Genomic DNA, 57671 nt, shown 5'->3' on the forward strand with positions numbered 1-57671 from the left:
GGCCGACAGCGTCTTCCTCGACGAGTTCGCGCTCCACCTCAGCGCCCGCCACCAGGTGGTGCGCACGCTGGGCACGGGCATCGGCTTCCACACCGCGTTCGTCACCGAGCCCGGCACCGTGGACACCAGCGCCGTCACCGCGCCGCTGCTGCGGCACTACGCGCGGCGGGCGAGCGAGTACGAGCGGTGCCTGATCGACCTGCTCAAGGGGTTCGAGTCCGCCGACCCGGCCGCCGTCGCCCGGGCGGCGACCACCAGCGCCACCCTCTCCCAACAGGTCCTGCCCAAGCGCACGTTCGCGCGCGTGCTGGCCCACCGTGAGCACTTCGGAGCCGACGGGATCTTCGTCGCCCACACCGGCTCCCTGATCGGCTACCTCTTCGCCCACCGTCCCTCCGCCGAAGCGAAGTCCGAACTGTCCGCCTTCTTCCACTCGCTCGGCCACCAGTGCTCATTCGCCCAAGGAGGCTACGGGTGATCCACCCCCACATCGCCGACGCCCTGAAGGTCCCCGACCTCGTCCGACTCACCGATGACACGGTCCTGATCCGCTTCGAGTCGATGAAGATCTACTCGGCGCTCGCGGCCGTCCGCCACCTCCTGGACCGGGGCACGGTGCGCCCGGGACAGACGCTCGTCGACAGCTCAAGCGGCATCTACGCGCACGCCCTCGCGCTGGCCTGCCACCGCTACCACCTGCGCTGCCACATCGTGGCCTCCACCACCGTGGACGCCACGACCCGCGCCCAACTGGAGATCCTGGGCGCCACCGTGGAACAGGTCAGGCCATCGGCCGACCTCAAGCTCGACCAGGAACTGCGGGTGCGGCGGGTGCGCGAGATCATCGCCGAGCGCCCCGACGTGCACTGGATGCGCCAGTACCACGACGCCATCCACTACCTCGGCTACCGCGAGGTCGCCGACACCCTCGCGGCGGCCTTCCCCGGCCAGGCACTGACCGTGGTCGGCGGCGTCGGCTCGGGCGCCTCGACCGGCGGACTCGTGGCGCACCTGCGGCGCACGGACCCCTCGGTGCGCCTGGTGGGGGTGCAGCCGTTCGGCAGCGTCACCTTCGGCAGCCAGGACCACCACGACCCGGAGGCCATCATCGCGGGCATCGGCTCCTCGATCGTCTTCGACAACGTCCGGCACGACCTCTACGACGCCATCCACTGGATGGACTTCCGACACGCCCTGTCCGGTGCCGTCGCCCTGCTGCGCGCACACGCCGTCTTCGCCGGCCTGTCCACCGGCGCCGCCTACCTGGCCGCCACGGACGACGTCCGCCGCCATCCGGACCGACTGCACCTGGTCATCGCCGCCGACACCGGCCACCGCTACGTGGAGCGCGTCTTCGCCCGGCACGCCGAGGCCCTCGACGTCGCCTCGCTGGGCCCCGTGGAGATCACCGACCCCGCGCAGATGTCCATGCCCTGGTCCGCGATGGCCTGGAACCGCGGCGCGTGCCCGGCCCACTGGAAGGAGCAGGCGGCATGAGCGTGGTCTGCCTGGAATCGCTCACCTTCGGCCTGGGCCACCTGGTGCGCGCCGCCGACGCGCTGGGCGAGCGGCTGCGGCTGCTGACCCGCGACCCGTCGTACTACGCGTACGAGTTGGAACGGCTGCCCGCCGGCGCGCTCGACGTCGTGGAGGTCGACACCTTCGACACCGAGCGGGTGGCCGACCAGTTGGCCGCGACCCCCGGGCTGCGCGGCCTGATCAGCTCCACCGACACCTGGACGCTGGTCGGCGCGGAGCTGACCGCCCGGTTCGGCCTGCCGGGGCTCGACGCCTCGGCGCTGCGGCTGACCCGCGACAAGGCCGCCGTACGCAACCGGCTGCACGCCGCGGGCCTCACCCGAGGCCGGGCCGTGGAGGCCACCAAGGCCGCGCACGACCGGGCGCTACGGGCCGCGCTGCTGGCGGAGGTCGGGCTACCGGCCGTACTCAAGGACACGGCGGGCACCGGCAGCCAGAACGTCTACCTGGTCCGGGACGAGCGGGAGTGGCAGGCCGCGCTGGACACGGCCGCCGGCCGGCGGCTGACGGGCCGCCTGTTCGCCGAGCCGTACTTCAGCGGCCCGGTCTACAGCGCCGAGACCCTCACCTGGGCCGGCCGCACCCGGCTGCTCGGCGTCTCCAGCCGGCTGATGTCGGCGGAACCGTCCTTCCGCGAGGAGGTCACCGCGTTCCCCGTCGCCTTCCCCGGCGAGCAGCGGGACGCCATCGAACGGTGGTTGGACCGGGTACTGGCCGCCATCGGGTACACCGACCGCTTCGCCCACCTGGAGTTCGTGCTCACCGCCGACGGCCCGGAGGTGGTGGAGGTCAACCCGCGCATCGGGGGCGCCCTGGTCGGCGAGGGCCTGTGCCGGGCGCTTGGCACCAACGTGTACGAGGCGATGATGGAGGCGGCCGTCGGCCGCCGCCCCCGCCTGCTCGACGCCGAACTGCCCGGCGGACCCGCCGTCGCCTTCGTCCTCGGCTACCCGGCCGAGCCCGGTGTGTTCACCGGGGTCACGGGCGTGGAGCGACTGGCGGACATGCCCGGCGCGCCGGCCTGGTACCCGACCAAGCGCCCCGGCGACCGGATCGAGCACCTGACGGACAGCCGGGGCTACGCGGGCATCGTCTACGCCGAGGCCGAGACCGCCGAACTCGCCACCCACCGGGCCGTGGCCGCCGCCAACGCGCTGCGCGTGCGCACCACGCCCCTCCCCGACCAGGCGGAGAGCCCGCCCGGCGATGGCTGAGCCCCCGCGCGAGGGCCCGCGCGCCACCCTGGCCGCGCTCAGCGGCCCGCTGCGCTTCCTGCTGCTCAGCTCGTTCCTGATCCCGCTCGGCAGCTTCATGGTGCTGCCGTTCATGTCGGTGTTCCTGCACGAGCGGCTCGGCATGGGGCTCGGCGCCGTCGGTCTGGTGCTGGCCGTGGCGTCCCTCGTGCAGTTCTCCGGCGGGATCGTGGGCGGGGCGCTCGCGGAGCGGATCGGGCTGCGGTGCACCATGCTGTGCGCGCTGGTGGTGCGCACGGCCGGGTTCGTGGGCCTGCTGCTCGCGCTGCGGTGGCCGCCGCTGGCCGTCGCGGCGCTGGTCCTCACCTGCTGCGGCGCGGCGCTCTACCTGCCGGCGAACAAGGCGTACCTGGTACACGGCGTGGACGAGGAGCGGCGCCCGGCGTACCTGTCGGCGGGCAACGCGGCGCTCAACGCGGGCATGGCCGTGGGCCCGCTGATCGCCGGCCCTTTCGTGCTCTCCTCGCCCGGGTGGCTCTTCCTGGCCGTCACGGCGCTGTTCGTCGCGGTCACGGCGGGCCACGCCCGGCTGCCCGCACCGGACGGCGAGCGGCGGCCCGCCGCCGAGTCCGCGCCACGGGGCCTGCTGTCCGGCCTGCCGATCCTGCCGTTCGCCGCCTGCGCCGTCTCCTTCTACCTCTACTTCCACTTCCAGCACTACCTGGCCGTCTACGCGGTCGAGCGGGCTTCGAGCGAGTTCTACAGCCTGGTGCTGCTGCTCTGTTTCGCGCTGGTCATCGTCGTCCAGCCGCTCGCCTCCGGGCTGATCCGGCGCATGCCGTACGCCCTGGCGCTCGCCGTCGGCTTCGCCGGCCTGGCCGCGGGCCTCGCCGTGCTGGCCATCGGCACCCGGCCGGCGCTGCTGGCCGGCGGGGCGTTGATCACCCTCGGCGACATCGTGCTCTTCCTCAAGAACGACCTGGAGGCCCTGCGCCGCAGCGACCGCTCCGACGCGGTCGTCTTCGGCCAGCAACGACTGGCCGCGGGCCTGGGCGCCTGCGCGAGCGGCGTCCTGGGCGGGCAGTTGTACGGCCTCGGCGAACGCGCCGGCGACACCGGCTGGTTCTGGCTCCTGGCCGCGGCCCAGTGCCTGCTGCTCCCCCCACTGCTGCTCGCGCTGCGCGGCCACACGGCACGGCCCCCCACCCAACCCGGCGACACCGAAGGAGCACCGAAGTCCCATGACGCACACGGGCGGATTCCAGGACGATGACTTCTGGACCGAGTTCTACGACTTCCTCTTCTCCGACCAGCGGTTCACCCAGGCCGAAGACCTCCTGGACACCTCACCGCTGCTGAACCTGCCCGCCGGGGCACGGGTGCTCGACCTGTGCTGCGGGCCCGGCGTGTTCACCGTGCCGCTGGCCCGCCGGGGCTACGCCGTGACCGGCGTTGACCGCAGCCCGGCCATGCTGGAGCGGGCCCGCGCGCTGTCGGCCGAGCGGTCGGCGCCGGCCACGTACGTGGAGGCCGACGTGCGCGCGTACGCCCAACCCGGCGCCTTCGACGTGGTGCTGAACATGTTCACCTCGTTCGGCTACTTCGATGACCCGGCCGACAACGCGCGGGCCCTGCGCACCATGCACGACAGCCTGGCCCCCGGCGGCACCCTGCTCCTGGACCTGGCGGGCAAGGAGTTGCTGGCCGGCCGGGTCACGCCACCCAAGGTGGTGCGGCGCGGCGACGACCTGCTCGTACAGACCGACACCGTCCTCGACGACTGGGCCCGGCTGCGCAGCGACTGGGTACTGGTACGCGGCGACCGGGTCACCCGGGCCTCACTGGTGTGGTTCGTCTACAGCGCCGTGGAGCTGCGGCAGATGGCACGGGAGGCGGGCTTCGGCCGTATCGAGATCTTCGGCGACTTCGACGGCCGCCCCTACGACCAGGACGCCCAACGGCTCATCCTGCGGGCGACCCGGGAGGGGTAGCGGCGGGCCCCGGGCCCGCACCGCCCGGGGGCGCCGGGTGCTCCGGGCTCGTCCGGGCGGTGCGGGATCGCCGGGGCGGTGCGGGCTCGACAGGGCGGGGCGGGCTCGCCGGGGCGGGGCGAACTCGTCCGGGCGGTGCGGGCTACGGCGTCCCCTCCTGCTCGTGCGGCACCGCCGCGGGCGGATCGGCCGGCCGGGCGCGCCCGCCGTCATGTCCGGAGACGACCACCGCGATCACCCCGACGACGGTGGCACCGACCAGCACGACGGCGACCCGCCCCGCGGCCCGCCCCACCCAACTCTGCCGGGGCCCCACCGCCCGCCGATCCGGTCCCCCCAGCCGCTCGGCCCGCCGCGCGGGCCGCACCAGCCGCAGCAGGAACAGGGCGGCGACGGGGAGTTGGAGCAGCCACAGCACGGTGCGCGGCCACTCGTCGTACCAGACGTTGGTGCCATACAGCAGCGTGTGCCACACGCTCAACACGTACACCACGATCACGAACCGGTGCAGCCGCCGCCAGGCGTTCGGCCCGATGCGGTGCCGTACGTAGAACAGCAGGCCCAGCGGCACGGCCAGGTAGAGGGCGCCCTGCCCGATCGGAATGGCCGTACGACCGGTCCCGGAGTCGTACCAGCCGGGCACGAAGCTGTCGGCGAACCCGGCCCACAGCCGGTCGACCCACGCCAACTTCGTCTCGTAGCGCACAAGTTCGGCCGCGAACATGATGGCGTGCGCCGCCATGAGGGCCATCGTGGTCAGGCTCGTGGTGCGGTGCCACCGCTCCAACACCTGCCGGGAGACCGGCAACCGCGCGACCCCGGGCCCCGACAACAGCAACCCGAGCATGACGGTGCCCCACGCCCACAACAGCCCCGACCAGCCGAACGCCTGGCTGAGCAGGTACATCCAGTAGGTGCGGGAGTCGTCCATGAACGGCATGACCGCGACGGTCGCCGAGGCCCCTGAGTCCATCCGAACGTAGAGGAAGACGAACACCCCCGCCGTCACCACCAACGCGGCGACGGCATCGGGCACGGCGGCCCTCAGGTCCCCCCGCAACGCCACACGATCGGCGCCCCGCCGACCACGCCCGCGCGACGCGGTGACCTCCGCCCCCTCCTGCGTCGTGTCTGGCAACATGCCTGAGCCTCCCGATCACGGGCCACCGCGAAGGTGGCGGGGGTGGCGCGCGTGTCGTACGGGCCAAGTGTGACGGAGATGGCTGGGTAGCGGAGTGCGCGATTCAGCCAGATAGGGGCCAGGGGACGGTCGGGGCCTCGGCCCCGACTGCCTGACTGGCTGGTCGGCTGACCGGCGGACCGGACCGGCGGCACTGTCGGTGGTCGCCCGTACAGTTACGGCATGACGTCCGATGACCCGACCGAGATGGTCAGGGAACGCATGTGGGTCGAGCGCCCGGCCGGAACACGGCTCTCACAGTCCCGAACTTCCGGCGGTTACAGCCCCCTTGTGCGCGGCGACGCCACGCACCACCTCGAAACCCACGTCACGCTCTACCCCGACACCGCCGATGACGAGGACGACGGCGAAGGTGAAGGCGAGCGGGAGTCGTCGGGAACGGCGCTCAAGGTGCTCATAGGCGTGGCGGTGGGCATCGCGGGAACCCTCGCCGTCGTCAAGGCCGCGCCCATCGTCAAACGCCGGCTGAACGACCTCAGGTCCAAGTGGCGCCGGAATTCCGCAAAGGACACACCCGAGGGCCAGACCGCCCCCACGGACATGTCCACCTGGGACGGCACCGCCGCGGGCTTCTCCCACGAGGTCGACATCGCGCTCGGGACCCACAGCACGAGCATGACCAGCGCGGAAGCCCAGAAACGCCTGCTGGCGCTCATGGCGGCCGCGGCTTTCATCGCCGATCAGGTACGGACGCTCAGCCATGCCCGCATCGAGGACGACGATGCCGCGCCGGAGTTGCGGGGCGCGCTGGAGAAGCTGACGGCTACGCAGGTCACGGACAGCATCAACCGGTCGCTTGAGGCGGATTCCTCCCTGCTGGACGAAGAGACTTCCGCCGAGTTCATGGAGATATTCGGCGGGGGCCGGTTCGTTGAGGGGCGCTATGTGCCGTTGCGGAACGAGAGGGTGCGGGAGGCACTGCGGCTGGGTGGGTGAGGTGTGGGCTTCTTCTGGCGCGGCAGGCTCCAGCCCGTAACCCGACAGCACGTGGGCGCGGACCGACCGCGGCGGGAGGTGACACCCGGCTCCGCAGCAGTTTTCCGTCTTGGCCCGCCCGTGCCCGGCGGAGGTCATAGGGTCGTTCCCGCACGTCGTCACACACGGTTCGCCAGGGGGACATCATGCAGGCGAAGGAGACGCTGTTCGCCGACCTCGTGCAGGGCAAGGCCCAGCAGTTCCAAGTGCCGCTCTATCAGCGGACGTACTCCTGGACCGAGCGGCAACTCGGACAGTTGTGGGCTGACATCCTGGAGCAGGCCGAGTTGCTGGAGACCGGAGACAGAGCGAGCACCCACTTCCTGGGCTCCGTCGTCCTCGCGCCTTCCCCGCGGAACGAGGTGATGTTCCCCCAGTGGCTCGTCGTCGACGGTCAGCAGCGGCTGACGACGCTGTCACTCGCTCTGGCCGCGATCCGCGATCACATCGCGGACGCCCAGCCGGACGAGGCCGAGCGCATCGACGAGGAATACCTGATCAACAAGCGCAAGAACGGCACCGCCTATTTCAGGCTGCTGCCGACACAGGCCGACCGGCCACAGTTCGCCGCGCACATCCGTGGTCCGCTCGACAACCAGGTCGGCGGCGGAAACGTCGGCAGGGCCTACGACTTCTTCCGTCGCAAACTCCTCGAGGCGGAGGACCCGGCAGCCCCGCAGGACGTGTTCCGCATCGAACAGGCCATCACGTACAGGCTCACGCTGGTCGCGGTGACCGCCGAGCGCGGCGACAACGTCCACCGTATCTTCGAGTCCCTCAACAACACCGGTCTCAAGCTCAGCCAAGCCGACCTGCTGCGCAACTACCTGTTCATGCGGATGCCCACGCGTGGCGAGCACGTCTACGAGACCTACTGGCTGCCGTTGCAGAACAGCCTGAGCAACGACGAGCTCGAACAGCTCATGTGGCTCCACCTGGTGTTGGGCGGTGACGACCGCGTGCGTCGCCAGGACCTGTACGCGTCTCAGCAACAGCATTTCGAGCGCCGCGAGAGCACCGAAGCAGAGATCGAGGCGTACATCAGGGACCTGTACCGTCACGGCGCGCTGTTCCGTCGCCTGCTCCACCCCGAGGAGGAACCGGACCCCGCCGTCCGCGCCCATGTGCGCCGTCTGGGCACCTGGCAAGCCCAGGTCTCCTACCCCGCCCTGATGCTGCTGCTGGAGCGACGTGAGCGCGGAGAGGTCGGTTCATCGGACACCGCCCGAGCGATGTCGTACATCGAGAGCTTCCTGGTGCGACGGATGATCTGCCGGGTGCCGACGAACAACCTGAACCGCATTTTCCAGGCCGTTCCCGGTCAGCTGCCGCTGGACGTACCCGTGGCCGACGGACTGCGTCAGCTGCTCTCCGCGGACAATCGCTTCTGGCCGGACGACGACGAATTGCGCGAGAAGATCCGGAAAGCGCCCTTCTACCAGTACGGGCGATGGCACCAGCGCAAGCTGGTGCTTCAGCGGCTGGAGGAAAGCTACGGGCATCCCGAACCGGTGGACTTCGCCTCCGCGCGGCTCACGATCGAACACGTACTGCCCCAGTCCGCGGGGGACGAGTGGATGCGGATGCTGAGCGAGGACGCGTCCGATACGGAGACCCCCGAGGACCTACACGCGCGACTCCGGCACACGCTCGGCAACCTGACCCTCACGGCGGTCAACTCGGAGCTGTCCAACCACCCGTTCGAGCGCAAGCAGGACCTGCTCAAGGGCAGCCACCTGGAGATGAACCGCCGCATCGCGGCCACCGACCGGTGGGGCGCCGAGGAGATCCTGGCCCGCGCCGACGATCTCGCCGAGCGCGCGATCGCTCTGTGGCCGGCCCCTCTGCGCGGCATCGGAAGGGCAGAGCGCAGTCGCGACTGGCAGCTGGCCCATCAGGTACTCGCGGCGTTACCTCACGGCACCTGGACGTCCTACGGCGACCTCGCCGCGTTTCTCGGTGCGGGCGCACAGGCCGTGGGGAACCACCTGGCCGCCACCCCGGGCGTGGCTAACGCCCATCGCGTGCTCACCTCCGAGGGCAAGGTCCCCGACGGGGACCGCTGGCCATCCCCGGGCGAGGCGGGCGACATCCGCGCCCGGCTGACCGCGGATGGTATCCGCTTCACGGTCAACGGCGCCGCCGATCCAACCCAACGCAAGAGTGCCGACGATCTCGCCCTCCTGATCACCGGCAGCGACGACGCCCAGGCGGACGACGAGGACACGGCACAGCGCACCGTGCGGGGCCAGCGCGAGGAGACGCGCGCCGACCGGTTCTTCCGTCAGCTCGCGACAGACGACTCCCCCGAGACGGTCGACGCGGTCCGTGCCCTTCTCACTGGTTGGGAGAAGCTCGGCGGATGGGTCGGCCACGGGGCAGGGCAGGCCATCACAAGCGCGTTCCTCATGCTCGGAGAGGCCGGGGCACCGGGCCGCGGTATCTGGCCGCTGACGCTCTACCCTGGCGGCGGACGCGGTGGCACGGCGGAGGTGGTGTTCCAGCACCTCGCCGCGCGCGAGCCCTTCACCAACCGCGGGCTGCGCGCCGAACTGCTGCGGCGGCTCAACGAGCTGAAGGGTGTCGACATCCCGGAGGGGAAGCTGGAACTGCGTCCCAGCTTCCGCCTCTCTGCTCTGGAGGAGAGCCGCAACCGCGAACTGCTGGCCGAGACCCTCGCGTGGTTTCGTGACTGCTGGGAGGCCAGGGACACGGCCTGAGCGGCGAGGCGCGGGCTCCGACGAACAGCTGGCTCTCACATCCACTCGGTACTCTGTCGCGACGACGAGTCCGTCGCGCCTCAACGCCGGCGGCCTCTCGTGATCCACCGGCCGGCGGCCTCTCGTAATCCACCGCCCTGTCTGACGTTCCGCACCAGGGTTCGCGGGCGCGGTACCGACAGCCGATGCGCGATGCCTGCTGCCGACTGGACGGGACCCGCCGATGTCTTCGGCCAGTACACGCAGGTGATGTGACCGGCGCATCCGAGCCGGCGTCATCGGAGCGTCAGGGGCTTGCAGCGCCATCACGGCACTCATACGTCAGGACCGCGCGCTCTCCCATAACGGCAGGCCGGGCCCCCTACTTCACCGTCTTCTCCTCATGCTGCGTCATCGGAAAGACGTTGGCCTGGACAGGCTCCAGAAAGACCAGGTCATACGCATATGTGTGGCTCGTCTCCCGCCACGAAGGCGCCACGAGCATCACGACTACCGAAGACGATGCCTCCAACCAACGCCACCAGCTTCAGAGGGGAAGGTCGTCGGGAAGTACCCGAAACGCCTTGTGGCGACCCAGCGGACGCACCGCACGGAAGTCCCGGCGATCGAGGGTGAGGACGGCGTCGGTGTCGAAGTCGGCAGCGAGAGCCACGTTCACGGCGTCCGCCAGGTCCAGGTCGAGATCCCGAGAGCGGGCACGCACGGACTGGGCGACTCCCAGGTGGCCCTCCGTGATCTCGGGGACGGCGATGCGACCGCGACGCATCCAGGCCCGGACGTCATCGACCGCACTGAGCGCGGCTTCACGACCGAGCTCCCTGGTGGCCACGTGATCGATCTCGGCGAGCAGCAGGGGGGACATCACCAGCAGACCCGCGGCCATAATCGCCTCATTGGCCGCCTGATGCTCAGGGTGAGCGGAGTCGAGCGCCGCCAGGAGCCCGGACGTGTCCGCGACGACAATGATCACGCGGCGCTTCCGGTCCCGCTCTCGCGGAGTACGGCGTCGGCCACGACATCACGCACCTCCCGCTTACTGGGGGTACGGCCAGCCCCCTCGAAGGTACGGGAAAAGAGGGGTTCGTCCCAGACCCGATTGGCCATGGCCGCGAGGTGGATGCCCTGGCGGATGATCTCGGCCTCGCTGATGCCCCGTCGCTTGGCGGCTTCCTTGATGATGGCGAGGTCCTCGGGGTCGGCGTAGACGTTGGTTCGCTTCATGGACATGTACCAAGAATAGCGCATGTACCAAATTGATGTACGTGCGGCCCAGGTCGGACACAGGCTCACGAACGCCTTCTCCGCTATGGAAACAAAGGCGACGCCCCGTACGCGCTTCGCCACCGAATGTAAGCAGGAGTGCACCAGTGCACTCCAGCGCGCCTGCCACCACAGGCGGCTGATATGTCGCAGCCGAGAGGCGGCCACCACGCGGACCGGGCCCCGGAGTGCGGTGATCTCACTTCACCGACGCATCACAGAATGCGCGAAAGCCCGGGAGTGCACACCGAGGTGGCCTCGTCACGCCGGCTAGTCGACTTAACGCGCACCCCTGCGGATCCACAAATAGCGGACCCAGAAACTCCGATCGTGTCCAGGGACAGAAGCAATTCGCTGCCGCTCCCCGCACAAAACGCCAACCTGCCATTCGACGCCGCGAAGAGGCTTGCTCCTGGCAGACCGACCACAGGCGCATCGGCCTCATCGGAAGCCGCCTCGGGGACTGGGCTCTGCCCCCTGCGGGGGACCTGTCACCAATCCGCTTGTTCGACAGAGGGGTTGCCTACGGTGGCCGCAGTTCTCGAGACCTCGGATGGCCGGGCGCACCCGTGCAGGGAGTCAGTTATCACGGCGGAACGGCCGCGAACCTGTAGGGGCGCCTGGCCTGCGCTCTCCCATGGCGACGCCCGTCGGGCGGCGATGTCGTGGCCTCGATCCGGCAGCAGGTTGACACCTGCTCTGGCTCTGTGACGGCGCTCTCTCAAGTTCGGAAGGGCCCCCTTGGCCGCGCACGCTTCCACCTGCGGCCACCACACCCACCGCGTTGTCGTCGTCGCTCTGACGTCCATGGTCGCTGGACTCACCTTCGGGATCGGCTCCGCCGCTCTCGGGCAGGCTCCGTTTACCGCTGCCGCCTCCGGTGCGGCTGCACTGGCATTCACCTCTGGTGCTGGCATGAGCGTGGTGACGCACGTAAGCCGGCACCGGTGGCAACGTCCTCGCACGGGCGGTCCCTCGCGGCTGCCCCGGCAACGCTCGGCCGGCACGTCCGGCGCCGCCGGCGCCAGCAGCGCCGGAGCGAACTTGCCGCACGCACGTCACTAGAGCTGTGGCCCACAAAACCGTAACGCTGCCGTGCGATGTCACACTCGTCATGAAGCGGGGGTGCACGGTGCCACGCGACAACCCCTGGGGCCGATCGGCCTGGCCGAAAGTCCTTTGCCGGAACGAATTCGCCCCTCTCTGGTTGTCAGTCCCGCCCACTAGAATCAGGCCCGAGGGTCGAGCGTGGCTTCCTGAACGCCTCTACGAGAAGGCAGCTGGCAAAAGCACCCGCAAGGCGACAGAGACGGGGACGGGAGCCTCATGCTGGATGGCCGGTGGACGACGGTCACCGAGTCCGGGTACGAGCACGAGCGTCGCGGCCTCGAGGCGATTCGCAGGCGGATGCCGGACGAGGAGCCGTGGCGGGCTTGGTCGAACTTCACGTTCACCGCGAACAGCGGACACGTCCGCGAAGTCGACCTTCTGGTGGTCGCGCCGGCCGGTGTCTTCCTGGTCGAGTTGAAGGACTGGCACGGCTCCGTCCACGGCGGTGGAAACGAGTGGGTGCAGACCACGCCCAATGGCACCACCCGCCGTCATGGCAATCCACTGCATCTGGCGAACCAGAAGGCCAAGGAGCTGGCGGGCCTGATCAACGGGGTCGCCGGCCGTCCAGGGGGCCGGTCGCGGATCTGGGTCGGTGAAGCCGTCTGCTTCACCGACGACCAGTTGCGGGTGCAGCTGCCGACGGCCGACATGAACGGCGTCTTCACCGTCAGGAAGCTGGTGGAGATGTTGTCCACGCCGCCCGGCGACGTCCGTCGGCGGATCACGGCCGAGACGTCCCGCCGAGTCGACGCGGCGCTGAAGCAACTTCGCATCGCGCCGATCCGCCGCCAGCACGAGGTGGGTTCGTACCTGCTGGATGCGAAGGCGTTCGACTCCGGGCCCACCTGGGCCGACTATCTTGGCCGCCACTCCCAGCTGCAGGACCTGGCGCGGGTGCGGGTCTTCCTGAGCGAGCGCGGGGCCTCGGACGAGGAGCGACGCTCGGTGGAACGGGCCGCCGCCCGTGAGGCCGCGATTCTCAGCCGGTTCAAGCACCCGGGCGCTGTACAGCTGAAGACGTATCTGCCTTCGGGGCATCCGGCCGGTCCGGCGATTCTCTTCGACTACCACCCTGAGACCATGCGCCTGGACGACTACCTGGTGCAGCACGGAGAGCGCCTGGACCTGCGGGCTCGGCTCGCTCTGGTGCGGCAGCTGGCGGAAACCGTGCGTTCCGCTCACTCGCGACGGATCCATCACCGCACGCTGTCCGCACACTCGGTGCACGTGGTTCCGCGTGACCGCGGTCCGCGCGGGCGAGAGCTCGGCGAAGAACAGCGTTGGCTGCGGCCGTGGCCTCAGATCGCGGACTGGCAGATCGCCACCGGACAGAGCGCGAGCCGCGGTCGGCCGCTGAGCCTGGCGCCGACCAACGTTTCGGGGGTCCATGTTTCGGACGCGGCAGATCCATATCTGGCGCCGGAGCTGAGGATCCCGAAGGCCGATCCGGTGCGGCTCGATGTGTACGGCCTCGGCGCTCTCACTTATCTGCTGGTGACAGGGCAGGCGCCTGGGGCGAGCCAGAGTGAGGTCATGGCGCGCATGGAGGGCGGCGAGACGCTGCGCCCGAGCGCGCTGGTCGACGGCCTGCATCCGGATGTCGACGACCTGGTGGAGGCGTCCACCGCGTACGAGCCGGGTCGGCGGCTGTCCACCGTCGACGACTTCCTGGAGATGCTGGAGTACGTCGAGCAGGCGTTCGTCGAGGAAGCTCCGGACAGCTCTGACGCTGCGGCTGGCGCAGGTGGGACCGGAGATGGCGGGGCAGTTGCGAGCGGCGGCGAGGAGCAGGCCGAGCCTGAGAAGGATCCGCTGGAGGCAGTGGCCGGGAACGTGCTGGCCAGGCGGTGGGAGGTCGTGCGCCGGCTCGGCACCGGCTCGACGTCGCGGGCCTTCTTGGTACGGGACCTCGAAGGCGAGCCGCGGCGAAGCGGTGCCCTGCCGGTAGCCGTGTTGAAGGTCGCGCTGAGTGAAGCCAAGCACACGGTCCTGGATCGTGAGGCGGAAGTCCTGGCCCGTATCCATCGGGATTCCAGCATCATCGCGCTGTACGAGCGGGAGCCGCTCACCCTGGCCGGGCGCCGGGTCCTGGCCCTGGACTACGTCGGCGACAGCCGTGAACTGAAGGGCCAGGACGCGAGCGCCGACAAGGGGCCGCGCCGCCGTGAGGACACCGTGGCACGCCAGCTACGGGACAACGGCCGACTGGGCATGGACCAACTGGAGGCGTACGGGAAGTACCTGTTCGGAGCGGTGGAACACCTGGAGGCCGAGGGAATCTGGCACCGGGACCTGAAGCCGGACAACATCGCGATCCGGATCCGTCCCAACGGCACCCGCCAGCTGGTGCTGATCGACTTTTCACTGGCCGGGTATCCGGCGAAGGAGATCGAGGCCGGCACCGAGGGCTACCTCGACCCCTTCGTCGGGATCATCACGCGCGGCTCGTACGACGCACATGCCGAGCGGTACGCGCTGGCCGTGACGCTGCACGAGATGGCGTCGAACGAACTGCCCCGCTGGGGCGACGGCTCGGTCACGGCGCGGCAGACGGACTCGAAGGAGTGGCCGTATCCGCAGCTCGCGGCTGACGCCTTCGAACCGGCCATCCGCGACGGCCTGGTGGCGTTCTTCCGCAAGGCCCTGGCCCGGGACGTGAAGGATCGCTTCTCGGACCTGAAGCCGATGGAGCGTGCCTGGCAGCGCATCTTCCTCGATGCGCAGCGCACGACGGCGCCTAGCTCCGGCCACAGCGAGAAGCCGGGCCGCGGCTCAAAGAGCGGTGCCGACGCGGCGATCGCCGAACCCGCGGCCGAGCCTCGGATCGGGCGGGAGGACGACGATGTCTCCGCCGAGCAGATCCGCGATCAGCAGGCAGAACGCGCCGACCGAAAGACTCCGCTGTCGGTGGCCGGTCTGACGGTCTCCGCGCAGTCGCAGCTCTTCGCGATGGGTCTGAACACCGTCGGTGACGTACTCGACTACTCGACCAAGAAGTTCCTCACCGCACCGGGCATGGGTTCACGCACCCGCGAGGAGATCCAGCGCCGCCAGAAGGAGTGGAACCTCCGGCTCGGCAAGGCCGCGCCCTCGCCGATGAGCGCGGCGGCCCTCAAAGCCGCGAACCAGGAGCGCACCGCCCTGGAACGGGCAGCCGCAGACGCGGTCGCCGCAGTCGGTGCCACCGACCCGAATGTGCTGCGTGGCCTGAGCCTTGACGCGCTCGCCGCTCGCCTGGTGCCGAGACCGTCCGGCGGCAACGCCCGTTCTAACGCCAAGGAGCGCGAAGCCGTACGCCTCCTGCTGCGCCTCCCCGATGAGGAAGGCCGCCTGCCCGACGGCCTCGCTTGGGTGCGCCAGCGGGACGTGGCCGAAGCCGTGGGACTGACCGCCGGCCGTATCCCGCAGATCGTGAAGAAGGCGCGCGAGCGCTGGTACGAGGATGCCGCCCTCGGGCTGCTGCGTGAGGAACTGGTCGAGCTCCTCGCCGAGCGCGGACGGGTCGCACCGGTCCTCGAACTCGCCGACGCGCTGATCGCCCGGCGCGGCACTCAGCATGTGGAACGGCGTGACCGGCGTGCGCTCGCGCTGTCCCTCCTGCGGGCCCTGGTGGAGCGCGAGAGCCGGGCACTCGTGGAGCGCCAGAGTGGGGACGACGAATCCCCGCAACTCTTCCGCTACTTCCACGCCCGCATGCCCAAGGGCTCCGACCCGGTGATCGGCCTGATCGCCCTGGACGTCCGGGAGGGCATCGATGGACCGGACACCCCGTCACTGCCCGCCCTGCAGGAGTATGCGCTGAACCTCGGCGCACGGGCCGACCGGCTCGCGGCGCTCGAGTCCCTTCCGACGGCGAGCACGGTTCTCACCGAACTGGACGCCGTGCGCCGACCGCCGGGCAACCTGGGCTGGGATGAGCGGCGCACCGCCGAGATCGCGGTCGCCGCCTCCACCCGAGCCGCGCTCACCCCGCGTCTGGAGATCTACCCCCGCGACCTGGGCCTGGTGCGCGCGCTGCGGATCACCCAGGCCGGTGTGGTCGCCGTGCAGCCAGGCGTCGAGGAGGAGCGTCTGCCGGGCCTGACGGTGGACGCCTTGCACAAGCGGGTCACGACGCGCTTCCCCGACCTGGGCACGGATCCGCTGGTGCCGCGCGAGCTGCCCACGGGCAGCGCCCTCGTCCGCGCACTCAAGGAGGCCGGCTTCGAGCTGAAGCTGGCCACCCGCTACGACAAGGTCCTGCGTCTCGTCCCTGACCGCCGGTCCGGGGACGCCACCGCCGGGCTGACCTCGGCAAGTTGGGGCGCCTCAGCGGCACGACGCTCCGCGCCCACCCAGTACGACGCGGACGCGGCAGTCGCCGCCGCGGTCAAGGCGGACCAACGGCTCACGCACTCGGCACGGCAGGACGGCTTCCGCGTGCTGACCGTCCCGCAGCGGCGAGCCGAGGAGGCGGTGCGAGCGCTGACCGGCGAACCGTTCGGTGCGCGGCCGGTGTCGCTGACCGGAATGTTCGTGGAGGAGCTCCGCGCCGTGGTCAGCGAGGCGGCCCGCCCCACCTGGGAGACCGTCCTCAAGGCGGACGCCGCCGAACCGGGCAGCCGGCCGCATCAGCAGCTGCGCATCCGTACCGACAAAGCGTGGGGGCGGATCGAGCCGCAGCTGCGGGAGCGGTTGGCGGAGGCGAGCGGTCCGCTGCTGCTCACCGACACGGCGGTCCTGGGCCGATACGACGCGCTGGACCTGCTCGGGCGGCTCGCGGAGGAGGCGCGGCAGGGCGGCAACCCGCTGTGGCTCCTCGTCACGCAGTCCGATCCTGCACGCGCGCCGCGGTTGGCCGGGCAGAGTGTTCCGTACCAGGCCGGGTTCGACGAGTGGATCGTCGTGCCGGATGCCTGGGTCTCCCGCAAACACCTCGCACCAGACGCCTGACCCTCGTTCCCCTGATCTTCTTCCGCTCTCTCCCCCTCTCCACAGGAGCCGTACGTGATCGACCGCAAGAGCCTCCTCGCCGACCTGCAGAAGCAGGTCAAGGCGGCAGAGACCGACCTCGAACAGCAGGTCAAGGCTGTCCCCGAGGTCGGGGAGCGGCTGCGCGGCGAGTACGACCAGGCCCGGAAGCTGGGCCGCACGGCGGCGACGTGGAACGCGTGGCTCGGTGAACGGATCACGCAGGTCGCCGTGGCGTGGATGCTGGGTACGGTCTTCGTCCGCTTCAGCGAGGACAACAAGCTGATCGCTGAGCCGTACATCACGGCGCCGGACGTGGCGGGGAGGGAGATCGCGCAGGCGCGGTACGAGGAATATCTGGAGAAGGACGCCGATCCTACGTATCGAGGGTGGCTGGAGGCTGCGTTCGCCGAGTTGGGGGCTGGGCAGGCTGGGCGGTTGCTCTTCGATCGCGATCACAACCCGCTGTATCAGATTCCGCTTTCGCATGAGGGGGCGGGCGCGCTTCTGGCGTTCTGGCGGGAGCAGCGGGCTGGCGGGGAGGGTGAGTCCAGTGGGGGTGGCGGCCCGGTGCTCGTGCACGACTTCACCGATCCGCTGAGCGAGGACGGCACTGAGGGATGGGACACCCGATTCCTCGGCGACCTGTACCAGGACCTGAGCGAGGCGGCCCGTAAGACGTACGCGCTGCTCCAGACGCCGGAGTTCGTGGAGGAGTTCATCCTCGACCGGACGATGACGCCAGCGATTCGGGAGTTCGGCTTCGAAGAGCTGAAGATGATCGACCCGACATGTGGATCGGGACACTTCGTGCTGGGCGCGTTCCGCCGCCTGGTGCGGATGTGGACCGAGCAGCGGCCCGAGGTGGAGCCGTACGAGCGCGTGCGGGCGGCGTTGAGTTCAGTCCATGGGGTGGACCTCAACCCATTCGCGATCGCGGTGGCCCGCTTCCGGCTATTGGTTGCGGCGATGGCCGCGAGCGGCATGCGGACGTTTGAGGAGGCGCGACGGTATGAGTGGCCGATCCAGCTCGCGGTCGGCGACTCGCTCATCAAGGATCGACAGCTGGAGCTGCAGCTTGGGCTCTCGCTTGAGAACGAGGGCGGTGGTACGGCTGGTGACCCACTAGCCGAGTTCTCGTACGCAACGGAGGACGTACACGAGTACCCGGGCCTTCTGGCGGAAGGTCGGTACCACGTGGTCGTGGGAAACCCTCCGTACATCACAGTCAAGGACAAGATCCTCAACCAGCTGTACCGAGCGATTTATGATGCGTGTGCGGGAACGTACGCATTGTCCGTCCCCTTTGCCCAGCGCTTCTTCGAACTCGCCAAGCGTGGCAAGGCCGATGGTGGCGGCTACGGCATGGTCGGGCAGATCACCGCGAACTCCTTCATGAAGCGGGAGTTCGGTACGAAGCTCATTGAGGAGTACTTCGCGCACAAGGTCGAACTCACTGAGGTCATCGACACATCCGGGGCCTACATTCCCGGGCACGGTACGCCAACAGTAATCCTCGTGGGACGACCGAGGGACGGATCGAAACGCCAGGCGACGATCCGGACGGTGCGGAGTGCGCAAGGGGAGCCGTCAGCTCCGGAAAACCCAGAGCAGGGTCTTGTCTGGCAGGCGATCGTGAAGCAGATCGACCTGCCAGACAGCGTAGGACAATGGGTTTCGGTGAGCGACCTGGAGCGTGATCGGCATTTCGGGAAGCAACCATGGGTCCTGGCTGATGGCGGACTTGAGATGCTAGAAAATCTGGCTGCATCCAGCGGAGGAACCCTTAAGCAAACTGTCACCCGAATGGGTTACACCGGACAGACGAACGCAGACGGTGTCATGCTGATGACCCGCGCTGCCTGGTTCAGGCGCGGAGGAACAGAAGACTTCGGTCGAGTCTTCGTGACAGGTGATCAGGTTCGCGACTGGTTGCACACCGAGGAGACTTTTTCCTTTTTCCCCTACCTGAAGGCTGGCGAGAAATTCTCGCTACTCCCTCTCGCTGAAGGGAGCAGCGAGTACAAGTGGATGTGGCCAGCCAGAACATCACTTGGGAATCGCGCCACATTCTCTGGTGGGACCTATTTTTCGGAAAAACGCACTTGGTACCAGTGGCACCAAGTGACAGCCAGTCCTGACTGTCACCCCTGGTCCATCACTTCCCCCCTGGTCGCAACTCACAACCACTTTGCACTCGAACGCGGCGAGAAAGTCTTCAATAGGCATGCACCCGAAGTGAAGCTCCATAAGAGCGCGACGGAGGAGGAACATGTGCGGCTACTTGGGCTGCTCAACAGCTCCACGGCCGGGTTCTGGCTCAAGATGGTGAGTCACAGCAAGGGAACCGAAGGACACCAGTCCGGCATCAAGACGGAACTCTGGGAGCAATTCTTCGAGTTCACCGGAACCAAGCTCCAGGAATTCCCACTCCCCTCGGAATACCCCACGACGCTCGCCACCGAGCTTGACACCCTGGCCCAGAAGCTCGCCGCGACGACCCCCGCCGCATGCGCCGACGAAGCAGTCCCCACTGCTTCCGCTCTACGCGAAGCCCAGGCTCGCTACCATTCAACCCGCGCCCGAATGATTGCCCTCCAAGAGGAACTCGACTGGCAGGTCTACTCCCTCTACAACCTCCACTCTGAGGACTTCCGCCTCCCTGACGCCTCCGCCGTCCCCGAACTCACCCTAGGCGAACGCGCCTTCGAGATCGTGCTCGCACGCCGAGTCGCCGCCGGCGAGGCCAGTGGCGAGTGGTTCAAGCGCCACGGGTCCACTCCCATTACCGAGATCCCCGCCCACTGGCCCGCCGACTACCGTGCCCTCGTCCAGAAGCGCATCGACGTCATCGAGTCGAACCGAGCCATCGGTATGGTCGAGCGCCCCGAGTACAAGCGGCGCTGGGCCACCGAGGGCTGGGACGCGATGAAGCAGAAGGCGCTGAAGTCCTGGCTGCTGGACCGGATCGAGGACCGGGCCCACTGGTTCGACGTCAACGGCAACCCCACCGTCACCACGCTCCCCCGCCTCACCGAAAGCCTGTCCGCCGACGAGGACTTCGCCTCCGTAGTCGAGCTGTACGCACCTCGTCAGGACCTCGCGAAGACCGTGCGCGAGTTGCTCGCCGAGGAGCACGTGCCCTTCATCTCCGCCCTCCGCTACAAGCCCGCCGGGCTGAAGAAGCGCGCCGACTGGGAGCACGTCTGGGATCTCCAGCGCGAGGAGGACGCCGCGCCCGACGAACCCGCCAAGCGGGAGGTCCGCAAGCGAACGCCCGTACCGCCGAAGTACACCTCCGCCGACTTCCTGAAGCCGAGTTACTGGCGTGCGCGCGGAAAGCTCGACGTGCCCAAGGAACGGTTCGTGTCGTACGGCACGGTCAACGCGCAGTCGCCGGAGCTGTACGGCTGGGCCGGCTGGGACCACCTGGAGCAGGCCCTCGCGCTCGCCTCGTACATCCAGCAAGCCGGGCTCGGTGAGGACGAACTCGTCCCGTATCTCGCCGGGTTGCTGGAGCTGCAGCCATGGCTGGACCAGTGGTACGGCGAGTACGACCCGGAGTTCGGGGCGTCGCCTGCCGCCGAGATCCTGGCGTTCCGGCAGTCGAAGCAGGGTGCGCTCGGGCTGACGGACGACGCGCTGCGTGCCTGGCGCCCGGCGGCCGCCACCCGCGGGCGCGGTGCGGTGAAGAAGGCCGCCGCTCCGAAGAAGCGCGCCGGCGCGAAGGCCGCCGCCCAACCGGCCGGCACTGACACCATCACCGACACGACGACCGATGCCGCCACCGGCACCGAGTCCGACTGAGCAGGGCGAGGAGAAGCAGACCCACCATGGCGTTCATGAGCAGGAACAACTCTCGTCCCGAGGACCGGCCGCTGCTGCGCGAGTTGATCGACATCCCGGAGTCGGTGTCGACTTCCGACTTCGTGCTGAAGCTGAACGAGGCGGTCACCCCCGAGGGGGCCGAGGCGGCGCTGAAGAACTACGTCGTTACTGACCGGTTGCTCGGCAACTTCGACGAGGCTCTCGACCTGATCAAGTCGGCACTCGACAGCCACTCCTCCAAGGCCGCCTATCTCCATGGTTCGTTCGGTTCCGGTAAGTCGCACTTCATGGCGGTGCTGTACGCGCTGCTGTCGCGAAACCAGGTCGCGCGGGCCCGCGCGGACCTGGACCCCGTACGGGCCCGGCACGCCTGGCTGGACGCCGACGACCGCAAGTTCCTGCTGGTGCCGTACCACATGCTGGGCTCCAAGTCCCTGGAGCAGCGCGTGCTCGGCAAGTACGTGGAGCACGTGCGCAAGCTGCACCCCGGCTGCCCGCTGCCGCAGGTCTATCTGACCGACGGGCTCTTCGAGGACTTCGCCGAGCAGCGCCGGCGGAACGGCGACGAGCGGATCATCGAACAACTCGCCGATGCCGGAGGCGGCCAGGAGGACGAGTGGGGTGACTCCTTCGCCTGGACGACCGAGCTGTTCGATGCGGCGGTCGCCGCACAGGAGGAGCACGACAACACCAAGAGCCTCGACCTGGAGAGCCCCTCCACGCCACAGGAGTTGCGGGCTCGGCTGGTGCAGGATCTCACCCAGACTCTGTTCCCCTCCTTCGCCCGGAACGCCTCCGAGGACGCCGACGGGTTCGTCTCCCTGGACAAGGGGCTCGGCATCATCGCCGCGCACGCCAAGGAGCTGGGCTATGACGGGCTCGTCCTGTTCATGGACGAACTGATCCTGTGGCTGGCATCGCGTATCCACGACCAGAAGTTCGTCTCCCGCGAAGCCGACAAGATCACGAACTTCGTGGAAGGTGCCGACGAGCGGCGCGCCATCCCGGTGGTGTCGTTCATCGCCCGCCAGCGCGATCTGCGTGAGCTGGTCGGCGAGGAGATGTCGGGAGCCGCCGAGGCCGCCGTGCAGGACACCCTGAAGTTCAGTGGTGGCCGCTTCGACAAAGTGGTGCTCGAGGATCGGAACCTGCCGCAGATCGCCCAGGCACGCCTGCTCAAGCCCGCATCCCCGGAGGCGGAGGCGAAGGTGGAGGCCGCGTTCGCCGAGGCGAAGAAGCTCGGCCCGGATGTGTGGGACACTCTGCTCGGTCACGACAAGTCGACCACCGGGGCGGACGAGACCGCGTTCCGGCGGACGTATCCGTTCCCGCCGGCGTTCATGGACACCCTGGTGCATATCTCGGCCGCGTTGCAGCGGTCCCGCACCGGCCTGAAGCTGATGAGCCAGCTACTCGTCGATCACCGCGACGACTGGCGGCTCGGGCAGCTCGTGCCCCTCGGTGATCTGTACCCGGCGATCGCCGGGGGCGGTGACAAGGCGTTCAGCGGAGAGACCAGTGTCCACTTCGAGGCCGCCGAAAAGCTGTACCGGGACAAGCTGCGCCCGTACCTGCTGAAGGCCAACCAGGTCACCGAGGACCAGGTCGAGGCGTACCGCCGCCATCCCGAGACCCTCAACGATCCTCAGCTCACTGCCCGCTGCCGTGACTTCACCGGTGACAGTCGGCTGCTGCAGACGCTGCTGCTGTCCGCGCTGGCGCCGAGTGTCCCCGCTCTCGCCGACCTCACGCTCGCGCGGCTGCACGCCCTCAACCACGGTTCCATCACCACCCGTATCGCGGGTACCGAGGTCGGCCGCCTTGAGCACAAGGCCAAGGAATGGGCGGTCAACTTCCCGGAGATAAAGGTCACCGGTAACGGGCCGGGCGCGGTGGTGCGCCTGGAGCTCACCGGCGTCGACCTCGACGCCGTCCTCGCCAACGCTCAGGTCCACAACAACCAGGGCAACCGCCGTACCAAGATGCGCGCCCTCCTCAAGGACGCGCTCGGCGTCAGCGACGGGCCCGGCGGCTTCGACGCGTACGACGTGCTCGGCCTGGTGTGGAAGGGAACCGAGCGGCAGGTCGAGGTGGTCTTCGGGAACGTCGCCGATCCCGACTCCCTGCCCGAGACCACGCTGCGCCCCAGCCAGGACGACGCCTGGCGCCTCGTCGTCGACTTTCCGTACGACGAGGGCGAATTCGGGCCGATGGACGACTTGCAGCGGCTGCGCTCGCTGCGGGAGAAGCCGGGCGGTGACTCGCGCACCCTGACCTGGCTTCCCACGCATCTGACGGATGCCTCCCGCGCCGACTTCGAGCGTCTCGTCGTCATCGACAAGGCCCTCGCGGACGAGGCCCGCTTCGATGCCGAGTACGCGAGGAGTCTGAACGCGGACGACAAGGAGCGCGCCAAGGGCATGCTCCAGTCGCAACTCGTCGTCCTCACCGAGCGGGTCAACCAGGCCCTGCGGCAGGCGTACGGGCTCGCGCAGAAGCAGGAAGGAGTGGTCGACCTCAGCTTCGACAACCATCTGGTCGCCCAGCAGGACGTACCCGATCTGAGGCCGCCGCTCGGCGCGCCGCTGGATTCCGCCGCCCGCGACCTGGTCGGCAAGCTGCTCGCCCAGCAGTACCCCGCGCACCCCGATCTGGACCCCGAGGGCGCGGGCAGGCCCGTGAAGCCCGCCGAGATCAGGACCGTCTTCGAGTACGTACGCAAGGCCGCCGAGAACCGTGATGGGCAGGTCGAGGTCGAAGCCAAGGACCGCAAGGTCATGGCCCGGGTCGCGGGGGGACTCGGGCTCGGCGCCATGCGGGAGGCGTACTACCGGCAGTCCACCGCCTGGCCCGACCACTTCAGCAGCCAGGCCCGGCGGGACGGTATCGCCGAACCGACTCTGGTCAAGCTCTCCGATTGGAGTGACCTTCCCGTACCGCGCGGTCTGCCCGAGCCGCTGCGTAGGCTGCTCGCCGCCGCCTACGCGGAGATGACCGACCGAGTGTGGGTGCGCGGCGGTACCCCCGTCGAACCCGCGCCCGCACCGCACGAGCTCAAGCGGGACTACGCCCTGCGGGAGCAGCAGCTGCCCAGCGAGAGCGACTGGGACGAGGCGCGCAAGCGGTTCGAGACCGTGCTCGGGGACCGGGCGCCGCAACTGCGGCGCGGGCGGATCGTCAACCAGTTCGCCGGGCAGATCAAGCACGCTGCCAGCGTGCTCGCCCAGGACGCAGGACGGCTCGTCGGGGAACTGGAGAAGCACCGCGCCTTCCTCCGCCTCGACGACGACTCGCCCCGGCTCGTCCTGGCCCGGCGGGCGCAGGAACTGGTCAAGGAAGTGACGGAAGCCGGCCTTGAGGCCAAGGCCGTCGTGGACCGGCTCGCTCGCTTCGACCTCGGCGACTTCACCGCGCACCGGTACGGGATGTCCCTGAAGAGCGCTGGCAAGGTCGCCGCCGCGCTGCAGAACACCAGCTGGGACCAGCTGGGCCTGGCCGACACCCTCGGCGTGGACGGCGCGGCCGTCCTGGAACGGGTGCGGGATGCCGCCGCTGGCGATCCGGGGGACTACCCCGACCTGCCCGGAGTGCTCAATGCCGGTGGCCGGGAGGTGCTGTCCCTGCTCAGGGCCCGACAGACCACTGCCGAGCGTTCCCAACCGCCCGTCGCTCCGTCGCCGAGCTCGGACGACGTGGACCTGAGAGACGGCTCCGCACACCCGCAGGTACTGCCGGAGCCGGAGCCTCGTACTCCATCCCCATCGCGGCCCGCGGCCCGTTCCGGCGGCGGGCGTACCACCGCCGCCCGAGCCGCCGCTGAACTGCAGGCGGAAATCGCGGCGCTCGCAGCCGAGAACCCGAACGCCACCGTCCAGGTCGTCTGGAAGGTCATCGACTGATGCCTGACACGGTCACCGCGACCCCCGCGACCGTCGGCCCCGCCCGGCTGTCCGCAGGAACCGTCCGCCAGTACGTCGCCTCCCGTAGTCGGCTCGGCGACGGCACGGCCCGCGTTCTGCTGCTGCGGGCCGCTCCCTCATGGGACGCGCCCGCCGTACAGCGGACGGCAGGCGGGCTGCGGGCGCGCGTGGCCGTGGCTCCCTCCGTGCTCGCCGTGCACGAGCAGATCCTGGGCCACCTCGACGCGGCGGAGCCCGTGGAACCCAAGGTCCTGGTGGTCCTCACCGACCGTGAGGACACCGACCTCGACCCCGGGCTGCTCGCTCGCGTCTACGGCGGCAGGATTCGGTCCGTCGACAACTGGGAGGTCGTGCGGGAGGCGTTCGACGCGCGCGGCATCGACGGGCGGCTGCGCGGCGAGAAGTGGGCGGCCGAAGCACTCCTCGACGCTGCGGCAACCCGAGGCTGGCCCTCCCTGGGTCGGGGCCTGCTCTCCCGCGACGAGGCCCTCACCCGGCTGGCCCGTCGGCGCCTGCGGCTCGGGCGCCACGACACGGACCCGCTGGGAGGGCCGGCCGCACACGACGACGGGGACCGCATCGATCCCGTCGCACTGTTCCAGTGGACTCTCACCCCCGGCGGGCCGGACCTTCTGCGTGGCCTGCGCGGCCCGGAGCGGGCCGGTCTAGCCCGCTTCCTCTCCGAACCCGAACAGGGCGGTTCCACCGGCCGGATCGTCACCGCCCTGGTGAACGCCGAACACGGGGCGGACGCAGCGGCGTACGCGGTGGTGTGCGCTGCGCTGTGGGGGCACGCGGAAGCCGACCATGACCTGTACCGGGCGCGCGGGCGCGCCGAGCGGTGGCTCGGCGAGACGCCGCCTGCCCAGGGTGACGATCTCGACAGACTCCTGACCTCGTTCGGGCAGAGCGGCGAGGCGTACGTCCGGGGCCTGGTCGACCGGGGAGCCCACCGGCTCGCAGACCCCGTCCTGACGCGGGCCGCGCAACTCGTCGCGCAGTTCGGGGCGCGAGCAGCCGCTTCGGCCAGCCCGCTGCTCGAAGCCGGACTCGACGCGCGTTTCACGGCTGCGGGCCACGCACTGTCCGGCGGCGACGAAGAGAAGGTCACAGCCTCGATCACCGCACTGACCGAGCACGCACTCGCCGCGGACGGCGCCGCGCAGGCCAGGATCGAGCGCGTACGCATGGCCGCACGGCTGCAGCGGTGGCTCAAGACCCGGCCCGCTACCATCGCCTCGGTCGCCGACGGAACCGCCTACCAGGTCCGCGAACTCGGCTGGGCAGACCGGGCCTTGGAGCACCTCGAAGCGGGCGGCGACACCGACACCGCACTCGCCGATGCATACAGCCGAATCGGCAATCAGGTGCGTGAGCGGCGCAGGGAGCTGGACCGGGCGTTTTCCGAGCGGCTCGCGGTGTGGACTGCGGACGGCACCGATCCCCGCTCCATGCTCACCGTGGAGAGCTTCCTCAACCGCATCGTCACGCCTGTCGCCCAGAGCCCAGGCCGACGAGTTCTGCTGCTCCTCATCGACGGCATGAGCGCGGCGATCGCCGCCGAACTCGGCGAAGAACTGCGGGGCCAGTGGGCCGAGTTCGACCCCCTCACCGACGCGACGGGCCAACCGGTCCGACGAGCGGTTGCTGCCGCGCTGCCCACTCTGACCGCCATCTCCCGTACCTCGCTGTTCGCGGGCACCCTGATGAAGGGCGACCAGAACGACGAGAAGCGGCTCTTCCCTCTCCATCCCTGCTGGAACGGGGCCCCGGCTGCCGTATTCCACAAGGACGACCTGCGCGGCCCCGATACAGGCTCGCCCTTCTCCACCGCTCTCAGCGAGGCGCTGTCCGACGAGCGCTCCCACGTCGCGGTCGTCCTCAACACCGTGGACGACCGACTCGGCAAGGAGCAGAAGCTCGGCGACGGCGCCTGGACCGCGAAGGAGATCGGCGGCCTGGAACCGCTGCTGCGCGCCGCCCGTGCGAACGACATGACCGTGCTCATCACGTCGGACCACGGTCATGTCGTGGAACGACGCGGCCGCAAGCTCGATGCGGCCGGCGGCACCGTCGGCTCGGCACGTCATCGCATCCCTGGCGGGCTTGTCACAGCGGACGAGATCGAGCTGTTCGGACCCCGGGTGGTCTGGCCGGAACCGGGGGCGCGGATCGTCGCGCTGCGCGACCACGACGCCCGGTACACCGCGCTGAAGGCGGGCTATCACGGCGGCGCGACACTCGCCGAGTTCACCATCCCGCTGCTCGCCCTGCTGCCGTTCGGCGCCGAGCCACCCGCGGGATGGCGCGAGCTGGGCGACCCAGCGCCCGTGTGGTGGGAGGAGAGCACCGAGGCCGCAGTCGAAGTGGCGGCGGAAGGTGCTCCCACCCACGACGCCGCCGCAGCACGCCCGCAGGGCAAGCAGCCGAAGAAGTCCGCGCCTGTACCCGAGGGCGTCATCGGTCTCTTCGGTGAAGAGGAGGTGGCCCCCCCGGTACCGCAGGCACCCGCCGAACCCGCGCACCAGGCGACAGTCGATCTGGCGGATGCATCGGCGGCCGCGCCCGCTTCGGCGGCAGACCCCGCCACCGCACTGGTGGAGCGGCTCCTGGCAACCGAGCTGTACCAGGCGCAGCTGGGCCTGCTCGCCCGACCGCCGCGGGACAAGACGATCCTCCCGAGGGCGCTGACCGCACTCGTCGAGGCAGGCACCCTGTCGATGACCGCCCTCGCCGAGCGCGCTGGCCAGCCGGCCACCCGCGCCCCCGGCTTCGCTGCGACACTCGCCCAGCTTCTCAACTACGACGGAGCCCAGATCCTGGAGATTCTCCCGGACAACCGCACGCTGCGCCTGCACCGGGCCCAGTTGATCGAGCAGTTCGGCCTGTGAGCCGGCACCACCGCCCCTGCCTGTCTTCCAACCGGCGGGGACGTGTACGCCTGGATGGGAGACTGTTCCGGTGAACGGGTTTGGATCTTCAGCCTCCGGCGCCGCCCCCGTCGGGGCCGTACGCCGCCGTGCCGTGGTGGACGCGCTGCGGCGCGGCGCCGTCCCCGAGAGCGGTCTCGACCTGCTTGCCACCGGACTCGGCCGGTTCGAGCAGGCCATCGACGAGGAACTCGACACGGTCGCTGCCGGCGGCTCGGTGTTCAAGGCCGTACGTGGTGAATACGGCTCCGGTAAGACCTTCTTCACCCGGTGGCTCGGCGAACGCGCCAAGCGGCACACATTCGCCGTGTCCGAGGTGCAGGTGTCGGAGACCGAGACACCCCTGCACAAGCTCGAGACCGTCTACCGGCGCCTCACCGAACGGCTGAGTACCGCGAGCTTCCCGCCCAGCGCCCTGCGCCCGGTGGCTGACGCCTGGTTCTACGCCCTGGAGGAGGACGCCCTCGACGATGGCGCCAGCGAGAACGAACTGGCACAGGCGGTCGACCGGCTGCTCACCGCGCGCCTGGCCGAGGTGTCCCGGCACGCACCCGCCTTCGCCACCGCCCTGCGCGGGTACAAGCAGTCTCTGGACGCCGGCGACGAGGCCACCGCAGCCGCGGTGATGTCGTGGCTCGGCGGGCAGCCGCACGTCGCCGCAGCCGCCCGGCGCAGCGCGGGCGTCCGAGGCGACCTGGACCACTTCGGTGCCTTCGGATTCCTCCAGGGCCTGCTCACCGTGCTGCGGGATGCCGGACACGCGGGGCTCATCCTCGTCCTGGACGAGGTGGAAACACTGCAACGGGTCCGCTCCGACGCCCGCGACAAGGCACTCAACGCCCTGCGCCAGCTCATCGACGAGGTCCACTCCGGCCGTTTTCCCGGCCTGTACCTGGTCATCACCGGCACCCCCGCCTTCTACGACGGCCAGCAGGGCGTGCAGCGTCTCGCCCCGCTCGCCCAGCGTCTCGCCACGGACTTCACCACCGACCCGCGCTTCGACAACCCCCGTGCCGTCCAGATCCGCTTGCCGGGATTCACCGAGGAATCGCTGGTCGGACTCGGCTCCACCATCCGTGACCTTTACGCCGAAGGCTCCCAGTCTCCCGATCGCATCAAGCAGCTCGCCGATGACGCGTACCTCACCGACCTGGCGCGCGCGGTGGGCGGGGCCCTTGGTGGGAAGGTCGGAGTCGCACCGCGGCTGTACCTGAAGAAACTGGTCGGAGACGTACTCGACCGGATCGACCAGTTCGACGATTTCGATCCGCGTACGCACTACAAGTTGACCGTGGGCACCGGTGATCTCACCGCAACTGAACGGAACTTCGCCGCACCCGCGCCGGCCGCCTCGGCTGACGATCTCGACCTGGATCTCTGAGGATCGATCGGCCGGAGCTCCAACCCCCGTAGTCCCGAACTCCGACGACCAGCACAGGAGTCACCGACGTGCAGGACCAGCCGCGCGGCACCGACCCGGTGGACCGCCTCGACCCGGTGGTCCTGCACCACGTCGTCAACACACTCGGCTGGCCCGATCTGCGGCCTCTGCAGAAGGCCGCCGTAGGCCCGCTGATGGACGGCGAAGACGCCATCCTGCTCGCGCCGACCGCCGGTGGGAAAACCGAGGCCGCCACCTTCCCCCTGCTCTCCGCCATGCGGGAGAACCGGTGGACCGGCATCTCGGTGCTCTACCTCGCCCCGCTCAAGGCGCTCCTGAACAACCTGGTGCACCGGGTCGACAGCTACGCCCAGTGGCTGGGCCGCCGAGCCGCCCTGTGGCATGGCGACACCGGAGAGTCCGTACGTCGCCGTATCCGCACCGAGTCCCCCGACTTCCTGCTCACCACCCCTGAGTCGCTCGAAGCGATGCTGATCAGCGTCAAGACCGACCACGCCCGCATGCTGGGAGGCGTACGGGCTGTCGTCGTCGACGAGGTGCACGCCTTCGCAGGGGACGACCGCGGCTGGCACCTGCTCGCCGTACTGGAACGCCTGGAGCGGCTGACCGGCCGTCGCATCCAGCGCGTCGGCCTCTCCGCCACCGTCGGCAACCCCGACACGCTCCTCACCTGGCTCCAGGGCGCAAGCCCCGCCGACCGGCCCGGCAGAGTCATCGCCCCCGGCGTCACCCTGCCCGCCAGCGCGGACGCCGCAAGCACCACCGACGTCCCGCGCCCCGCAGGGGAGGTGGAACTCGACTACGTCGGCTCCCTCGCCAACGCGGCAAAGGTGATCTCCGCTCTACACCGGGGCGAGAAGCGTCTTGTCTTCTGCGACTCCCGCAAACAGGTGGAAGAACTCGGCGCCGCACTCCGCGCCCGCGACGTCACCGTGTTCCTCTCTCACGCCTCCCTCTCCACCGACGAACGCGCCCGCTCCGAGCAGGCGTTCGCAGAGGCCCGCGACTGCGTCATCGTCTCCACCTCCACCCTGGAGCTCGGCATCGACGTCGGCGACCTCGACCGCGTCATCCAGATCGACTCCCCCAGCAGCGTGGCCTCCTTCCTGCAGCGCATCGGCCGCACCGGGCGCCGAGCCGGCACGTCCCGCAACTGCCTCTTTCTCGCCACCCGCCCCGACACGCTGCTCCAAGCCGCAGGACTGCTCTCCCTGTGGGCCCGCGGCTGGGTGGAACCTGTCACCCCGCCTCCTTCGCCTCGCCACCTCGTCGCCCAGCAGCTCCTTGCCGTCACCCTGCAGGAACACCGCATCGGCGACCGGCTGTGGCCCGAGCAATGGAACGGCCTCGCCCCCTTCGACTGCTCCGCCTCTCCGCTCCTGTCGCACCTAATCTCCGAGGGTTTCCTAGACAGCGACGGCGGGATGCTGTTCGTCGGCCCCGAGGCCGAAAAGCACTTCGGCCGACGGCACTTCATGGAGCTGACCGCCTCGTTCACCGCGCCCCCCGAGTTCACCGTGCTCGCCGGCCGTACGGAGATCGGCACCACGGATCCGTCCGTCCTCACCGAGGAGCGTCAGGGGCCACGGCGGCTACTCCTGGCCGGCCGCAGCTGGCAGGTCACCTTCATCGACTGGGCACGGCGCCGCGCCTTCGTCGAACCGGTCGCGGACGGCGGCGTCGCCAAATGGCAGGGCAGCGAGGCCCGCGGCCTGTCGTACGCGCTCACGCGCGCCATGCGCGAAGTCCTGCTCGACACCGACCCGGACGTCAAACTCACTCGCCGCGCCACGGCGACCCTCGCCGAGCTGCGCATGGACCGCGCACCCCACGAAGTACACCCGGCGGGCACCCTGCTGGTCCGCGACGCGGATGCCACGCGCTGGTGGACGTGGGCCGGCTACCGCGCCAACGCCACCCTCGCCGCCTCCCTCGGCAACCTCGCCGACCCCGTGCAGCGCCCCACCGACACCCACGTCCGGCTGCGCCAGGACCTCTCCCTCACGGACTGGAAAGCCGCCCGTGCCGAACTCCCCGACTCCCTCACGCTTCCCACGGTCGACTCTCGCGCCGTACGCGGCCTGAAGTTCTCAGTAGCCCTTCCGCCCCGGATCGCCACCGCAACCCTCGCCGAACGTCTCGCCGACTTCGACGGCGCCCTCGCCGCAGCCCAGGAGCCCGTACGGGTCGAATGGAGTGCTTGATGGCTGAGCAGGTGGCCGCCCCAGACGAGGCCGGGACAGCGGCGTAGGGAGGGACCAGGGCGTCATTTCGGCGTCAAGATACCGCCCGTAACGCCCACACCGGCCATTACGCGCACCCGCAAAACCGCAGGCCAGCCCCCCCCCTACTTCACCGGCTCCAAAATCGCCACACACTCCACATGCTGCGTCATCGGAAACAGGTCAAACGCCCGCAGGAACCGCGGCTGGTAGCCCGTGGCCTTGAAGTAGGCGAGGTCGCGGGCGAGGGCGGCCGGGTCGCAGGCGACGTAGGCGATACGGCGGGGGGACAGGGAGGCGAGGTGGGTCACCGTCTGTTGGCCGGCGCCGGCGCGGGGTGGGTCGAGGACGATGATGTCGACCTCCGTGATGCCGGTGCGCGGCAGCACGGTCTCGACCTTGCCGTGTTCGACGCGGACCCGCTCCAGGTCGCGCAGGTTGTGGCGGGCGTCCTCGACCGCGCGCTTGCCCGACTCGATGCCGAGCACGGCGCCGCGTTCGCCGACCCGTTCGGCGATGGCGCCGGCGAAGAGGCCGACGCCGCAGTACAGGTCGAGCGCCATCTCGCCCTTGCGCGGGGTCAGGCCCTGCATCACGGCCTCGACCAGCACGTCGGGGGCCTTCGGGTGGACCTGCCAGAAGCCGCCGGAGCCGACGCGGTAGGTGCGGCCGTCGGCGCGTTCGCGGACGAAGCCGCGGCCGTGGACGCGGTGAACCCCGCCGTCGTGCTCGTCGATCCGCAGCACCGACACCGGCTTGTCCAGTTCCACGATCGGCAGCCGCTCGCCCGGCTCCGGCTCCACCAGGACCTGTCGGTCCGATGAGCCGGTGGCGGCGATGGCCTGCACGCCAGCCACGCCGGGCCACTCGCGGGACTCGATGCCCAGTTCGCTGACGCCGGGCGCCGCGATCAGGCAGTGGTCGATGCGCTGGACCTCGTGCGAGCGGTGGCGGCGCAGGCCGGCGTAGCCGTCCTGGTCCACCGCGTACTGCACCCGGGTGCGCCACGCGGGCACCTCGCCCTTGGGCAGCTTGTCGCCGGGGGCCGGCTCGACCGTGCCGTTCCAGCCAGCCTCCTGCGGGGTGAGGCCGGCCAGCCTGGCGAGCTGTTCGGTGATCACCTCGACCTTGAGGCGGCGCTGCGCGCCGGATGCCACGTGTTGCCAGTCGCAGCCGCCGCAGGCGCCGGGGCCGGAGAACGGGCAGGGCGCGGGCACCCGGTCCGGCGAGGGCTCCAGCACCTCGACGGCGTCGGCCCGCAGGAAGCGGGAGTCCGCGTCGCCCTCGGTGACCTGCGCCACGACCCGCTCCCCCGGCAGGGTGTGGCGGACGAACAGCACCCGGGGCCGCTCCTCGCCGGGCAGGGTGGTCCGGGCGACGCAGTGCCCGCCGTGCGCGACGGGGCCGATCTCCACCTCGTAGCGCTCGCCGACCAGCGAGGCGGGCTCGCCGGCGCCCGCGGTGGCCCCGTGCCCGGTGTCGGCGCCGGCGGCTCGCTGCCGCGCGTGGCTCGCGCTCGGCCGGTGCGTACGGTTCGTGCGGTGTGTCACGGCGGACGGGCTCCTGACGGAAGAGGAATACGGGGTGGGTCGGGCTCGCGGTCGGGCGGGGTGGGGGTGCGTGGAGTGGGCGGGCTGTGGGCGAGCGGGTCGCCGGGGCCGTTTCCGGGGCGGCCCGGAGCGGCTGGTGGGGCGGCGGAAGAACGCCAAGTCCACCAGTTTACGTGCCCGCGCCGACTCCGGCCGCCCACCGCCGGTGTCCGGCCCTCATCCCGGGCACACGCGGCGCGGCGGTGCCGGGGCCCGGGCCCCGGCACCGCCGCGCCGCGTCAGGTGTCCGCCGACGCCGGGTGGCTACTTCTCGCTGCCCGCCTTCTCGCGGCGCGAGGGTCGGGGCGCCGGGCCGCGGCGTACCGCCCCCGGCGGGTTCCACTCGGCGCGCTTGCGGGCCCGCAGCTTGGCCGCCTCGGAGGAGTCGAGCTGCCAGGGGACCGAGGTGACCATGACGCCGGGGGTGAACAGCAGACGGCCCTTGAGGCGCAGGGCGCTCTGGTTGTGCAGCAGTTGCTCGTACCAGCGGCCGACCACGTACTCGGGGATGTAGACGCTGATCACCTCGCGCGGGCTCTCCCGGCGCAGGCCCTTGACGTAGTCGATCACCGGGCGGGTGATCTCGCGGTAGGGCGAGTCGAGGATCTTGAGCGGTACGTCGATGCCGCGCTCGCTCCACTCGGCCTGGAGCGCCTTGGTCTCGGCCGGGTCCACGCTGATGCTCAGGGCCTCAAGCCGGTCCGAGCGCATCAGCTTCGCGTAGGCCAGGGCCCGCAGCGTGGGCTTGTGGATCTTGGAGACGAGGACGATGGAGTGCACCCGGGAGGGGCGCGCGGAGTCCTCTGGTTCCTCGTCGGTGGCCAGTTCCTCGGCGACCCGGTCGTAGTGGCGGCGGATCGCGCTCATCGTCGCGTAGAAGATGACCATGCCCAGGAGGGCGACCCAGGCGCCGTGGGTGAACTTGGTGACCAGGACGACGACCAGGACCAGGCCGGTGAAGGAGGCGCCGAAGGTGTTGATCGCGCGGGAGCGGATCATGTGGCGGCGCTTGGCCGGGTCCTTCTCGCTGGCCAGGTGGCGGTTCCAGTGCCGGACCATGCCGATCTGGCTGAGTGTGAAGGACACGAAGACGCCGACGATGTAGAGCTGGATGAGCTTGGTGGAGTCGGCCCCGTAGACGTAGACGAGTATCGCCGCCGCGAGCGCCAGCAGCACGATGCCGTTGGAGAAGGCGAGGCGGTCGCCGCGGGTGTGGAGCTGGCGCGGCAGGTAGCGGTCCTGGGCCAGGATCGAGCCGAGCAGCGGGAAGCCGTTGTACGCGGTGTTGGCGGCCAGGAACAGCACGAGCGCGGTGGCCGCGGCGAGCACTACGAACAGGAACGACCCGTCGCCGAAGACGGCCGCCGCGACCTGCGAGATGACCGGGTCCTGGGTGAAGGCGGCGCCGACCGGCTCGCCGTTGTGCAGCAGGTCCTTGGCCGGGTTCTCCGCCATCTTCACGTCGGTGGCCATGGCCAGGCCGATGATGCCGCAGAACATGGTGACCGCCAGGGTGCCCATCATCAGCAGCGTGGTGGCCGCGTTCTTGCTCTTGGGCTTGCGGAAGGCGGGCACGCCGTTGCTGATGGCCTCGACGCCGGTGAGCGCCGCGCAGCCGGAGGAGAACGCGCGCAGCAGCAGGAAGATCAGCGCGAACCCGGCGAGCCCGGTCTTCTCCGCGTGGATCTCGTAGTCGGAGGTGGGCGCGTGCATGGAGTCGCCGAGCACCAGGCCGCGGAAGGCGCCCCAGGCGATCAGCAGGAAGACGCCCGCGACGAAGACGTAGGTGGGGATCGCGAAGAGCTTGCCCGACTCCTTGACCCCGCGCAGGTTCATCAGCGTCAGCAGCACGATGGTGCCCACCGCGAACAGCGTCTTGTGCTCGATGACGAACGGCACCGCGGAGCCGAGGTTCTCCACGCCGGAGGAGATAGACACCGCGACGGTGAGGACGTAGTCGACCAGGAGGGCGCTGGCCACGGTGAGGCCGGCCTTGGGACCGAGGTTGGTGTTGGCCACCTCGTAGTCCCCGCCGCCGCTCGGGTAGGCGCGCACGTTCTGGCGGTACGAGGCGACCACCGTGAACATCAGCACGACGACGGCGACGGCGATCCACGGGCTGAAGTGGTAGGCCGACACGCCTGCCACGGACAGTACGAGGAGGACCTCGCCCGGCGCGTACGCAACGGAGGAGAGCGGATCGGAGGCGAAGACCGGCAGGGCGATGCGCTTGGGGAGAAGGGTCTCACCCAGTTTGTCGCTGCGCAGCGCCCTGCCGATCAGGATCCGTTTTGGCAGGTCGGTCAGTTTGGACACGCAGAGGATCGTAGGCGGTCGGCTCGCGGGCCGCCCACCCGCCACCCGTACAGCGGTCCCCCTGACTTTCCTAGGGGTGGCGGCGCAGTCGCACCGGGAGGCTGCGGTGGCCGTTGGAGATGAAGGAGTCCACCGGGAGCAGCTCCTTGGGGGCCACGGCCAGCTCCACGTCCGGGTAGCGCTCGAAGAGCGCGGGCAGTGCGATGGTCGCCTCAAGGCGGGCCAGCGACATGCCCACGCAGAAGTGCACGCCGTGCCCGAAGGAGACGTGGTCCTTGTTGGGCCGGGTCGCGTCGAACTGGTCGGCGTCCGGGCCGTGCACCTCCGGGTCGCGCCCGGCGGCGGCGTACGAGACGAGGATGGCCTCGCCCTTGCGGATGGTCACCCCGGCCAGCTCGATGTCCTCCACCGCGTAGCGCAGCGGGAGGTTGGCCACCGGGGCCTGGACCCGCAGCGTCTCGTCGATGATGTCGTCCCAGCTCACCTCGCCGGAGCGGACGAGCGCGAGCTGCCCCGGATGGGTGAGCAGCGCGTGCAGGGCGTTGTCGAGCAGGTTGACGGTCGTCTCGTGTCCGGCGCTGAGCATCAGCAGCAGGGTGTCGAGCAGTTCCTGCTCGCTCAGTCGCGAGTCGCCGTCCTCGTCGCGGGCGGCGATCAGCCCGCTGGTCATGTCGTCGGCGGGCGCGGTGCGCTTGGCGGTGATCAGCTCGCCGAGCAACTGGTAGATCTCGGCGTAGGTGCGGGTGACCTCATCGGGGTCGGCCGAGGTGTGGAAGATGGAGTCCACGCAGGCGTGCAGGCGATCGCGCATGCCGGTGTCCGTGACGCCGAACAGCTCGCAGATGACCTGGATCGGGATCGGGTAGGCGTAGCCCTCGCGCAGGTCCACGACGCCGCCCGGCGGGGTGTCGGCGAACCCGTCGAGCAGGTCCGTGGTGATCTGCTCGATGCGCGGGCGCAGCGCGTTGGAGCGGCGCAGCGTGAACGCCTTGGAGACCAGCGTGCGCAGCCGCGTGTGGTCGCTGCCGTACGCGGTGAACATGTTCTGCACCGCGACCCAGGTGAACAGCGGCCACTCAGGGGATATCTCACCGTTGACCCACGCGGGCCAGTGTTGGCGCGGGTCCTTGGAGACGCGGGGGTCGGCCAGCAGGTCCTTGAGCATGGCCTGCTGCGTTACTGCCCACGCCACCACCCCGCCAGGGAGTTCCACCAGCGTCGCCGGCCCCCGGGCGCGGAGCCGGGCTCCCTCCCCGTGGATGTCGCGGCCGGTGGGGTCGATGGCGACGGGGCAGGACTGGGCTTCCATGAGGTCTCTCCAGAGGTCGCGTCGAAAGTGGCGGGCGCTGAACTGACGGATGCGTGCGAAGTGGCCACGGGAACCGGCGGGAAGCGGACGGGCAGCGCGCTGAGCGCGCGGTGGAACGGCCCCGGCCGCCACTCCAACGCGTCGACGGGAACGGCGAGTTCGATGTCCGGCAGCCGGTCGAGCAGCTTCTCGACGGCGACCGAGGCGGCCAGCCGGGCGCTGCTCTGCGCCGGGCAGGCGTGCGGGCCCGCGCTCCAGGCCAGGTGGGCGCGGTTGCCCGCGCGCTGGTCGGAGGCGAGGGAGGAGTCGGTGTTGGCGGCGGCGAAGCTGATGACGACCGGCTCGCCCTCGCGCAGCCGCAGCCCGTCCAGGTCCACGTCGTGCACCGGGTAGTGGACGGCGTAGTTGGCCATCGGCGGGTCGGTCCAGAGCACCTCGTCCAGGGCGTCGTCCACCGGCAGGCTGCCGCCGGCCAGGCTGCCGGCGAACCGGTCGTCGGACAGCAGCAGCCGCAGCCCGTTGGCGATGAGGTTCTGCTCGGGCTCGGTGCCCGCGCCCATGAGCACCACCAACTGGTGGAGCATCTCCTCGTCGGTCAGCTCCGCGGGGTGGGCCATCATCCAGGAGATGACGTCCGCGCCCGGCTTGGCGCGCTTGAGCGCCACCAGTTCGACGATGGCCTCGGTGAGCTGGGCGTTGGCCTGCTCGGCGTTGACTCCGTCGAAGATCCCGGACATGCCCGCGAGAAGGCGCTCACCGATCTCGGGCGGGCAGCCGAACATGCGGTTGGAGACGAGCATCGGGATGACCCGCGCGTACTCGACCAGCAGGTCCGCCTCGCCGCGCGCGCAGAACCGGTCGATGAGGGTGTCCGCGCTCTCCTCGACGTAGCCGCGCAGCGCGTTGGGGTCCACGCGCTCCAGGGAGTCGGTGACGGCCTGGCGCAGCCGGCGGTGTTCCTCGCCGTCGGCGAACAGGCAGTTGGGCCGGTACATCATCATCGGCACGACCGGGCTGTCCATCGGCACCGTGCCGTCGGCCAGGGCCCGCCAGCGGCGCGGGTCCTTGACGAAGGTCTCCGGGCTGCGCAGCACGCTCAGGGCCGCCTGGTAGCCGATGACCAGCGTGGCGTCCACGCCGGGGGCGAGCTGGACCGGGGCCGCCGAGCCGAAGCGGCGCATCCGTTCGTAGGCGGCGGTCGGGTCGGTGGCGAAGTCGGGACCGTAGATCGGCTCGCCGGTGGGCCGGCCAGCGTGCGCGGGGCAGCCTGGCGGCGGCCCGGTGCCGACATCGGGGTGAGAGGTCACTCGTGCTCCTGATCGGAACGGGAGGGGCGGGTGGTACGGAAGCGGGGCGGGGAAGTGGGGCGGGGAACGGTGGGCGGCGCCGGCCGACCGCTCGGCGCGGACGCGGGGGGTGAGCGGTCGGGTACCGGCAGCAGCGGGTGGTGGGCGCGTCGCGGGGCCGGCGGTGTGGGTCGCCGCGGTGGGCGCGCGGTGGGGGTGCGCGTCCGCCGGGCGGTCCGGCGCCGGCTGGTCGCCGCGACGGGGGCTAGACGTGCGTGCGGTGCGCGTTGCGGACCTGGAGGTACTGCACGAGCGCGATCAGCGCGTGGGTGGAGGAGATGCGGTCCCGGGCGTCGCAGGTGACCAGCGGTGTGTCGGGCAGCAGGTCGAGCGCCTCGCGTATCTCGTCCTCGTGGTAGCTGGGCGCGCCGTCGAAGTGGTTGACGGCGACCGCGTACGGCAGGTCGTGCTCCTCCAACAGGCCCATGACGTCGAAGGACTGGTCGAGGCGGCGGGTGTCGGCGAGCACCAGGGCGCCGAGCGCCCCCTGTGTCATGTCCTGCCACAGGCGGGTGAACCGCTTCTGGCCCGGCGCGCCGAACAGGTAGAGCACCAGTTGGTCGCTGAGGGTCAGCCGGCCGAAGTCCATGGCGACGGTGGTCGTGGACTTGCCGTCGATCCCGGCCAGGTCGTCCACCAGGGCGCCGGCCTGCGTCATGGTCTCCTCGGTGCGCAGCGGCTTGATCTCCGAGAGGGACCCGACGAACGTGGTCTTGCCGACCGCGAAGTGGCCCACGACCAGGAGCTTGGCCGCGGTGCGGACCGTCTGCCGCAAGTAGACGTCCTCAGAGGCTGGCGCGGAGCCCATCGAGCACCTCCTGCAAGAGCTGGGATTCGGGGAGTTGGGCCTTGGGGATGGGGGCCCGGGTGACGATGTGCCCGCTGTCGACCAGGTCGCCGAGGAGCACCTTGGTGACGCTGACCGCCAGCTCCAGGTGCCCCGCGACCTCGGCGACCGACAGGGCGCCGCCCCGGCACAGCTCCACGAGCCGCCGTTGCTCCGGGTTCAGCTCGCTGAGCGGCCGGTCGTGCTGCGCGATGACGAGCGTGACCAGGTCGAAGGTGTTGCGGGTCGGGTAGGCCCGGCCGCCGGTGACGACGTAGGGCCGTACTAAACCCCGCTCGCGCCGAGGCGGGGTCATGCCGAACTACCAAGCCGGGGCGGGCTGGTGAGCTCCTTGCCGAGCCGGTCCACCAGCTTCTGCATGCGGTACGTCACGGCCTCCATGTCGACCTCGGCCGTGGCCGAGACCGCCAGGTAGGCGCCCTGCCCGGCGGCCACCAGGAAGACGTAGCCGTCGGCGAACTCGACGAGCGTCTGCTGCCAGGGGGTGTTCTCCTCGGCGCAGAACTCGGCGGTGCTGCGGCTGATCGACTGGAGCCCGGACAGCGCGGCGGCCTGTCGCTCCGCCTCGTCCCTGCCGATGCCCTGCGAGTGCGCCCGCAGCATGCCGTCGGACGAGAGCAGGATCGCGTGGCTCGCCTCCGGCATTCGCACGGCCTCGTCGAGCATCCAGCCCAGGTCGTTGGTCATGTGATCGTTCACGCTGGTCATGCCGGGGAGTTCCCTTCCTCGTCGTTGGGGTTGGTGGCGCGCCCTGACCTGGTACCGCGGGCGAAGGCACCCATGCGGCGCGCCGTCTCCTCCGCCGTCCGCGCCGGTGCCTGCTCGGCTGGGGGCAGCGGGGCGGCGGGCGTGGCGGCGGTGGTCGCGCGGCCCGGGGCCGGCTGCCGGCGGCGGCGCTTGGGGAGGCCGCCCGCCGTCGAACCGTGGATGACCGGCTCTCCGTCCTCGTGGTCGGTCGGCGTACGCGGTGCGGCGGGTCGCGCCGCGGCGGCCTGCGGGCCGGCCTGGGTGGGGGTGCGGGTGTGGGTGGGGGCCGCTCCGGCCGCGGTGGTGATCGAGGGGACGGCGGGCGGGGTGGCCGCCGCTACCGTGCTCGGCCCGTCCTCGGTGACGTGCGTGAGCAGCACGCTCGGCAGGAAGAGCACCGCGCGCACGCCACCGTACGGGGAACGGGTGTCCACCGAGACGTTGAAGCCGTAGCGGGCGGCGAGGATGCCGATGGCGGCGAAGCCGAACTGCGGCGGGTCACCGAGCCGGGAGACGTCCACGGACTGGCGGCCGGACAGCAGCCGGGTGGCGCGCTCGATCTCCTGGCCGTCCATGCCGACCCCGGCGTCGTCGATGACGACGCAGGCGCCGTTGTGCGCGGGCTGGAGGTTGACCTCGACGGCGGTGTTGGGCTGCGAGTGGCGCGCCGCGTTGTCCAGGAGCTCGGCCACGGCGAGCACGACGGGCTCGACCGCCCGGCTGGCGACAGCGATGTCAACCTGGGCGTGCACGCGCACCCGTCGGTAGTCCCTGATCCGCGAGGTGGCGCCGCGCACCACGTCGAGCAGCGGCGACGCCGCGCGCTGGCGGCCCGGCCAGGAGCCGCACAGGACGGCGATGGCCTGGGCCCGGCGGCCGAACTGGGAGTTGGCGTGGTCGATCTCCAGCAGGTCACGCAGCACGTCGGGGTTGTCGTGCCGGTCCTGCATGCGGGAGATGGAGAGCTGCTGCTCGTGCGCGAGGCCCTGCAGGGCCCGCATGGACGCCTTGAGCGCGGCCTTCGCGGCCTGGTCCGCGCGGGTCTGCGCCTTCTCCACGGCCCCGGCGAACTGCTCGGTGGCCTGCTGGAGGTGCCAGGCGTAGGCGGTGCCGGTCAACTGCTCGTCCAGGAGGCCGGGCGCCGGCAGCGACTGGTGTCCGGAGTCCTCGGCCGCCGGCAGCCTGACCTCGACCAGGTGGCGCGCCTCCTCGTCCCGGGCCCGCAGGCTGGTTTCCAGGGCGGCGTTGTGCTTACGCAGACCGGTCGTGATCTGCCGCTGGCGGAGCAGCAGCACGGCGACGATCAGCAGCGCGGCGGCCACACACCAGAACACCACCTCCGATATGTGTTGTGTCATCAAGTCCTCATGCTACGGGGGTGGGTAACGCGTCCGCCGAAGCGGAATACGGGCGATCATCCTAGCCAGAACGATCTCCGGCAAGGTGGCCTTCTGGCGGGATCGGGCACGGGAATTCCGGGATCGGGCACGCGTCGGTGCCGCCCTCGACACAGGCGCGGGAGCGGGGTGCGCTCCCCCGTCGGGTGACGGGGCCGGTCGGCCCCGCTCGGCCCGTCCGCGCGCGGCCGACCGGAGACGCCCCGATACGCGAGGTGGCGGCCGGCGCGCGCCGGCGGGTGGGACGGCGGGTGGAGCGGCGCGCGGCGGGCCCGGCCGGACGGCGTACGCCGGGCCGGGGCGGCGCCGGGCGCGGGGGGCCAGGCACAGGGGCAGCGCCGGGGCCCTGGGCGGTGCGGCTACCGTTGTGCCGGACGTCTGGCCGGACGACACTCGCTCCTGCCGCGTACCGTCATCGCCGGGGCCAGCCGCCTCGTTGTCGCCCCGGATGCCTGGAAGGAAGATATGAGCAGGGTTTTCACGCAGGACAGCGCGCCGACCAGGAGTGCGGGGTAAGGGCCGATGCACATCGTCATCATGGGCTGCGGTCGGGTGGGGGCCGCGCTCGCCCAGAGACTGGAGCGGCAGGGGCACACGGTCGCCGTCGTGGACCAGGACCCGACGGCCTTCCGGCGGCTCGGCGCGGGCTTCAGCGGGCGCCGGGTGACCGGCGTGGGCTTCGACCAGGACACGCTGCGCGAGGCGGGCATCGAGGAGGCCGGGGCGTTCGCCGCGGTCAGCAGCGGTGACAACTCCAACATCATCGCCGCCCGGGTGGCCCGCGAGATGTTCAGCGTCGAGAACGTCGCCGCCCGCATCTACGACCCCCGCCGCGCCGAGGTCTACCAGCGCCTCGGCATCCCCACCGTGGCCACCGTCCGCTGGACGGCCGACCAGATGCTGCGCCGGCTGCTGCCCTCGGGCGCGGAGACGCTGTGGCGCGACCCGAGCGGCGGCGTGCAGCTCGCTGAGGTGCACACCTCGCCCGCGTGGGTGGGCCACAAGGTGAGCCGCCTCCAGGAGGAGACCGGGGTCCGGGTGGCCTTCCTCACCCGGTTGGGCGAGGCGATCCTGCCGACCTCGCAGACGGTGCTCCAGGAGGGCGACCTCGTCCACGTGATGATGCGCACCAACGAGGTCGAGACGGTCGAGGCGGCGTTCGCCAAGGGGCCGGAGGCCGGCTCGTGAGCCCCGGGCGCGCCCGGGGCGCGGGCGAGGCGGGCCGCGGCGCGACCGCTGGCGGGATCGGCAGCCGCTGGCGCGGCGAGGCGGACAAGGAGGCGGCGGCATGAGGGTCGCTATCGCCGGAGCGGGCGCCGTGGGGCGCTCCATCGCGGGGGAACTGCTGGAGAACGGGCACGAGGTGCTGCTCATCGACAAGGCGCCCACCGCCATCTCGGTGGAGCGGGTGCCGCAGGCCGAGTGGCTGCTCGCCGACGCCTGTGAGATCACCTCGCTGGACGAGGCCGCGCTCCAGCGCTGCAACGTGGTCATCGCCGCCACCGGCGACGACAAGGTCAACCTGGTGGTGTCGCTGCTCGCCAAGACCGAGTACGGCGTGCCCCGGGTGGTGGCCCGGGTGAACAACCCGAAGAACGAGTGGCTGTTCACCGAGGCGTGGGGCGTCGACGTCGCCGTCTCCACGCCGCGCCTGATGTCGGCGCTGGTCGAGGAGGCCGTGAGCGTCGGCGACCTGGTGCGGCTGCTGCGCTTCAGCCACGGCGACGCCAACCTGGTGGAGCTGACGCTGCCGCCCGAGGCCGCGCTCGCGGGCACCCGGGTCGGCGACGTGGCCTGGCCCGAGGACACGTCCCTGGTCACGATCATCCGCGGCACGCGGGTGCTCACGCCCAGCGGGGACGACGTCCTGGAGGCCGGCGACGAGCTGCTGTTCGTCGCGGCCCAGGCCCGCGAGGAGCAGCTTGAGGACCTGCTGTCGCTGCGCCGCGAGGACGCGGTGGACTAGGCACGGGCCGGCCGCCCCCACCGGGGTCACGCCCACCGGGCCCACCCCGCCGGGGCCGCGCCCCGGAGCGCGCGCGGTACGACGAAGGCGCCGGGCGGAGCGGAGTTGCGTACTCCGCTCCGCCCGGCGCCTTGTGCCGTCTCCTGCCCCCTCGCGAGGGCCCGCCCGGTCCGCTGCCGCCCGCGCGGCCCGTTGTCGCCGCGCGGCCCGCTGCCGAGCGGGTCGCCGCGCGAGATGCGGGGCCACGCGTTTCTCGCGTACGTCTGGCGCCGGGCCGGTCAGCCAGGTGGCGGGCCGGCCAAGGGCTTGCGCTGGGTGAGCCGCCAGTGGTTGCCGAACGGATCGCGGAAGGCGGCGTCGATGCCGTAGAAGCGCTCCTCCGGCGGCTCGACGAACTCCACGCCCCGGGCGCTCAGCTCGCGGTAGGTGGCCCAGCAGTCGCGGGTGGCGAACGCGCCCACGCTCGCGTGCCCGGTGGCCACCAGTGAACGAATCCGCTCGGCGATCTCCTCGTCGACCGCCGGGGCGCCCGGCACCACCAGCATGAGCGGCACCTCCGGCTGGTGCGGGGCGTGCACGACGAACCAGTGGAAACCGTCCTGGACCACGTCGACGTCGACCTCGAAGCCCAACGTGTCGACGTAGAAGTCCCGGGCCACGTCCATGTCCAGCACGTTGACGCAGATCAGGGCGAAACCGGTGATCACGGCTGCCTCCGCTCGCCAGCGCTCACGCCCGGGCCGCCGCGCCCGCGCCGGTCGTAGTTGAGCACCGTCATGTGCCGGCCCAGTGCGCCCGCGAGCGTGGCCTGCGCGCCACGGTCGCACGAGGCCCCGGCCACCACGACGACCGGCGGGCCCGCGCCCACCCGGTCGTACGCGATGACCGTGCCGTCCCTGGACGCGATCGTCTCCATCGCCGGCTCTCCCGTCTGCGCGGTCTGGATCGCGACGGTCGCGCGATCACCGCCCTCGACGATAGGGAGGCGGGGCCGGCCGGGCTTCTCGAAAACTGCCCACTGTGCCCGCGCGGTGGTTCAGGGGCGCGGCCTGGTCCACATGCGCGGGTAGCAGCCCGGGACAACGGCAGTTCCTGGTGGCGCGACCGCTCCCGGTAGGCGCTCGGGCTCTCGCCGGTGAAGCGCCGGAACTGGGTGCTGAAGGAGCCCAGGCTGGCGAAGCCGACCGCCATGCACACCTCGGTCACGGTCCGCTCGCCGTCGCGCAGCAACGCCTTGGCCCGCTCCATCCGCCGGCTCATCAGGTACTGGTGCGGCGTCTCGCCGAACGCCGCCTTGAAGCCGCGGCTGAAGTACGCCGGCGAGAGCGACGCACCGCGGGCCAGGGCCGCCACGCTCAGCGGTTCGGCGTAGGCCCGGTCGATCAGGTCGCGCGCCCGCAGCAGGTGCCTGGCCAGCGGCGCCGCGGGACGCCTCACCGGCTCACCGGGTCACCGGCCGCTGGCCGTCAGCGCGCGGAGCCGTCGCGACGGGCCCGGTCCGGGTCCGTGGCCAGGCGTTCCAGGACCGCGTCGGTGGACTGCCGCGCCACGCTCTCGGCCACCGCGTCGGTGACCGCCCGCTCCGCCTCCCGCTCCCGTTCGGCGCGCTCGCGCTCGGCCTCCTCCGCCTCCATCTCGGCGATCACGTCGATCGGCGGCGGCGCCTTGGCCAGGAAGATCCAGGTCAGGTACACGCAGAGCAGGAAGGGCGGGATGCCGAGGGCGACCTTGACCCAGCCGAGCTGGGTGGCGTCCCCCCACCAGTACAGCGGGAAGAGGATCGCCGACTTGCCGAGCAGGATCAGACCCCACGCCCAGGTCGCCTTGGTGTACGCGCGCAGCCGGCCCGGGTTGCGCGTGCGCCAGGACAGGTTCTCCTTCAGGATCGGCCCGAGCAGCACGCCGATCAGCGGGAACCGGAAGATCGCGGAGAGCACGTACGCCACGGCCAGCCCGAGCGTGTACAGCATGCCCGGCAGGTAGAAGTTCTTCGCGTCGCCGGACATCATCGCGAAGACGGCGCCGAAGGCCACCCCGAAGACGCCGCTGAAGGCGTGCTTGAGGGTCTCCTTGCGGGCCAGCCGGGCCACCGCGAGCAGCACCGTCAGCGCGAGCGCCGCGATGGCCGCGACGTGGATGTCCCGCTTGATCGTGTAGATCAGGACGAAGACCAGTCCGGGCACGGTGGTGTCCACCATGCCGCGCACCCCGCCGAACGCCTCGAGGAGCGCGGTGTCGGCGGCTGCCTTGCTGCGCGCCGCCTCCCCCCCGTCGGCTGCCTCGCTCGCGTCGGTCGCGTCCGGGGAGTCCCCGGCCCGCGCCGGGGCGTGCTCCGCCCCGCGTGCGGCCCCGCCGGGAGGTCCGGCCCCGTTGGAGGCCCACTTGTCGTCAGACGTCACCCGCTACTCCTGTCCGAGCGGTCGGAGTTCGTACTTGGGGTTGAACAGCACGCGGCGGCCGTGGCTCATCGATATCCGACCGGAGGCGATCAGCCTGCGGCCCGGCTCGACGCCGACGATGGAGCGCCTGCCGAGCCAGACCACGTCCAGCGCGGCCGTCCCGTCGAACAGCTCCGCCTCCAGCGCGGGGACGCCCGCGCGGGGCCGCAGCGTGACGGTGCGTAGCGTACCGGTGACCTTGACGACCTGGCGGTCGCCGCACTCGCCGATCTTGACGCACCCGGCGTCCTCGGCGTCCTGCCGCAGCTCCGCGGAGTGCAGGTCGTCCTGCGACGTCGACAGCCGGTCGAGCAGCCGGCGCAGCGGGCCGGCCGGCTTCTCGGGGCGGGATGGGGCACTCATACGGCCCAGGGTACCCGCGGCCCGTGGGCCGCTCACCGCTCGAAGCGGTACCCCATGCCCGGCTCGGTGATGAAGTGCCGCGGGTGCGAGGGGTCGCGCTCCAGCTTGCGGCGCAGTTGCGCCATGTAGACCCGCAGGTAGTTGGTCTCGGTGCCGTACGAGGGCCCCCAGACCTCCTGGAGCAGCTGCTTCTGGCTGACCAGCCGGCCCGCGTTGCGGACCAGCACCTCGAGGAGGTGCCACTCGGTGGGCGTGAGGCGGACGTCCGCGCCCTCGCGGTGCGCCTTCTTGGCGGCCAGGTCGATGGAGAAGCTGTCGGTCTCGATGACCACCGCGTCCTCGCCGCGCCCGGTGGGCTCGGCGCGCCGGACGGCGGCCCGCAGCCTGGCCAGCAACTCGTCCATGCCGAACGGCTTGGTGACGTAGTCGTCGGCCCCGGCGTCCAGCGCCTCCACCTTCTCGTCCGAGGTCTGGCGCGCGGACAGCACCAGGATCGGCACCCGGGTCCAGCCGCGCAGCCCCTTGATCACCTCGACGCCGTCCATGTCGGGCAGGCCCAGGTCGAGGACGATGACGTCGGGGTGGCGGGCGGCGGCCAGTTGCAGGGCCGTCGCGCCGTCGGGGGCGGCGTCGACCTCGTACTTGCGCGCCTTCAGGTTGATGACCAGGGCGCGCACGATCTGCGGCTCGTCGTCGACGACGAGCACCCGACCGGGGGTCCGGGGTTGCCCCTCGGAGGAGCTCAGCATGGTGCCTGCCTTTCTGGCCGGGTGCGTACGCGGGTACGCACGGAGCGCGTGCGGGTCATGAGGTGACCTGGGCCGGGAGGTCGGGGGCGGCCGGCGGGCGGGCGGCGGCGGTGCTCAGGGTGAGGACCATCGTCATGCCGCCGCCCGGGGTGTCCTCGGCGGTCAGGGTGCCGCCCATCGCCTCGGCGAAGCCGCGCGCGACGGCGAGGCCGAGGCCCACGCCGGCGCCGCGCGGGACGTCGCCGTAGCGCTGGAAGGGCTCGAAGATGCGGTCCTTGGCGCTGTCGGGGACGCCGGGTCCGCGGTCGGCGACGCGCACCTCGACCCGGGTGCCCAGCGCGCTCGCCGCCACCAGGACGGGCTGGCCCGGCGGGCTGTACTTCACGGCGTTCTCGACGATGTTGGCGACGCTGCGCTCCAGGAGCCCCGGGTCGACGGCGACCATCGGCAACTCCTCGGGGACGTCCAGGGTGACGCTGCCCTCGGGGACGCCGCCGAGCGCCATCGGGACCACCTCGTCGAGGTCGATCTCGCGGATCAGCGGGGTGACGGTGCCGGTCTGCAGGCGCGACATGTCGAGCAGATTGCCCACGAGGTGGTCGAGCCGGTCGGCGCCGTCCTCGATGCCGGCCAGCAGCTCCGCCTCGTCCTCGTCCGACCAGGCGACGTCGTCCGAGCGCAGCGAGGTCACCGCGGCCTTGATCCCGGCCAGCGGGGTGCGCAGGTCGTGGCTGACGGCGGCGAGCAGCGCGGTGCGGATGCGGTTGCCCTCGGCCAGCTCGCGCGCCTGCTCGGCCTCGCCCATCAGGCGCTGCCGGTCCAGGACGACGGCGGCCTGGGCGGCGAACGCGGCGAGCACGCGCCGGTCCTCGGCCGGCAGCACCCGGCCGTTGAGGGCCAGCGCCAGGTGGTCGCCCACGGGCATGTCCACGTCGGCGTCCTCGGGCCGCAGCGGCACGCGGGCGCCGGGGGCCGCGGCGCTCGCGGCCGGCGCGCCCTCCGGGGAGGCGGCCGGGCCCTCGGAGGAGGTGGCCGGGCCTTCGCGAGAGGCGGCCGGGCCCTCTCGGGTGGTGGCCGGCTCGCCGTCGGCGGTGGGCGCGGCCGGGGTGGCGGCGGCGCTGCCCGCGCAGGTCCACGGGGCGGTGTCGGACTCCCGCTCAAGAAGCGCCACCGACTCCATGCCGAAGGTCTCCCGCACCCGCTCCAGCAGGGCCTCCAGGCTGGTCTCCCCGCGCAGCACGCTGCCCGCGAGGTAGGACAGGATCTCGGACTCGGCCCGCAGCCTGGCCGCCTGGTGGGTGCGGCGGGCCGCCAGGTCCACCACGGAGGCCACCGCGACGGCCACCGCGAAGAAGATCACGATGGCGACGAGGTTCTTCGGGTCCTGCACGGTCAGGGTGTGCTTGGGCGGCGTGAAGTAGAAGTTGAGCAGCATCGAGCCGACGGCCGCCGAGGCCAGCGCGGGCAGCAGGCCACCGAGCAGCGCGGCCAGCACCGTCAGGAACAGGAACAGCAGCACGTCGTTGGCGAGCCCCGGGCCGTCGTGCAGGGCCGTGAGCAGCAGGGTGAGCAGCGCCGGCCCGCCGACCCCGGTCAGCCAGCCCGCCAGGATGCGGGACCGGCCGAGCCGCGCGCCCCGGGCCAGCGGCAGCCCGCGGCCCTTGGCCACCTCGCTGTGGGTGACGATGTGTACGTCGAGGTCGGGCCCCGACTCCCGGGCCACGGTCGCGCCGACGCCGGGGCCGAAGACGTACTGCCAGGTCTTGCGGCGGCTGGAGCCGAGCACGATCTGGGTCGCGTTGACGCCGCGCGCGAACTCGAGGAGGGCGCTCGGGACGTCCTCGCCGATCACGTGGTGGAAGGTGCCGCCGAGGTCCTCGACCAGGGTGCGCTGGACGGCCAGTTCCTTGGGCGAGGCGGAGGTCAGCCCGTCGCTGCGGGCGATGTAGACGGCGAGCACCTCGCTGCCCGAGCCCTTGGCCGCCATCCGGGACGCCCGGCGGATCAGCGTGCGGCCCTCGGGCCCGCCGGTCAGGCCCACCACGATGCGTTCGCGCGCCTGCCAGGTGGAGCGGATGCGGTGCTCGGAGCGGTACTGCTGGAGGTACTCGTCGACCCGGTCAGCGGTCCACAGCAGCGCCAGCTCGCGCAGCGCGGTCAGGTTCCCGGGGCGGAAGTAGTTGGACAGGGCCGCGTTGACCTTGTCGGGCGCGTAGATGTTGCCGTGCGCCATGCGGCGGCGCAGCGCCTGGGGCGACATGTCGACCAGTTCTATCTGGTCGGCGCGGCGTACGACCTCGTCGGGCACCGTCTCCCGTTGCCGCACGCCCGTTATCGACTCCACCACGTCACCCAGCGATTCCAGGTGCTGGATGTTGACGGCGGATACGACGTCGATGCCGGCCCGCAGCAACTCCTCGACGTCCTGCCACCGCTTGGCGTTGCGCGACCCTGGCACGTTGGTGTGCGCGAGTTCGTCGACCAGCGCGACGGCCGGCCGCCTGGCGAGCACGGCGTCCACGTCCATCTCGGTGAACGTGGCGTCCCGGTAGGTGAGCTCACGACGGGGTACCGCCTCCAAGCCGTGCAGCATCACCTCGGTACGCGGCCGACCGTGGTCCTCGACGAAGCCCACCACGAGGTCCGTGCCGCGCTCGACCCGCCGGTGCCCCTCGGAGAGCATCGCGTACGTCTTGCCGACGCCGGGTGCCGCACCGAGGTAGATCCGAAGCTTGCCGCGTGCCATGTCCTCATTGTCTTTCGTGCCGCGCACCGTACGTGCGCTCTGTTGACTCTACGACCAGCGAATCGGACAAACGTCGCGGACATCGCCGCGCGGATTTGTCTTGACACGGCTCTGACGCCGCCCCGCGCCGGACCCCACCCGCCCCGCCGTGCGGCGTCGCCCGTTGACTCGTAAACCACGCGACGGACCGGCCGCGCCCTGCGAACATCGCCCGTATGGCAGACGTACGTGTGACACACACCTCGGGGCTGGACTCCGCCGCGTTGGCGGCCGTGCGGGCCCTGCTCGACGACGCCTTCGATGGCGACTTCGACGACGCCGACTGGGACCACACGGTCGGTGGGATGCACGCCCTCCTGTGGGAGGGCAGCGAGTTGATCGCGCACGGCGCCGTGGTGCAGCGGCGTCTGCTGCACGGCGGTCGGGCGCTGCGCGCCGGCTACGTGGAGGGCGTGGCGGTGCGGGCCGACCGGCGCGGGGTCGGCAAGGGGACGGCCGTGATGGCGGCCCTGGGTCCGGTGCTGCGCGGCGGCTACGAGGTGGGCGCCCTGTCCGCGGCCGACGGCGCCGACGTGTTCTACCAGCGCCTGGGCTGGCAGCGGTGGCAGGGCCGCACGTCGGTGCTGGCGCCCACCGGCGTGCTGCGCACCGAGGAGGACGACGACAGCACCTTCGTCCTCCCCCTCGGGGTGCCGCTTGACCTGGCCGGCGAGCTGACCTGCGACTGGCGCGAAGGCGACGTGTGGTGACCGGGCGCCCGTGACCGCTCTCCGGGCCGCCGACCGCCGGGCGGGCCCACGTACGGGGGTCGTGGGCCGCCCGGCTCCCGGGCGCGCGGCCCCGGGGAGCCGAGCGGGCCTGGGGGTCAGGCGGGGCCGGGCCGGTCAGGCAGCCAGACGGTCAGACGGCCAGGTGTCAGCCGGTCTGGCTGCGGTCCTCGGTGATGTGCCCGTCGCTCAGCTCCAGGACCCGGTCGGCGAGGCCGAGCAGGTTGGCGTCGTGCGTGGCGACCAGGGCGGTGACGTCCTCGCTGCGCACCACCGCGCGCAGCAGCTCCATCACCGCGAGCCCGGTCTCCGCGTCCAACTGTCCGGTCGGCTCGTCCGCGATCAACAGCGCCGGTCGGTTGGCCAGCGCGCGGGCGATGGCCACCCGCTGCTGCTGCCCGCCGGACAGTTCGCCGGGCCGCTGCTCCGCGTGGTCGGCCAGGCCCACCAGGGACAGCAGCAGGGCGACCCGCTCCTCCCGCTCGGCCGCCGGCGCCTTGCGCAGCCGCATCGGGACGCCGACGTTCTCGGCGGCGCTCAGGATCGGGATCAGGCCGAAGGACTGGAAGACGAAGCCGATCCGGTCTCGCCGCAACTGGAGCAGACCGCTCTCGCCAAGGCCGACGACATCGGTGTCGTCCACGAGGATCTCGCCCGCGTCGGGGGTGTCGAGCCCGCCGATGAGGTTGAGCAGCGTGGTCTTCCCGGAGCCGGACCGGCCCTTGAGCGCGACGAGTTCGCCGCGCGGCACGTCGAAGGAGACCCCGCGCAACGCGTGCACGGCGGCCGGGCCGCTGCCGTAGGTCCGCCGCAGGTCCCGCACCCGCACCATGTCCGCCCGCTGTAGCGTCCGCTCGCTCATCGCCCGCCGCTCCCCTCCCGGCCCCCGGCCGGCCGTAACCGATCACGCCGACGCTACGGTACGCGCCTGGTGGCCGGAGTCCAGGCCCCGTGCGCCACCCGCCCGCCGCGCGGGGCCGCCCGTCACGGCCGCGCGAGGACGCCGGGGGCGCGGCGGCGGGCGGGCGGGGCGTACGCGACCGGTCTCGCCGTCCCGCGTACGCCCGGCCCCGCGCCCCGCCAGCTCGCCCCCGGTCAGTCGCCCCGCTCCTCCGCCGCCAGCCGTCGCACGGCCAGGTTCAGCTTCAACACGTTGACGTGCGGCTCCCCCAGGAAGCCGGCCAGGCGGCCGTCGGTGTGCCGCTCGACCAGGCGTTGTACGGCCTGCCGGGACAGGCCGTGCTCCCTGGCCACCCGGCTCACCTGGAGGTCCGCGTAGGCCGGTGAGATGTGCGGGTCGACGCCGGAGGCGGAGGCCGTGAGCGCGTCTACCGGCACGTCGCGCCGCGGGACGCCGTTGAACGTGGCGATCGCGGCGCGGCGGGCGATGACCTGCTCCTTGAGCACCTTGCTGTCGGCGGCGAGGTTGGAGGCGCCGGAGACGGTGAGGGAGTAGCGGGTGTTGTAGACGTTCTCGCCGGCCGCCGACGGGCGGGGCTGGAACCACCTGGGGTCGGGCAGCGGGTTGCCGTCCTTGTCCTTGGCGTCGAGCGTGAAGCTCTGGCCGATCAGCTCGGAGCCGACGACCTTCCCGTTCTCCTTGATCTTCGAGCCGTCGGCCTGGTCGGGGAAGAGGGCCTGGGCGATGCCGGTGACCGCCAGCGGATAGAGCACGCCGCACACCAGGGTCAGCACCAGCAGGGCCCGCAGCCCCGCCGTCGCCAGGCGGGTCATGCCGCGGAGGGATGAGTTCATGAGTGTCACCCGATGCCAGGTATGAGGGAGATGAGCAGGTCGATGAGTTTGATGCCGACGAAGGGGGCGACCAGGCCGCCGAGGCCGTAGACGGCGAGGTTGCGGCGGAGCATCTGGTCGGCGCTCATCGGCCGGTAGCGCACGCCGCGCAGCGACAGCGGCACCAGCGCGATGATGATCAGCGCGTTGAAGATCACCGCCGACAGGATCGCGGACTGCGACGAGGCGAGCCGCATGATGTTGAGGGTGTCCAGGCCCTCGTAGCCGGCGACGCCCGCGAACATCGCGGGGATGATCGCGAAGTACTTGGCGACGTCGTTGGCGATCGAGAAGGTGGTCAGCGCGCCGCGGGTGATCAGCAACTGCTTGCCGATCTCCACGATCTCGATGAGCTTGGTGGGGTTGGAGTCCAGGTCCACCATGTTCCCGGCCTCCTTGGCGGCCGAGGTGCCGGTGTTCATCGCCACGCCCACGTCCGCCTGGGCCAGCGCGGGGGCGTCGTTGGTGCCGTCGCCGGTCATCGCGACCAGTTGGCCGCCGGCCTGCTCCCGCTTGATCAGCGCCATCTTGTCCTCGGGCGTGGCCTCGGCGAGGAAGTCGTCCACGCCCGCCTCGTCGGCGATGGCCTTGGCGGTCAGCGGGTTGTCGCCGGTGATCATGACGGTCTTGATGCCCATCCGGCGCAGCTCGTCGAACCGCTCCCGCATGCCCTCCTTGACGACGTCCTTGAGGTAGACGACGCCGAGCACCCGTGGTCCGTCGACGTCGTCGACGGCGACCAGCAGCGGGGTGCCGCCCGCCGCCGAGATGCCGTCCACCTTCTCCCGCGCGTCCGGGGAGACGCTGCCGCCGCGTTCGACCACCCAGCCGGTGATGGCCGCCGCCGCGCCCTTGCGGACCCGGCGGACCGCGCCGTCGTCGCCGATGAGGTCCACGCCCGACATCCGGGTCTGCGCGGTGAAGGGCACGAACGCGGCGTGGCCCAGCTCCCCCTCGTGGCGGGCCCGCAGCCCGTACCGCTCCTTGGCCAGCACGACGATGGAGCGCCCCTCGGGCGTCTCGTCGGCCAGCGACGAGAGCTGCGCCGCGTCGGCTAGCTCCGTCTCGCGCACGCCGTCCACCGGCACGAACCGGGCCGCCTGCCGGTCGCCCAGCGTGATGGTGCCGGTCTTGTCGAGCAGCAGCGTGGACACGTCGCCCGCGGCCTCGACGGCGCGGCCGGACATGGCGAGCACGTTGCGCTGCACCAGGCGGTCCATGCCCGCGATGCCGATGGCGGACAGCAGGGCCCCGATGGTGGTCGGGATCAGGCACACGAGGAGCGCGGCCAGCACGATCATGTCCTGCCGCGCGCCCGCGTACGTCGCGAACGGCTGCAGGGTGACCACGGCGAGCAGGAAGACGATGGTCAGCGAGGCCAGCAGGATGTTGAGCGCGATCTCGTTCGGCGTCTTCTGCCGGGCGGCGCCCTCCACCAGGTTGATCATCCGGTCGATGAACGTCTCGCCCGGCTTGGTGGTGATCTTGATGACGACGCGGTCGGAGAGCACCTTCGTGCCGCCCGTGACGGCCGACCTGTCGCCGCCGGACTCGCGGATGACCGGGGCCGACTCGCCGGTGATGGCCGACTCGTCGACGGAGGCGACGCCCCAGGTCACGTCCCCGTCGCCGGGGATGATGTCGCCCGCCTCGCAGACCACCAGGTCCCCGACGCGCAGCTCGGTCCCCGGCACCCGTTCCTCGGCGGCGTCGGGGTCGGTGGTGGCCAGGCGGCGGGCGACGGTGTCGGTCTTGGCCTTGCGCAACGTGTCGGCCTGCGCCTTGCCGCGCCCCTCGGCGACGGCCTCGGCCAGGTTGGCGAAGAGCACGGTCAGCCACAGCCAGCCGGCGATGGCCCAGCCGAACCAGTCGCCGGGATCGGTGATGGCGAGCACGGTGGTGAGGATCGAGCCGATCTCGACCACGAACATGACGGGCGCCTTGACCTGCGTCCGCGGGTCGAGCTTGCGCAGCGCCTCGGGCAGCGAGCGCAGCAGTTGGCCCGCGTCGAAGAGGCCGCCGGCGACGCGCCCGGGCTCCGCGTGCTCGCCCGGCGCCGCGGGGCCGCCCGGTGCCGGGCGGGTGGTGGTGGCAGTGGGCATGGCTTCCTCGGAAAGGTCGGTCGTGGTGGGTGTGCGGCTCATGCCAGGCCCTCCGCCAGCGGTCCGAGGGCGAGCGCGGGGAAGAAGGTGAGCCCGGTGATGATCAGGATCGCGCCCACCAGGAGCCCGGCGAACAGCGGCTGCTCGGTGCGCAGGGTGCCCGCCGTCTTCGGTACGGGCTGCTGCTCGGCCAGCGAGCCGGCCAGGGCGAGGACGAAGACCATCGGCAGGAAGCGGCCGAGCAGCATGGCCAGGCCGATCGTGGTGTTGTACCACTGCGTGTTGGCGTTCAGCCCGGCGAAGGCCGAGCCGTTGTTGTTGGCGCCGGAGGTGAAGGCGTACAGGACCTCGGAGAAACCGTGCGCGCCGCTGCCGTGCACCGAGTTACCGGCGGTGTTGAGGATCGAGTCCGGCGGCGTGGCCAGGGCCAGCGACGCGGCGGTGAAGCCGAGCACGAGGGTGGGGGTGACCAGGATGTAGCAGGCGGCGAACTTGATCTCACGGGTGCCGATCTTCTTGCCCAGGTACTCGGGCGTACGGCCGACCATCAGGCCCGCGATGAACACGGCGATGACGGCCATGATCAGCATGCCGTACAGGCCGGAGCCCACGCCGCCGGGGGCGATCTCGCCCAGCATCATGCCGAGCAGGTCGAGACCGCCGCCGAGGCCGGTGTTGGAGGAGTGGAAGGAGTTGACCGCGCCGGTGGAGGTCAGCGTGGTGGTGGCGGAGAAGAGGGCGGAGCCCGCGACGCCGAACCGGGTCTCCTTGCCCTCCATGGCGCCGCCCGCCTCCTGGAGCGCCGCGCCGCCGTGGTGGAATTCGGTCCACAGCATCAGCGCGGAGAAGCCGAGCCAGATCACGCCCATCGTGCCGAGGATGGCGTAGCCCTGCCGGGTGCTGCCGACCATGCGGCCGAAGGTGCGGGTCAGCGAGACGGGGATGACCAGGATCAGGAAGATCTCGAAGAGGTTGGACAGGCCGTTGGGGTTCTCGAAGGGGTGCGCGGAGTTGGCGTTGAAGTAGCCGCCGCCGTTGGTTCCGAGCTCCTTGATCACCTCCTGGGACGCGACCGCTCCGCCGTTCGTCTGCTGGACGCCGCCGTCGAACTGGCCGATCTCGTGGATGCCGGCGAAGTTCTGGATGACGCCGCAGGCGACCAGCACGAGCGCGCCGATGACGGCCATCGGGATCAGCACCCGGACCAGGCCGCGCACCAGGTCGGCCCAGAAGTTGCCGAGTTCGCCGGTGCGGGACCTGGCGAAGCCGCGGACCAGCGCGATGGCCACGGCGATGCCGACGGCGGCCGAGAGGAAGTTCTGCACCGCGAGCCCGCCGGTCTGCACGACGTGGCCCATCGACTGCTCGCCCGAGTAGGACTGCCAGTTGGTGTTGGCCACGAAGGAGGCGGCGGTGTTGAACGCCTGGTGCGGCGATATGGAGGTGAAGCCGTACGACAGCGGCAGGCTGCCCTGGGCGCGCTGGAGCAGGTAGAGGAAGAGGACGCCGGCCAGCGAGAAGGCGAGGACCGAGCGCAGGTAGGCGGGCCAGCGCAGTTGCACGGACGGGTTGGCACCGATGCAGCGGTAGATCCACTTCTCCACGCGGAGGTGCCGGGTGGAGCTGTAGACGGCGGCCAGGTAGTCGCCCAGAGGCCGGTGCACCAGGGCCAGCGCCCCGACGAGGGCGGCGAGCTGGAGCACTCCCGCGAGGACAGGACTCATGTCGAGCTCAGAACCTCTCCGGGAAGACGAGGGCGAGGACCAGGTAGCCCAGCAGGGCGACGGCCACGATCAGGCCGACGACGTTCTCGGCGGTCACAGCTTCGTCACCCCCTTGGCGACGAGTGCCACCAACGCGAAGACCGCGATCGTGGTGACGACGAAGGCCAGGTCGGCCATCGTGAGCTCCTAGAGGTTCGTAGAGCCGTTCGGACCCCTAGAGCAAACCCCCCGCAGCGCACGCCGAGTCGTCCGTTGACGGCTCTCATACGGCCATTGGCGCCGCGTTGACGGATTCCCTACGCGCACCGCCTCCACCTGCGCAAAAGCGGTGGGCTCCACTCCGCGAAACGGAGTGGAGCCCACCGCTGAAGGTCAGTTTCCGGCCATGACCTGGGCCGTCCTTGGACGCTCGGGCTAGCGGACCTCGGTGATCTCGGGGCCGCGCTGGAGCTGGTCGACGCCGCCCGCGAACCGCGAGCCGGCCGCCTCGTCCTGCTGCACGCCGCCCTCGGCGACCATCTGCGCGTCGTCGGGCAGCTTGAGGACGATCGGGTCGCGCGGGGCCATCGGCGATTCGCCGCGCACCACGACGGTGTCGCGGACGATCTGCTCAAGGAGCCCGGCCGCCTCGGGCTGGACCGCGCCCTGACCCGAGATCACGCCGCGCAGGAACCAGCGCGGCCCGTCCACGCCGACGAACCGCACGAGCTGCACGCCGTTGGTGCCGTCCGGCAGTTGCACCGGGACCTGGGCCCGCAGCTCCCAGCCGAGCGGGCCCTCCACCTCGTCGATGACGCCGCCCTGCTGGGTGATGCCGCCGGCGATCTCCTCGCGCACCTCGCGCCAGATGCCCTCGTTCTTGGGGGCGGCGAAGCCCTGCAACTGCACCGCGCTGTCCCGCAGCACGACGGTCGCGGCGACGATCGAGTCCCCGGCGACCTCGACCCGCAGCTCCATGCCCTCGACCCCGGGCACGAACAGCCCGCCGAGGTCCACGCGGCCCTCACCGGGGTTGCCGACCTCGGAGATGTCCCACGGTCCGTCGGGGCGCGGCGCGGGCGGCAGGCTTACCTGCTCCGCCTCCTCGGCCGAGTCGTCGGCCACGTCGTCCGCCGTGTCCTCGGCCAACTCCTCGGCGGCCACGCCCTTGTCGACCTGGTCGACGGCGTCCTCACTGCGCTTGCGTCGACGTCCGAACACGTCACTGTCCTTCCCGGTCGGCACCGACCGAAGAGTATCCATTCCCACCCGATGAGCCGCCCACCGCGGCATGGCCCCCCGTGGACCCGAAGCCCCCCTCGGCGCGCGCCGAGCCGGGAAGCTCCACCACCTCGTGGAAGCGCACCTTCTCCACCTGCTGGACGATGAGCTGGGCGACCCGGTCGAACCGCTCGAACCGCACGCTCTCGCGCGGGTCCAGATTGACCACGATCACCTTGATCTCCCCACGGTACCCGGCATCCACCGTGCCCGGAGCATTCACCAGGGCGACACCACAGCGGGCGGCGAGCCCCGAGCGGGGGTGCACGAAGGCCGCGTACCCGTCCGGGAGCGCGATGGACACCCCGGTGGGCAGCACCGCGCGCTCGCCGGGGGCGAGTTCGGCCGCCTCGGTGGTGACCAGATCCGCCCCGGCGTCGCCGGGATGCCCGTAGGCGGGGAGCGGAACCGACGGGTCCACCCGCCGAATCAGGACGTCTACGGGCTCACGGCTCACGGATTCACCTCGAAGGCACGCGCGACCTTGATCTGGTCCGGGTCGGAGAGGGCCGCGTTGATCTCTTCCGGCCGGCCGTTCTCGATGAAGTGGTCCACCTTCACCTCGATGAACAGGGCGTCCGCGCGGACGGCGACCGGCCCGTCGGGCCCGCCGATCCGACCGGTCGCCGTGGAGTAGATCTTGCGCCCGTGCACCGCCACCACGTGGGCGTCCAGGTACAGCTCGGTGTCGACCGGGACCGGGCGCACGAAGTCGGTCTCCAGGCGCCCGGTCACCGCGATCACCCGCAGCAGCCAGCCGAGCGAGCCCAGCGTCTCGTCCAGGGCCGTGGCCAGCACCCCGCCGTGCGCGAGCCCGGGGGCCCCCTGGTGGGCCCGCTTGACCGTGAACCGCGCGGTGACGCCGACGCCATCGCCCGCCCGGATCGCCAGGTGCAGGCCGTGCGGCTGTGCGTCGCCGCAGCCGAAGCACTGGTCGTAGTGCGCGCCGATCAGCTCGCCGGGCGCC

41 protein-coding genes, 1 tRNA gene and 2 pseudogenes (2 of these 44 cut by a window edge) are annotated in these 57671 nt (G+C 71.1%); 17 read left to right on the forward strand and 27 right to left on the reverse strand.

Annotation, left to right across the window (positions count from 1 at the left end):
• The 5 genes in view from H7H31_RS06780 to H7H31_RS06800 are tightly spaced (each overlapping or abutting the next) and all read left to right on the forward strand, a layout consistent with a single transcriptional unit that may run on beyond the window.
• Positions 1-478: the 3' portion of a GHMP family kinase ATP-binding protein gene (locus H7H31_RS06780; RefSeq protein ID WP_232109721.1), read on the forward strand. Its footprint begins 527 nt before the window's first position; only the last 478 of its 1005 coding nucleotides appear in the window; its start codon lies off the left edge, out of view; it ends in the stop codon at positions 476-478.
• Complete coding sequence (locus H7H31_RS06785) at positions 475-1497, forward strand: cysteine synthase family protein (RefSeq protein WP_187062605.1); 1023 nt, start codon at positions 475-477, stop codon at positions 1495-1497. The genes H7H31_RS06780 and H7H31_RS06785 overlap by 4 nt, the downstream gene beginning before the upstream one ends.
• Complete coding sequence (locus tag H7H31_RS06790; protein WP_187062606.1) at positions 1494-2753, forward strand: ATP-grasp domain-containing protein; 1260 nt, start codon at positions 1494-1496, stop codon at positions 2751-2753. The genes H7H31_RS06785 and H7H31_RS06790 overlap by 4 nt, the downstream gene beginning before the upstream one ends.
• The gene (locus H7H31_RS06795; RefSeq protein ID WP_187062607.1) at positions 2746-4005 is read left to right on the forward strand and encodes an MFS transporter; all 1260 of its coding nucleotides are present in this window, start codon (positions 2746-2748) and stop codon (positions 4003-4005) included. The genes H7H31_RS06790 and H7H31_RS06795 overlap by 8 nt, the downstream gene beginning before the upstream one ends.
• A complete protein-coding gene (locus H7H31_RS06800; protein WP_187062608.1) occupies positions 3974-4723 on the forward strand; it encodes a class I SAM-dependent methyltransferase in 750 nt (249 codons plus the stop codon). The genes H7H31_RS06795 and H7H31_RS06800 overlap by 32 nt, the downstream gene beginning before the upstream one ends.
• Before the next feature lie 142 nt (positions 4724-4865).
• Here the strand turns inward: H7H31_RS06800 and H7H31_RS06805 are convergent, their stop codons facing one another.
• On the reverse strand, positions 4866-5864 hold the full coding sequence (locus tag H7H31_RS06805) for a ferric reductase-like transmembrane domain-containing protein (RefSeq protein ID WP_187117838.1): 999 nt from the start codon (positions 5862-5864) through the stop codon (positions 4866-4868).
• Positions 5865-6086: 222 nt separating this feature from the next.
• Between H7H31_RS06805 and H7H31_RS06810 the strand changes: the two genes are divergently transcribed.
• Together H7H31_RS06810 and H7H31_RS06815 are read left to right on the forward strand one after the other, a co-directional pair.
• Positions 6087-6860: a hypothetical protein gene (locus H7H31_RS06810; RefSeq protein WP_187063985.1), complete on the forward strand. Its 774-nt coding sequence runs from the start codon at positions 6087-6089 to the stop codon at positions 6858-6860.
• A gap of 185 nt (positions 6861-7045) precedes the next feature.
• The gene (locus tag H7H31_RS06815; protein ID WP_187063986.1) at positions 7046-9619 is read left to right on the forward strand and encodes a GmrSD restriction endonuclease domain-containing protein; all 2574 of its coding nucleotides are present in this window, start codon (positions 7046-7048) and stop codon (positions 9617-9619) included.
• A gap of 526 nt (positions 9620-10145) precedes the next feature.
• Here H7H31_RS06815 and H7H31_RS06820 read toward each other — a convergent pair.
• Positions 10146-10589 (reverse strand): PIN domain-containing protein, encoded by a 444-nt coding sequence (locus H7H31_RS06820; RefSeq protein WP_187063987.1) that lies wholly within the window; start codon positions 10587-10589, stop codon positions 10146-10148.
• Positions 10586-10846, reverse strand: a complete 261-nt coding sequence (locus H7H31_RS06825) for a ribbon-helix-helix domain-containing protein (RefSeq protein WP_187063988.1) — start codon at positions 10844-10846, stop codon at positions 10586-10588. The genes H7H31_RS06820 and H7H31_RS06825 overlap by 4 nt, the downstream gene beginning before the upstream one ends.
• 1440 nt (positions 10847-12286) lie before the next feature.
• On the opposite strand from H7H31_RS06825, the pseudogene H7H31_RS34910 reads away from it, so the two are divergent.
• Positions 12287-14608: pseudogene (locus tag H7H31_RS34910) on the forward strand (protein kinase domain-containing protein); the annotation flags it as partial.
• A gap of 429 nt (positions 14609-15037) precedes the next feature.
• Here the strand turns inward: H7H31_RS34910 and H7H31_RS06840 are convergent.
• Positions 15038-15102, reverse strand: a tRNA-OTHER gene (locus H7H31_RS06840).
• Between H7H31_RS06840 and H7H31_RS06845 the strand changes: the two genes are divergently transcribed.
• From H7H31_RS06845 to H7H31_RS06870, 6 genes are all read left to right on the forward strand, one after another.
• The gene (locus H7H31_RS06845) at positions 15089-16924 is read left to right on the forward strand and encodes a hypothetical protein (RefSeq protein WP_187063995.1); all 1836 of its coding nucleotides are present in this window, start codon (positions 15089-15091) and stop codon (positions 16922-16924) included. The genes H7H31_RS06840 and H7H31_RS06845 overlap by 14 nt on opposite strands.
• A gap of 54 nt (positions 16925-16978) precedes the next feature.
• Positions 16979-20749 carry a BREX-2 system adenine-specific DNA-methyltransferase PglX gene (pglX, locus tag H7H31_RS06850; protein WP_187063989.1) on the forward strand — a complete coding sequence of 1257 codons (3771 nt, stop codon included), beginning with the start codon at positions 16979-16981 and terminating at the stop codon, positions 20747-20749.
• Between the two features lie 26 nt (positions 20750-20775).
• A complete protein-coding gene (pglY, locus tag H7H31_RS06855; protein WP_187063990.1) occupies positions 20776-24669 on the forward strand; it encodes a BREX-2 system ATPase PglY in 3894 nt (1297 codons plus the stop codon).
• Positions 24669-27581, forward strand: a complete 2913-nt coding sequence (gene pglZ, locus H7H31_RS06860; RefSeq protein WP_187063991.1) for a BREX-2 system phosphatase PglZ — start codon at positions 24669-24671, stop codon at positions 27579-27581. The genes pglY and pglZ overlap by 1 nt, the downstream gene beginning before the upstream one ends.
• 70 nt (positions 27582-27651) lie before the next feature.
• A complete protein-coding gene (brxD, locus tag H7H31_RS06865; RefSeq protein WP_187063992.1) occupies positions 27652-29001 on the forward strand; it encodes a BREX system ATP-binding protein BrxD in 1350 nt (449 codons plus the stop codon).
• A gap of 68 nt (positions 29002-29069) precedes the next feature.
• Entirely contained in the window at positions 29070-31226 is a 2157-nt protein-coding gene (locus H7H31_RS06870) for a DEAD/DEAH box helicase (RefSeq protein WP_187063993.1), read from the forward strand.
• Positions 31227-31369: 143 nt separating this feature from the next.
• Here H7H31_RS06870 and H7H31_RS06875 read toward each other — a convergent pair whose 3' ends face one another.
• The 8 genes from H7H31_RS06875 to H7H31_RS06910 all read right to left on the reverse strand — a co-directional run bounded on the left by H7H31_RS06875 (position 31370) and on the right by H7H31_RS06910 (position 40756).
• Positions 31370-32680: a class I SAM-dependent RNA methyltransferase gene (locus H7H31_RS06875; protein ID WP_187063994.1), complete on the reverse strand. Its 1311-nt coding sequence runs from the start codon at positions 32678-32680 to the stop codon at positions 31370-31372.
• A 417-nt stretch (positions 32681-33097) separates the two neighbouring features.
• The gene (locus H7H31_RS06880; RefSeq protein WP_187060350.1) at positions 33098-35149 is read right to left on the reverse strand and encodes an APC family permease; all 2052 of its coding nucleotides are present in this window, start codon (positions 35147-35149) and stop codon (positions 33098-33100) included.
• 70 nt (positions 35150-35219) lie between these two features.
• Positions 35220-36344 carry a cytochrome P450 family protein gene (locus H7H31_RS06885; RefSeq protein WP_232109723.1) on the reverse strand — a complete coding sequence of 375 codons (1125 nt, stop codon included), beginning with the start codon at positions 36342-36344 and terminating at the stop codon, positions 35220-35222.
• Positions 36326-37765 carry a cytochrome P450 gene (locus H7H31_RS06890; protein ID WP_232109724.1) on the reverse strand — a complete coding sequence of 480 codons (1440 nt, stop codon included), beginning with the start codon at positions 37763-37765 and terminating at the stop codon, positions 36326-36328. Before H7H31_RS06890 ends, H7H31_RS06885 begins: the two co-directional genes overlap by 19 nt.
• Before the next feature lie 244 nt (positions 37766-38009).
• A complete protein-coding gene (locus tag H7H31_RS06895) occupies positions 38010-38612 on the reverse strand; it encodes a GTP-binding protein (RefSeq protein WP_187061126.1) in 603 nt (200 codons plus the stop codon).
• Complete coding sequence (locus tag H7H31_RS06900) at positions 38590-38946, reverse strand: DUF742 domain-containing protein (protein ID WP_176164545.1); 357 nt, start codon at positions 38944-38946, stop codon at positions 38590-38592. Before H7H31_RS06900 ends, H7H31_RS06895 begins: the two co-directional genes overlap by 23 nt.
• Positions 38943-39359, reverse strand: coding sequence for a roadblock/LC7 domain-containing protein (locus tag H7H31_RS06905; RefSeq protein ID WP_254391634.1), 417 nt, complete (start codon positions 39357-39359; stop codon positions 38943-38945). Before H7H31_RS06905 ends, H7H31_RS06900 begins: the two co-directional genes overlap by 4 nt.
• Complete coding sequence (locus H7H31_RS06910; protein ID WP_187061127.1) at positions 39356-40756, reverse strand: ATP-binding protein; 1401 nt, start codon at positions 40754-40756, stop codon at positions 39356-39358. The genes H7H31_RS06905 and H7H31_RS06910 overlap by 4 nt, the downstream gene beginning before the upstream one ends.
• A 561-nt stretch (positions 40757-41317) precedes the next feature.
• On the opposite strand from H7H31_RS06910, the gene H7H31_RS06915 reads away from it, so the two are divergent.
• Both H7H31_RS06915 and H7H31_RS06920 read left to right on the forward strand, forming a co-directional pair.
• Positions 41318-41983 (forward strand): potassium channel family protein, encoded by a 666-nt coding sequence (locus H7H31_RS06915; protein WP_187061128.1) that lies wholly within the window; start codon positions 41318-41320, stop codon positions 41981-41983.
• Positions 41984-42083: 100 nt separating this feature from the next.
• Positions 42084-42761, forward strand: a complete 678-nt coding sequence (locus tag H7H31_RS06920) for a potassium channel family protein (RefSeq protein ID WP_176164542.1) — start codon at positions 42084-42086, stop codon at positions 42759-42761.
• 278 nt (positions 42762-43039) lie between these two features.
• Here the strand turns inward: H7H31_RS06920 and H7H31_RS06925 are convergent, their stop codons facing one another.
• The 7 genes and pseudogenes from H7H31_RS06925 to H7H31_RS06955 all read right to left on the reverse strand — a co-directional run bounded on the left by H7H31_RS06925 (position 43040) and on the right by H7H31_RS06955 (position 49057).
• The gene (locus tag H7H31_RS06925; protein WP_187061129.1) at positions 43040-43468 is read right to left on the reverse strand and encodes a VOC family protein; all 429 of its coding nucleotides are present in this window, start codon (positions 43466-43468) and stop codon (positions 43040-43042) included.
• Positions 43465-43677 (reverse strand): hypothetical protein, encoded by a 213-nt coding sequence (locus H7H31_RS33750; protein WP_187061132.1) that lies wholly within the window; start codon positions 43675-43677, stop codon positions 43465-43467. The genes H7H31_RS06925 and H7H31_RS33750 overlap by 4 nt, the downstream gene beginning before the upstream one ends.
• A gap of 120 nt (positions 43678-43797) precedes the next feature.
• A pseudogene (locus H7H31_RS33755) lies at positions 43798-44198 on the reverse strand (helix-turn-helix transcriptional regulator).
• Between the two features lie 29 nt (positions 44199-44227).
• Positions 44228-45160 (reverse strand): DUF3159 domain-containing protein, encoded by a 933-nt coding sequence (locus tag H7H31_RS06940; protein ID WP_372454727.1) that lies wholly within the window; start codon positions 45158-45160, stop codon positions 44228-44230.
• Between the two features lie 3 nt (positions 45161-45163).
• Positions 45164-45562, reverse strand: coding sequence for an OB-fold nucleic acid binding domain-containing protein (locus H7H31_RS06945; RefSeq protein WP_187061130.1), 399 nt, complete (start codon positions 45560-45562; stop codon positions 45164-45166).
• Positions 45563-45594: 32 nt separating this feature from the next.
• On the reverse strand, positions 45595-46311 hold the full coding sequence (locus H7H31_RS06950; protein WP_187061131.1) for a response regulator: 717 nt from the start codon (positions 46309-46311) through the stop codon (positions 45595-45597).
• Positions 46312-46366: 55 nt separating this feature from the next.
• Positions 46367-49057, reverse strand: coding sequence for a sensor histidine kinase (locus H7H31_RS06955; protein WP_187117839.1), 2691 nt, complete (start codon positions 49055-49057; stop codon positions 46367-46369).
• Between the two features lie 215 nt (positions 49058-49272).
• Here H7H31_RS06955 and H7H31_RS06960 point away from each other — a divergent pair, with 215 nt between their 5' ends.
• Positions 49273-49806: a GNAT family N-acetyltransferase gene (locus H7H31_RS06960; protein ID WP_187062309.1), complete on the forward strand. Its 534-nt coding sequence runs from the start codon at positions 49273-49275 to the stop codon at positions 49804-49806.
• A gap of 166 nt (positions 49807-49972) precedes the next feature.
• Here H7H31_RS06960 and H7H31_RS06965 read toward each other — a convergent pair whose 3' ends face one another.
• The 8 genes from H7H31_RS06965 to H7H31_RS07000 form a co-directional block, all read right to left on the reverse strand.
• A complete protein-coding gene (locus tag H7H31_RS06965) occupies positions 49973-50686 on the reverse strand; it encodes an ABC transporter ATP-binding protein (RefSeq protein WP_187062310.1) in 714 nt (237 codons plus the stop codon).
• A gap of 233 nt (positions 50687-50919) precedes the next feature.
• Positions 50920-51579, reverse strand: coding sequence for a potassium-transporting ATPase subunit KdpC (gene kdpC, locus H7H31_RS06970; RefSeq protein WP_187062311.1), 660 nt, complete (start codon positions 51577-51579; stop codon positions 50920-50922).
• Positions 51580-51584: 5 nt separating this feature from the next.
• Complete coding sequence (gene kdpB / locus H7H31_RS06975) at positions 51585-53720, reverse strand: potassium-transporting ATPase subunit KdpB (RefSeq protein WP_187062317.1); 2136 nt, start codon at positions 53718-53720, stop codon at positions 51585-51587.
• Between the two features lie 38 nt (positions 53721-53758).
• Positions 53759-55444, reverse strand: a complete 1686-nt coding sequence (gene kdpA, locus H7H31_RS06980; protein WP_187062312.1) for a potassium-transporting ATPase subunit KdpA — start codon at positions 55442-55444, stop codon at positions 53759-53761.
• A gap of 7 nt (positions 55445-55451) precedes the next feature.
• Positions 55452-55541: a K(+)-transporting ATPase subunit F gene (kdpF, locus tag H7H31_RS06985; protein ID WP_037896654.1), complete on the reverse strand. Its 90-nt coding sequence runs from the start codon at positions 55539-55541 to the stop codon at positions 55452-55454.
• Positions 55542-55858: 317 nt separating this feature from the next.
• Positions 55859-56644, reverse strand: a complete 786-nt coding sequence (locus tag H7H31_RS06990; protein WP_187062313.1) for a DUF3710 domain-containing protein — start codon at positions 56642-56644, stop codon at positions 55859-55861.
• 1 nt (position 56645) lies between these two features.
• Entirely contained in the window at positions 56646-57161 is a 516-nt protein-coding gene (gene dut, locus H7H31_RS06995; protein ID WP_176164532.1) for a dUTP diphosphatase, read from the reverse strand.
• Positions 57158-57671, reverse strand: partial view of a PaaI family thioesterase gene (locus tag H7H31_RS07000; protein WP_176164531.1) — the 3' portion only. 71 nt of this gene lie beyond the right edge of the window; 514 of the gene's 585 nt are visible here — the last part of the coding sequence; the start codon falls outside the window, past its right edge; the stop codon is at positions 57158-57160. Before H7H31_RS07000 ends, dut begins: the two co-directional genes overlap by 4 nt.

This window comes from Streptomyces buecherae (assembly GCF_014295035.1).
Taxonomy (GTDB): domain Bacteria; phylum Actinomycetota; class Actinomycetes; order Streptomycetales; family Streptomycetaceae; genus Streptomyces; species Streptomyces youssoufiensis.

Coding starts and splice junctions, on each gene's coding strand:
- H7H31_RS06805 (WP_187117838.1), bottom strand. CDS start 5,864: ATGTTGCCAGACACGACGCAGGAGGGGGCGGAGGTCACCGCGTCGCGC.
- H7H31_RS33750 (WP_187061132.1), bottom strand. CDS start 43,677: ATGGAGACGATCGCGTCCAGGGACGGCACGGTCATCGCGTACGACCGG.
- H7H31_RS06910 (WP_187061127.1), bottom strand. CDS start 40,756: ATGACACAACACATATCGGAGGTGGTGTTCTGGTGTGTGGCCGCCGCG.
- H7H31_RS06800 (WP_187062608.1), top strand. CDS start 3,974: ATGACGCACACGGGCGGATTCCAGGACGATGACTTCTGGACCGAGTTC.
- H7H31_RS06920 (WP_176164542.1), top strand. CDS start 42,084: ATGAGGGTCGCTATCGCCGGAGCGGGCGCCGTGGGGCGCTCCATCGCG.
- H7H31_RS06815 (WP_187063986.1), top strand. CDS start 7,046: ATGCAGGCGAAGGAGACGCTGTTCGCCGACCTCGTGCAGGGCAAGGCC.
- pglY (WP_187063990.1), top strand. CDS start 20,776: ATGGCGTTCATGAGCAGGAACAACTCTCGTCCCGAGGACCGGCCGCTG.
- H7H31_RS06810 (WP_187063985.1), top strand. CDS start 6,087: ATGACGTCCGATGACCCGACCGAGATGGTCAGGGAACGCATGTGGGTC.
- H7H31_RS06915 (WP_187061128.1), top strand. CDS start 41,318: ATGCACATCGTCATCATGGGCTGCGGTCGGGTGGGGGCCGCGCTCGCC.
- H7H31_RS06955 (WP_187117839.1), bottom strand. CDS start 49,057: ATGGCACGCGGCAAGCTTCGGATCTACCTCGGTGCGGCACCCGGCGTC.
- H7H31_RS06845 (WP_187063995.1), top strand. CDS start 15,089: ATGAGCGCGGCGGCCCTCAAAGCCGCGAACCAGGAGCGCACCGCCCTG.
- H7H31_RS06960 (WP_187062309.1), top strand. CDS start 49,273: ATGGCAGACGTACGTGTGACACACACCTCGGGGCTGGACTCCGCCGCG.
- H7H31_RS06790 (WP_187062606.1), top strand. CDS start 1,494: ATGAGCGTGGTCTGCCTGGAATCGCTCACCTTCGGCCTGGGCCACCTG.
- H7H31_RS06905 (WP_254391634.1), bottom strand. CDS start 39,359: ATGACCAGCGTGAACGATCACATGACCAACGACCTGGGCTGGATGCTC.
- H7H31_RS06950 (WP_187061131.1), bottom strand. CDS start 46,311: ATGCTGAGCTCCTCCGAGGGGCAACCCCGGACCCCCGGTCGGGTGCTC.
- H7H31_RS06825 (WP_187063988.1), bottom strand. CDS start 10,846: ATGTCCATGAAGCGAACCAACGTCTACGCCGACCCCGAGGACCTCGCC.
- kdpA (WP_187062312.1), bottom strand. CDS start 55,444: ATGAGTCCTGTCCTCGCGGGAGTGCTCCAGCTCGCCGCCCTCGTCGGG.
- pglZ (WP_187063991.1), top strand. CDS start 24,669: ATGCCTGACACGGTCACCGCGACCCCCGCGACCGTCGGCCCCGCCCGG.
- H7H31_RS06945 (WP_187061130.1), bottom strand. CDS start 45,562: ATGAGTGCCCCATCCCGCCCCGAGAAGCCGGCCGGCCCGCTGCGCCGG.
- H7H31_RS06795 (WP_187062607.1), top strand. CDS start 2,746: ATGGCTGAGCCCCCGCGCGAGGGCCCGCGCGCCACCCTGGCCGCGCTC.
- H7H31_RS06895 (WP_187061126.1), bottom strand. CDS start 38,612: ATGGGCTCCGCGCCAGCCTCTGAGGACGTCTACTTGCGGCAGACGGTC.
- H7H31_RS06965 (WP_187062310.1), bottom strand. CDS start 50,686: ATGAGCGAGCGGACGCTACAGCGGGCGGACATGGTGCGGGTGCGGGAC.
- kdpB (WP_187062317.1), bottom strand. CDS start 53,720: ATGCCCACTGCCACCACCACCCGCCCGGCACCGGGCGGCCCCGCGGCG.
- H7H31_RS06900 (WP_176164545.1), bottom strand. CDS start 38,946: ATGACCCCGCCTCGGCGCGAGCGGGGTTTAGTACGGCCCTACGTCGTC.
- kdpC (WP_187062311.1), bottom strand. CDS start 51,579: ATGAACTCATCCCTCCGCGGCATGACCCGCCTGGCGACGGCGGGGCTG.